Here is a 57,671-nt window from a genome sequence, read left to right as displayed (position 1 = left end):
GTGTGACCAGTAAACCGGCGGGCTGCTGGCCCACGACCAAGTGCCGTATATATGGCGCGAGTCGTAGTAGGGAATATAGACTACCTCACGGCGCACCGGTTGGATAATGATCAGCTTATCCTCACGTACCACTTCCTGATGTTCCATGTCTTCTAATGTGCCATTGTCCATCGCCATTTGGCGCAGGGCCTGGATAGAGTCAAGTGTATCCGACTCGCTGGCTAGAAACGCATCTCCCAATTCTTGAGTCCATAGTAAGTCCTCACTCATGCGTGAGAGTAAGTCAGGAAAGGCCAACAGTGCTTTGACGCTGGGGTCCCAGGGCTTATCGGCCGCGGCGGCGACCGCCTCTTGCCCTGCAAGATCGCTGTGAGCTTTGCTCCAGCGATCAGCTTGCACCACTTCTAGTGGGTAGGTGGCGGCAATCAATAGGTGGGTTAGAACCGTATCGGGGTAGAGTGCAACCGGGGCGAGCAGCTGTTGCCGCTTTTCCTCGGAAAAGTGGCTGTCTTGTGCCAGTGCCGTACTTGTTGCGCTCATCAGGCTCAGGCTCAGTAATATGTATTGCAGTAGTTTCATGGTCGTCTCCCGCTCTGCGGAGTTCGTGTTATCTGGGGATCAGTGTAGCAAGTCAACCTGAACCTGTAATGAATGAGTCGCCAGCTTGGTAATTAATCCGTATATATCCGTTACCAACTATATTTTTTCTCTATCTACTGTGATCGTTTAAGGCCGTGGGAAGTTCAATAAACAGGCGTCGCTGCAAGGTGGGATGATTGCGCTACCAGAGCTTTGGGGGCCAATAAATGCACGAATTGAAGTAAGGGGGTGGCTTTTAAGCTTTACATTTTTTGTATTTAAAGGCTTTGGGTGATCTGGGGTTTTTATTGTAAGTCTTTGAATATAAACAGAAATATTTTCCCGCTTTACTGGGGGGAAAGTGAGACTCGCCATGTTATCGCTCACAGCCAAAGTGGGACGAAGCGTTAAATGCTAAAGGGCAGTATTAACCTCGGTAAGGTCGGTTAGCCACGGCCTTGAGATAACAATAATGGTTCGAGGATCAGCTACATGAATTTTAAGCAGACATTTAAGCGCAAGCTTATTGCCACCGCGATTGCATCGACAGCAGTCGCCGGATTTGGCAACGCATCCTATGCCCAAGAAGAAGAGAGCCTTCTAGAAGAAGTCATTGTGACTGGCATTCGTGCCAGCCTACAGCGTTCGATGGACTTAAAGCGCGATGCCAACGGTGTGGTCGATGCCATCTCCGCCGAAGATATTGGTAAGTTCCCAGATACAAACCTTGCTGAGTCTTTGCAGCGTATCTCCGGCGTATCGATTAATCGCCGTGATGGGGAAGGTTCCAAAGTTACGGTGCGCGGTTTAGGGCCAGATTTTAATACGGTTCTACTCAATGGCCGCCAAATGCCTGGTGCGACCTTAGAGTCAACTGTGGCCTCGGGGTCGCGTTCGTTTGATTTTGCCAACATCGCCTCCGAAGGGGTGTCCGCGGTCGAGGTGTATAAAACCACTCGCGCCGATGCGCCTCCGGGCGGTATGGGCGCCACCATCAATATTGTCACGCCCAAACCGCTGGAGTCGGATGCGGTCGCATCCTTTGGTGTTAAAGGTGTTTACGATGAGTCGTCGCAGGACTCCTCATTAACCCCTGAGATCTCCGGTATTTACAGCAATACCTTTGCCGATGGCAAAATAGGTGTTGCGGTAACCGGTAGTTATCAAGAGCGTAAAGGTGGCTCCGCTGCCGCTCAAGTGGGTACCGGTTGGCGCTCATTCCAAGGGTCTGTTGTGCAGGATTGGGGCGGTCAGGAAACTGTCGATTGGGAATGGGGTGGTATCGATTTTAATGGCAATCACCAAAACCAGCCCTCGGCGGACGATATTTATTCAACCCCGCAGCAAATGGGTTATGTATTTACCGAATTTGAGCGCGAGCGCACCAACGGCCAGCTGACCTTACAGTTTGCGCCTACCGATGCACTGACCGCTACGCTTGATTACACCTACAGCGAAAACACCATTGCCTCTACCTACAACGATGTGGGCGGCTGGTTTAACTTCGGCGGACAAAGCACGATTTTTACCGATTATGACTCGCCAGCGGTGCAAACCCCAATTTTATACTCAGAGGATATGACCGCAGGTGACCTGCCGATGGGTGTGGGGCGTCAGGCGGCAAAATATGAAAATAACTCCGTTGGTTTAAATCTGGAGTGGCAGGTCAGCGATAAGCTGAAGCTATCGTTAGATGCGCACAGCTCAAGCGCAGAAGCCTCGCCCGATAACGAATACGGCAATAGTGTCGGCGTGGCGGTATCCGCCTATGTGCGTGACCGCACTACCATTAATGTCGCCGGTGACATGCCCGTGTTGATTTTGGATGTTTTAGACGGTGCCGGTGGCAGTGACCTGCGTGTGCAAGATATGCAAGTATCGGGTAGTTACTTCCGTAACAGCCGTATGAAGCAAGACATTGATCAAATTCAGTTCGACGGTGAGTACGCCTTTACAGATGAGTTAAAATTACAATTCGGTGTGGCGCGTACTGAGAGCGATTACCGCTCTTCCTTCAGTAACGTACAGCGTGAAGCCTGGGGCGGCTTAGGTGAGCCGGGCATGCTAGACGAGCAATGGTTTACTCCTGAAACCATTTTGGATCGTTTTGATGGCTCCTATGGTGAAACCACACAAGAGCAGATTGCATTTCTGGGTGGTAGCAATGCCATACCGCTGGATCAGTACTACTCCTTCAGTTTTGAGGATGTACGCAACTTTGCTGCCGCTAACCTTGATGATGGCGAAGGGCCTGCTGACTGTCCCGATGGTTCTACTTGGTACTGTGCGCAAGCTCCTGACCAATTTAATGACATTAGCGAAAGTTCCGACAGTGCGTATGTGTCGGTTGCTTGGCAGACGAATATAGCCGCTATGCCATTTAACCTGTTGGCCGGTGTGCGTTATGAGTCTACCGAGGTAGAAACCCCTGCGTCGGCGCAGGCGTATGGTCCGGTTTCCTGGGTATCCGCCAACGAGTTTACGATGCGTCCGGTGGGGGATGCGGTTGCAGTGACAGACAGTGGCGAATACGACTTTGTGCTTCCCTCGATCGATGCTAGCTTAGAAGTGGTAGATGATGTGGTGTTGCGCGCCTCGTATGGGCAAAGTATCGCGCGCCCCGATTGGCTGGATCTGCGCGGCGGCACCTCATACTCTGAAGGTCTTCGTATTAACGGTGCTACAGCCGATAGAGGCTCTCCAGGTTTAGAGCCCTATAAGGCGGATAACTTCGACATCTCGGCGGAATGGTATTTTGCCGACGCAAGTTATGTATCGGTCGGCTACTTTGAAAAAGAGGTGGAAAACTTTATTGGCACGCAGGTTGTCTTTGAGGATGGCCCGCTGAACAATACACCGCACCCAGCCATGGGTGAGCGCTTCCAGGCTGCCGTTGATTCGGGCTTGTCGCCCAATGCGGTGGTCGATATTCGCCAGTATATTTACGATAACTATGCCGATCCAGACACAGCCTATATCGATGGCAGCGGCAATATAGTGATCGTCGGCATCCCAGGCGAAGATCCTAATACGCCCGTCGAAGTCACCGAGGTGGCGAATTCGGATCAGGTTGTAAACGTGGATGGCTTGGAGTTTGCGGTTCAGCACACCTTCGGTGAAAGTGGCTTTGGTTTTATGGCGAACTACACCTTAGTGGATGTTGACACCAACTTTGATGACATGCTGCTGCGTGATCCTCAGTTCTCATTGCCGGGGGTGAGTGATACCGCCAACTTGGTTGCCTTCTATGAAAAACATGGCTTCCAGGCGCGTATTGCCTATAACTGGCGCGATGCTTTCTTGGCCTCGGGCGCATCGGGTACGGGCAACAACCCGATTTATGTCGATGAGTACAGCCAGGTCGATATTAATGTCAGTTACGATGTGACCGAGAATCTTTCGGTGTTTGTCGAAGGCATAAATGTCACCGAAGAAAGTGGCCGCAACTATGGTCGCTCTTACGAGCAAGTGTTGGGTTACTATCAAGGTTACGCTCGCTATAACTTAGGGGCCCGCTATACTTTCTAAGTTAAAGTTAGGGTAGAGTGTAGTACCAGCACTGGTGAGGTCTTGGCCAGTGCTGGTGCCGGAGGCCGGCAGTTATTGGGCCGGCTTTTTGCTCTCTGGCTTATTAACGAAGCGGTAACAACCGTACCAATAGCAATAAAAAATAATAGGTGGTCATGTGACAAAAACCGTAATGCTCAACAGTGATGAACACCGCAACTTACACGTTAGCAATCAATATTCAACTGAACTTGGCGATGGCGTCATGTGGGCGCAAACCTTTGCCGCCGAGTTTCGCAACGCACAAGCGCACTATCCCATCTTGTTTCAAAAAGACAGCCAAACCGGTCAGTTTATGGCCGTAACGCTGTTAGGCTTTGAGCAGGGTGATAATATATTTCTCGATAACGGACGGTGGAGCGCGGGATACATTCCTTTAATGGTTCAGCGCGGCCCTTTCTCCATCGGAAGGAAAAAAGATGAACAAAGCGATGGTCCCAATCGTTTTATCAACGTTGATCTTGATCATCCCAAAGTGAATGAAAAAGTGGGACAGCGATTATTTGATGAGCTGGGTACCGCTACACCCTATTTAGACAGAATTTCAGGCATGCTGGAAACACTGCATGTATGGCATCAGGATAACGAAATATTTCTTAAAGCTCTGCAAGAACTTAATTTGCTGGAGCAGGTGACCATGGATATTACTTTGGATGATGGCACCAAAGGTCAGCTGCTGGGATTTTACACCATCAACGAAAAAAGTCTGCGCGAATTGCCCGATGAGAAGTTAATTGAATTGCATCGGCGCTACTATTTAGAGCCAATTTATATGGCCATCGCCTCGGTTAACAAAGTGCGCAGCTTAATGGAGCGCAAGGTCGCGCTAAAAACGGCTGCTGTAGGCTAAAGGTTAAAAAACCGCCATGAGCACCGTTGCAAACCATCCCTACACAGAACCGGGCACAGTGCCCGAGGAACTGCCGGGCCTAAGCGTCCCGGTCGTGTTAAAAGGGTTTGTAAGTCATTGGCCCGCCGTGGCTGAGGCGACGGTTTCCGATGCCAGTCTCATCCAATATTTAAAACAATATTCGTCCGATTTGCCCGTTACCTTTTACCAAATCAAAGCCGGTGTGACGGGTGGCAGAATAGGCTATTTAGACGATTTTAGTGGCTTTACATTCGATCGGGCCAGTGCCCATTTAAATGAGGTTCTGAACAGCCTGCAAGAGGCCGTTGAGGGGCGTTATATTGGATCCACTCGGATAGATAAATGGCTGCCGGGTTTTCGCGAGAAAAACGATATTGTCATGTCCGGCGCACAGCCTTTGGCCAATTTTTGGATTGGTGGTGAAACCGACATTGCCGCCCACTTTGACAGCCCTATGAACATTGCGTGCTGTGTTTCTGGTAAGCGGGAGTTCACACTGTTTCCTCCCGAGCAGGTCACTAACCTATACATAGGGCCAGTGGATCGAACGCCTTCGGGGCGGGCAATTAGTATGGTTAATTTTGACGCGCCCGATCTCGAAAAATTTCCCAAATTCTCCACCGCACTTGAGCACAGTGTGGTGGCGCGATTGCAACCGGGTGATGCGCTTTATATTCCCCCGTTGTGGTGGCACAGAGTTAAAAGCAGCGGGCCAATCAATATGCTGATTAACTATTGGTGGAAGCAAACGGCCGATTATATGGGGGTACCCGATCTGGCATTGGAGCACGCCATACTGGCTTTGCGTGGTATGAATGCGCGTGAAAAAGCCAGTTGGAAAGCCATGTTTGAGCACTATGTGTTTTCTGACAATGCTATGGCCACTGACAATATACCCAAGGCGCTGCAAGGCATGTTAGATCCCGATAATGAACCAGCAGCGCGCTTAGCGTGGATGAATTTCGCACAAAAATTAAAACAATAAATTTTAAAATTATTGAGAGGTGACCCATGAACCCCATCAAAAAAGTTGTGATTGCCGGAGGCGGCACCGCAGGTTGGATGGCCGCCGCTGTTATGGCGAAAACGCTGGGCAAAAAAATTGAGGTCGTCTTGGTTGAATCAGACGATATCCCCACCGTCGGCGTGGGTGAAGCCACCATTCCACCGTTGACCACATTTCATAATATTCTCGATATTGACGAGCGAGAATTTATGGCAACTGTTAACGGTACGTTTAAGTTGGGCATCAGTTTTGAAAATTGGCGCGAAAAAGGCCACAAGTATATTCACTCGTTCGGCTATGCGGGTAAAGATTGTTGGGCTTGCAGTTTTGTGCATTTCTGGTTGGCTGGTAAAGCGCGCGGTATCGACTACCCTTACGCCGATTACTGCGCCGAGCTGTTAGCGGCCTATGAAGGTAAGTTTGCGATTGCCCCTAACGCCAGAATGAATTATGCCTATCATATGGACGCTGGCCTATACGCTAAGTATTTGCGCGAATTCAGCGAGAAGCTAGGTGCTAAGCGTCAAGAAGGAAAAATTGAAAAAGTTAATTTGGATGAAAGTAGCGGTAATATACAATCGCTGACCTTACAGTCTGGCAAAGTGATTGACGGCGATTTTTTTATTGATTGCACCGGTTTTCGAGCGTTGCTGATCGAACAGTCACTGCATGCAGGTTTTGAAGATTGGTCTCACTGGTTGCCTTGTGACAGCGCGCTGGCCGTGCAGACGCCGAAGGTGTCGGATCCATTGCCCTATACGCGCTCTATCGCCCACGATGCGGGTTGGCAGTGGCGAATACCACTGCAAAGCCGTGTAGGTAATGGCATGGTTTATTCCAGTCGATTTTGGAGCGATGAGCAAGCTCAAGAAGTGCTAATGGCAAACTTAGAAGGCGAGCCTTTAACACAACCTAAAAAAATAAAGTTTCGCACCGGAACTCGTCGCAAGCATTGGCATAAAAACTGTCTGGCGCTAGGGCTGGCCAGTGGCTTTTTAGAGCCTTTAGAGTCCACTAGCATACATCTTGTGCAAAAATCACTGGTACGTTTTATACAGTTATTTCCGTCAATGGGCATTAATGCCAGTGATGTGGACGAATTTAACCGGCAGACAAAAATCGATGTGGAAAGAATTCGAGATTTTATTATTTTGCATTATAAAGTGACTAATCGAACTGATACTGAGTTTTGGCGCTATTGTAAGAACATGCAAATTCCCGACACGCTGCAACAAAAAATTGATTTGTTTTCAGATTCGGCCAAAGTATTTAAGGTTAACAATGAACTGTTTGGTGAGGAATCTTGGATTCAAGTAATGATGGGGCAGGGGGTAGAGCCAAAATCGTATCACGGCTTTGCCGATGTGATGAGTGACCAAGAGCTCAATGATTTTTTGGCTAGTATCAGGCAGTCAAAGTCGACTATGGTTTCCAAGTTGCCCACGCATCAGCAGTTTATCGATCACTACTGCCAGTCGAAAGACGCGCACAATTCAGCGCAATGATTGATAGGATATGATAAAAATAAAACAGCCGCTGGTAGAAAATATTCTACTGGTTGGCCAGAGTAAGACCCCTGTTATTGTTATTGATGACTTTGGCGATTCGCTTCATGGCCTTCGGGTTGTGGCACAAGACTATGCGCGGTTTACTCCGGCACAGGGCGGGTATCCGGGGTGCAGAGCGGTTCTTCCTTCCAGTTATGGCAGTGCGGTATTAAGTGTTCTGCAACCTTTAATACAGTCGGTCTACTCACTGCCTGATACCGCTCAGGGGCGCTGTTATCAACAATTCTTTTCTCTAGTGACTAAAAGGCCGTCGGAGTTGTCGACCTTGCAACGCTTACCTCATTTTGATTCTGATGTTTCCCGCTATTTCGCGGTTATGCATTATCTGGGAGATGGCGACTTTGGCGGCACAGGATTTTTTCGGCACAAAGCGAGTGGAGTGGAACGGGTAAAGCCTGACAACAGATCTGTCTTTATTGAGTCGGTAAGAGGTGAGCTTAAACAGTCCGAGCCTGCCCACGAATATATTGCCGGCTCGAATGACCGATTTGAAATGACCGCCTCAGTTGAATACAGGGTTAACCGATTGATGGTGTATCCGGGTAACCTTCTTCATTCAGGGCTTATAAATACCGCGACAGATATTAACCATTGTCCGTTGACCGGTAGGCTAACCGCAAATATTTTTGTGGATTTCTCTTGAGTGAATCGTTTCAGAGTATTTAGTGGCGAACTAAAACGTTTGACTCAGTCATTAGTGAACTGTTCTCTTGTCTCGGCCTGATCAATAGAATTTAAATAAAGCAGGCGCCACTAGAATAATTTTTCTGGCGCAAAAATCACCACCATTTAAATATTTCATTACGTGCCGTGGAATTGAAAGCGGGACGTTTCTACAAAATGGTAGTTTTACAAACTGATACCCTTGCTGTAGCCCCCGCCAGCCAAGGCGCTGCGAAGTCCCAGTTTTAACGGTGTAACTGTTGGAAATTGTGAGTAAAGCGGGACGACGAAAAGACCTCTTAACACTACTTTTATCATTCAAGGCAGCTGTGCGTGAAAAATGTGCGCTCGGTAGTGCTTGCTTTGAATCAAGTTGGCAAGATGTTAACCCGAGCGTTGTAATGAGCCGGTTAGTATTAAGCCGCGTATTGTGCTCAAGGACATTGAGCCGCATTTGTATGACAAGGCTCAGAAAGCACAACAAAAATTAAATACCATGGGACTTTAACAATAATCAAACCCTGGAGTAGCGCTATGAATAAACGCAACCGATATTCGGTTTGCCGCCCTTTAATGGTCGGCGCAGCCGCACTCACCACGGCTTTGGCTGTGAGTACATCCCACGCGCAACAAGTTGGTCAATTGTTGTGGGAAGACAATTTTGACAATATCAATACCAATCACTGGAACGTCGTTGAAGGTAACGGCTGTCAATTAGGCCCCAATTTGTGCGGCTGGGGCAATCAAGAACTGGAATATTATCAGGCTGATAACGTTTCTATTGAAGCGGTTCCGGGTGAGCCCGGCAATTCTGCTTTGGTATTTGAAGCGCGCGCCGAGAACGTCGAGGGCAGTGCCTTTACCTCGGGCAAGCTCGACAGCCAGAATGCGGTCGCCATTCAGTACGGTATGATCGAGACTCGCATTCGGGTGCCCAATCTAGAGACAGGCCTGTGGCCCGCTTTTTGGCTGCTGGGCACCACCACCGCCAGCTGGCCCGCCAAGGGCGAAATCGACATGATGGAAATGGGCCATCGCCAAACCGAGATCGACCATTTCCACGCCGGTGCGACCCCAAATAGCTTTGTCGGTGGCAATGCCATTTTTTACTCCGACGATGCCTGCGTAGAAGGCAATCCGACTTGTGCGGCCATGTCGGCCTGGCAAACAGATAACGCCTATGTCTCGCAAACCCCGATGAACGATCGTTTTATCACGTATCGGCTTTACTGGACCGATCAATCGTTGCGTTTTGCGGTGGTTGATAACGGTGTTGAATACGATATGTACGATAACCCAGTGCCCATTACCGATGAATCCGACGAATTCCGGGCTCCTTTCTATTTGCTGATGAATATGGCTGTAGGTGGCAACTTCACCGATGCCCAGCAAAATAGCGAGGTAACCGCACCACTGCCAGCGAAAATGTACGTCGACTACGTACGTGTCTACGAATACGACGGCATGGGAGAGGTGACGCTGGGCGATACCACCCAGGCTGAAGTGGGCACTTTTGGTGTGTTTACCGATAACACCGCAACCGACAACAAGCTTGAGCCGGGTGTCAGTTCCGATATATATATTTGGAGTACTGGCTCCCTTACCGGCGGCACTGAGCCGGCAGATGAAGGCGATAATGTGATTAGTTGGGATTACACTGCGCCTGGTCAGTGGTTTGGCGGTGGCATTCAATCGCGTCAGCCTTTGAATATGAGTAACTTTGCCGACGGCACAGTAACGTTTCGTATTAAGGCGCCCGCTGATGTGTCCTTTAGAATTGGTGTGACAGACACCTATACCAATGAGCACTATATCGACTTCCCCGCTGGTGTGAATCAGTATGGTTTAGTGCGTAACGGCGAGTGGGGTACGGCAACTGTACCGGTGAGCGATTTACGCGGCGCATTGGTGGCGTTGCAATCTCTCGCTTATCCCTTTGTGGTGCTCAGCGGCGACACTATGCCCAGTGCCAACTTTTCGATAGCCATTGATGACATTATTTGGCAAGGCGGTGGCAGTGCCGCCGATGACGACGCTGATGGCGTTGCCAACCAGAACGATGCTTGCCCCGGAACACCGGCCGGCACTGCGGTTGATAGTTCGGGCTGCGCCCAAGTATCTGCGACCGACACCGACAATGATGGTGTGTTGGATGGCGACGATGCCTGCCCTAATACGCAGGCAGGTGCCAGTGTTAACGCCACCGGTTGCAGTACCGACAGCGTGAAAATTCAAGCCGAAGACTACATCAACTTTTTAGACAGTAGCGCCGGCAATAACGGCAGCGAATATCGCAATGATGATGTTGATATCGAGGTGGCCACTGACACCGATGGCGGCTACAACGTAGGTTGGACCGAGAGCGGTGAGTGGCTTGAATACAGTACAGATTTGGCGGCGGGTACCTATCAGGTGACGGCGCGCGTAGCGGCGTTAAATGATGGTGGAGCACTTAGTGTTGGCATCAATGGCGCCTACACATCCAGCAGTTCGGTGAGCAGTACCGGTGGCTGGCAGAACTGGCAAAGTCTGGTGCTGGGTAATATAGAGGTGGCCGCAGGCAATGCCAATGTACGTATTAATATCGATGCGGCGGGCTTAAACTTAAATTGGATTAATCTGGAAAAAGTGGTAGTCGATAGTGACGGCGATGGCGTTACCGATAATATCGATCAGTGCCCGGCTACCGCTACGGGAGCCCAGGTCGACGCCGATGGCTGCGCCATAACGAACACTGATGGTAATTCCGGTGTCAACGAGCCGACGGCGGGCAGCCTAGAATTTTATCTCAACACGGCTGACTGGGCGGATTTGCACTACCGTGTTAACGGTGGCGGTCAAATTAATGTCGCTATGGTGCAAGGCAGCGGTCGCAATACCTATAACGCGAGCGGTTTAAGTAGTGGCGATGTAGTGGATTACAGTTTTACCTATTGGGATGCCAACTTGGGCGGAGCTGTCGACTCACCGTGGGAAAGCTACACTGTGGGAGCCGGTTCAAATCCAGATCCGGGCCCTGATCCAGATCCAACACCGGGCGATAGTGATAACGATGGCGTTGTTGATGCCAATGACCAATGTCCCAACACTGCGGCGGGCGTCAGTGTCGACGCCAACGGTTGCCCCGTTACCTTGCCGCCCGGTGCGCAAATAACGCCTTTGTTTGATAATAATACTGCGTTGGAGCCGGTGATCAGTTTTGATCGAGGTGATGCCCTGATCACTCGTTTTTCCGATCGGGCTCGCGATCGTCACGCCAAAGAAAACCACTTTCAGGCCTACGATCATTACCTGTCGTTTTACTGGGAAGATCGTACCGCAGCGATAGAAATTATCGATTACGTGGCCAAGGGTGGCGACAGCATACGGATGAATGTTCGCACTGAATTTAAATTGTCCGATACCGAGGCTGAAAATCGCTGGTGGTATGAGGGGCTGCATACCCTCGCTCAGTATTGCGGCAATGGCGTAATGAATACCAGTGATAATGTGAACTACTGGAAAGAGGAGAACTGGAACTGCCGTGAAGGTCGGCCCATCCAAATGGGGGATAAACTCGAGTTTGAAATCAGCCAGTTCCTCGATGTGGGTGTGCCGCGCGGACGTGCCAATTATTACGGCACGACGTATCTGTATATTGTGGGTGAGGGCATAGTGCCTTGGGATGTTACCGATAAGGTAGAGTTTGTCAGCGGTAATTATTTACAACGTGACACTATCCCTGTGCCTGAGCGGGCACGTATGGGTGGTGATACCACCTTGCACGTGCAAATGACGGCAGAGCCCGATGGTCACTTTCAGCAGATGGCGACTAACTTAGGCTATGACAATGGTCAGCCATTTGTGTTGGGGCGTCATATCCACCACTCGTCGTTTGTCGATGGTGTACACGATGAAAGTGCGGAAAATGGTGTAAACAGTGTCGCCGTTGGCAAAGCCGGCCCCAATTATATTAACGAGCGCTGTTCCGACTGCCACGTGCGCAATGGCCGTGCTTCGGTGGCCGAGATCGGTGAATCTTTGGATCGTTGGGTGTTTAAAATTGGCGATGCCAATGGCAACCCTGAAGCAGCTCGCGGCCGTGTTTTACAGCCACGTGGGCTGGGCGGTGAAGGTGATGTAGCCATTCAGTCTTGGACAGAATCGGGCGGTTTGCGTTCACCCAACTACACCTTTAGCAATGGCACACCAGAGACTTTTTCAGCTCGTTTGGCGCCCAACTTAAATGGTCTGGGTTTGTTAGAGGCGATTCCAGAGTCGGCTATCCTGGCACTGGAAGACCCCAACGATGCCGACGGCGATGGCATTTCCGGGCGTGCTAACCGTATCGCGGATCCTGAAACTGGCGTTACGCGACTGGGCCGATTCGGCTATAAGGCGGCAGCGGTTAGTGTTAAGCATCAGGTGGCCGCGGCGTTTAATACCGATATGGGAGTAATGACAAGCCTGTTACCCAACCCCGATTGTGGATCGGCGCAAAACGACTGTGTTCCAGCAGGCAGTGAGCTTGCTGATGAACATTTGGACAATTTGGTTAAGTATGTCTCACTGTTAGGGGTGCGTCCGCAGCGCAACTACAATGAACCAGCCGTACTCGATGGCGAACAAACCTTTGATCAAATCGGTTGCGCGGATTGTCATACCCCCACTCACCAAACCAGTGAGTACCATCCACTGGCCGAGTTACGCGACCAAACCATTCGCCCCTACACCGATATGTTGTTGCATGACATGGGCCCGGGATTGGCCGATAACCTAGGTGAAGGCGAGGCGACCGGTAGTGAATGGCGCACAGCTCCGCTCTGGGGTGTGGGGCTATCCGCCTGTGTAACCGGTGGCGTAGAGGGTGGCATCGGCTGGGACGGTTTCGGCCTAGACGGTTATGAGACGTGTGTTCCCGACGCAAACTTTTTGCACGACGGCCGTGCTCGCACTATCGACGAGGCGATTCGTTGGCACGGTGGTGAAGCGCTCGCGGCAAAGCAAGCCTACGATGGACTGTCCAACAATGCGCGCAGTAATTTACTGAGTTTTATTGAATCACTGTAGAGTATAAGCTTGATTGGAATTAGCGGCACCTTCGGGTGCCGTTTTTGTTTGTGGCCAAGCAGCAGCTTAACTCGTATTTTCGATAGTGCGACCGACAATTAAGGGGTAGCTTACGGCAGGTGTCCCACCTTGCGGATACACTTCGGCACATAAAGCGAACCCCAAGATTGTTGGAACCTTAAGCCCTATGATTACAGAGCCTCGCTTTTATTGGGGCATCCCATCTTTGTATTCATTGGAAAAATGGGACGATTAGTGCTTTTACTAAGGTCAAACTACAAAGGTGGATGTATGGGCAACCGGGTGACTGGTTTACATTCGCACAAGCTGGTGGCGTGTCAGGTCGCCACGGCTTTGAGTCAAATGAATATGTGAGTATTTCTGGCTCTTCGTATAGAAACTTACCCTCCCGTCAGGGAGGGGTTTTTTTACCCGCCCTACATAATAAAAGCCATACTTGTATCAAATTTATCAGAAGCCTTCAGAGCGTTTTTATCATGTTATTCCCCCGCTTGTTTTGAGGATGTAAAGCTCCAATGGAGCTCAAAGATAACTCCCGTGCTCAGACTAGCCCATACAATAAAGAGGCAAAATCCATGAGAAAATTGTCACTTGCAATGCTGCCACTGATACTAACCGGTTTGGCCGCTTGTGGCGGAGGTAGTTCTACGACTGATGTCGGCTCCCCATCGAGCTCCTCGATCAGCTCATCTAGCATTAGCAGCACGTCCTCTGCCAGTTCACAGTCCTTGAATGAAAATTGGGCACTAGTGTGGAGTGATGAGTTCGAAGGCGAGAGCATTGACACCAACAAATGGAGCTTTGAGGTTAACTGCACCGGCGGTGGCAACAATGAGTTGCAGTGCTACACGCCGCGCGAGGAGAACGCCTATCTCGACAACGGTTTCTTGCATATCGTTGCGCGCGAAGAAAGTTATCAGGGCCCGGGTGAATGGGATGATTCGCCTAGCTACGATCCCAATGATACCTCCGTTCAGCGCGACTACACCTCGGCGCGTCTGCGCACCAAAGGCAAAGGCGATTTTAAGTACGGCCGAATGGAAATCCGCGCGAAGCTACCGCAAGGGCAGGGCATTTGGCCGGCTTTTTGGATGCTGCCCACCGACAATGTTTATGGTGGTTGGCCCCGCAGTGGCGAAATTGATGTATTGGAGGCCGTGAATACCAATGCCGCTGGCGGCAACGAAGTTCACGGCACCTTGCACTACGGCAGCGCGTGGCCGGGTAATCAATACTCCGGCACCTCTTATGTGCCACCTGCAGATGTGTGGCAAGAGTTTCATACTTATGCAGTTGAGTGGTCGGAGGGGGAAATCCACTGGTTCGTGGATGACGTTCATTATGCCACACAAACATCCGACGGCTGGTACACCTACTACACCAGCGACTCTGGTGCAGGCTATCAGTTGGGTGAAGGCGCGGCGCCTTTCGATCAAAACTTCCACTTAATTGTTAACTTGGCAGTGGGCGGTAATTGGCCGCAGGATCCGGATGATACGACGTCCTTTCCGCAGACACTTCTGGTCGATTATGTGCGTGTTTATCAGTGTGCGCTCGATCCAGAAACAGGCGCTGGTTGTAGTGATTTGCTGGATAGCCAAATAGAAAGACTGCCGGGTTTTCCCGCCCCCGATATAAAGAGTTTTTCGCTCTATAGGGATGGGGACACAACACTGACCCTAGAGACGCCCAGCAGTGACACCCTGCGTTCGCTAACACCAGGCTACTATGAGTCGAATGCTGGTAACCTGGTGGTTGACCCGGCCTTTAATACCGGCAGTGATACGGTGTGGAGCGCAGAGTTTTCCGGTGCGGCGAATATTTTTCTCAGTGCAGATCAGAGTTCGGAAGAAGATGGGTTGGCCAGCGGTGTGAATCTGTCTCAGTTTGCCCAAATCGGGCAGATTGCCTTCGATTTGTTGGTTGAAGAAAAGTCCGGTGACGCGCAATTTTTAGTGAAGGTGGATAGTGGTTGGCCCGCTGTGAGCCAAAAAGAAATTGAACCCAGTGTGGGTGAGTGGACGCGCGTGGTTGTGCGCTTGAGCGAGCTGCAGGCGAATAATATTGAGCCGGGTCAGGTCGACCTGAATTCAGTGGTGAATCCCTTTGTTTTAGAGTTGGCCGCTGGGACGGCTAAAATTAAAATAAACAATATTGCTTATGAATGTTTGGGTGACTGCGCGCCTCAGGCCATATTGGCCGGCCAATCCAGTACCATAGAAACGCCGCATACCGTATTTGACGATGCCATTAATGTGAACTGGGATTTTGGTATTGGTATTTATCAGACTGCCGCGAACCATGTTTCAACGTCAATCGTGGAGGCGAGTGATAATGCCCGGGGGCAAGTTATTGATGTTCAATTTGGCAATGCGGGAGGCAGTGGTATAGCCTTTATTCAGTCGACCAGCCCAAAGGATATGAGCGTATTTTCCGGCGGTCGTCTGGTGTTTGATGTTCAGGTATTGGACTACGGTTTGGCAAGTCAAGTGGCTATCCGGGTTGACTGTGTGCACCCCTGCAGTTCCGGCGATATAGAGTTAGGCATGGTCGGCTCCGATGGCTGGCAGACGGTGGAGGTGCCAATCAATGACTTGGTTAATGGCGGCCTGGATTTAAGCCGGGTAAATACTCCATTGGTGATTTCCCCTACTTGGGAAGCGCAAGCGAATGTCCATCTGCAGTTGGATAACATTCGTTATATCGCACCGTAAATTCGGGGGGGCAATAACGCAAACCTGCGTTTATCGCTCCCCTTTCCCTGCCGATTGTTTTCTGTACTCAGAGGGGGATATCCCCACCAGTCGCTTAAAGAAGCGATGAAACGCTGATTTACTGTTAAACCCTGCCTGTAACAAAATATCGAGAATCGTTAGATGCTTGTGGGCAGGGTCTAACAATAGCCTTTTGGCTTCTTCTACCCGGTAAGAATTCATAAATTCAAAAAAATTGGTGCCAAAATGTTTATTGATTACGCCGGACACATCCCTGGCGGGTAGATTTATTTGATTCGAAAATTCTTCAATGTTCAGGTTTTGTTGTAAGAATAATTTGTCAACCTCCATGCCGTTTTTGACTTTCACAATGGCAGCATCATTCGGCTGATCTTCAGGAACCGTTTTAAGGGTCACAGGTTTTGTCGTTAATACTCTGTGAGCATAGGCGGCGCTGTAGGCAAAAAGGCCATTGATCAGCACGAAAACGACATAATTTTCAGAGATACCTAAATAATTGGAAAGGCTGATGGTGCTGAATTGGGCGCCAACATGAACGACCAGTGAAAAAATCCAATGCAGCAAAAATCCAACCGTTAGCACTATCAGCCAGCTGGGCTCGCCACTTGAGAACGAAGAGTATTGATCTTTGAGTGACAGGTAGTACCGGCGCGCCAAATGTACAGCGGCTAATCCATATATAAACGGAATGACTTTTGAGCTATGCCAAATAAAATTCACCACGGTAATGGACAGTTGTGATTGATTGTCCGCCCGCCAGCGCAGTGCATCGCTATCAATTTGTAGTACTAACAATAAAAGCCAGCTAAGGGCCAAGGGTAATAAATGTACAAGTTGGTTCTTTCTTAGCTTAAAGTCATGTTCTGTTAGCGATGCAACATAAAAATAGAGTGCTTGCCCTTTACTAAATGCAGCCAACATAAGTAAATAAGGTACGACGTTTAAGTCAAAAAAGTCGAGGGTGTGAACCAAATCATTCCACAAGAGAAGTATACAAAGGCTGTGCAGACCAATTGAGAGCAAGAAGACAATTAATGCTCCACTGGCCGTTTTACGTGCGGTCGGCAAAGCCCACTGAAAAAGTGCCAGCATGATGCACTCAATGATCGTCATAAAAACGATGACGTCGTGAAAATTGAAGATGTAAGCTTCCATAATGAATTTTTATCGCAGGTAAATAGAGATAGCTCTACGTTTTTATTAGATGTTCATACAGTATATGACCTTGAATGAACTTAGCAATGATAAATCAATATACAGTCAGTTGAGTATGGTTAAGTTTATGTTCGTGAGGGTACACATACGTTTGATTACGCCCGGCCGCCTTGGCTTGATAGAGTGCAGCATCGGCGTGGCGCATCATATCTTGCACGCTGGGCTGGGATTCGATGTTCATTACTTCGGCAATGCCACAACACAGAGTATGTGCGATTTTGCTAGAATTATATTGCGTCGGTGTTGATTCAAACTCGATGCGTATGCGTTCGGCAATCTGTATTACGGAGTCTATCTCGCTGGCGCGCAATAAAATTGCGAACTCTTCCCCGCCATATCGTGTTACTACATCGCTGTCGCGACAGGTGCGCAATAATAATCTTCCCACATCTTTGAGTACCTGATCGCCAGCTTCGTGGCCATAGTTGTCATTCACTTGTTTGAAATAATCCAAATCAATCATTAATACGTAGGCAGGTCTTTGATCGATGGCCATGCGGTCTTTTAGCTGGGTAAATGCAATTTGCAGGCGACGTCGGTTGCCCAGACCCGTCAGAGGATCTTCGCTGGCCTGTGTGATGGCTTGTTGACGTTCTGACTCTAATTGAATTAACCATTTAGATAGGCCAATCATTAAAAATAAAGTTTCCAGAAGTGCTGCAATCTGGACATAAAATAGGGGTGTCATGCCCCAGTTGAATAGAGGTGTGGCGGCGCTGATTAAACTTAAAATCAATCCCGCAGCGTATATCAACCAAGCCAATAGACTCCACAGGGCGTAATCGAGGCCTTTGCGCCACACTGCGAAGCTGGCAACCGGGAGAATGAGTGCAAGGGCCGCCAGCAAGCCGTATGAGAGTGTCAAAATGGGCTCATAAAAGCCGATTAGACGGATAATTATGCCTGTTCCCGCGACGGCCTGAATGGCGATAAATACTACATTAAGATGTGGCGATAAAAGCTGAAGCTGTAAAAAAGATTTGCTAAATTGCAGCGCACAAATAACAAATATCAAGTAAACAAGGTGGAAGCCTTCATTGTGCCACCAGGGGGCTTCGGGCCAGAGGTATTGAAACCCCAACCCGTTAAGCATTAACCAAAAGACGATACTGCTGAGCAGAAATAAAGCGTAATAGGCCGCATTGCGCTGCTTTAGGGTGATGGCAAATATGCTGGCCATCAGGGCCATAATGCTCAGAGCGCCGTAAAAAAGCCCAAAGCTGAGGTGCTCTTGCTGCTGCCTGGTGGCAAAACGCGAAGGGGACTCCAGCTTAAAGCCCATAGTAAGTGAGTCGGCTTTGGTGTGGTAGGCTTGGATATAAATCTCGGTTTTGGTTCCCGCCGGTAAAACAATAGGCAAAGCCAGGGTGCGATAAAACACGGGGCGACTTGAGAAGGGCTCTCTATCGCTGAGGCTGTGTGATTGAAAGTTGGACTCGCTGTCGCGGCGCAGATAGACGGCCATATGGTCCAAATAACTGGTCTCGGTGCTCAGAATTTCTACCCGGTCTTCCGGCTCTGGGTTATGCAGGCTAAATCTTACCCAGTAATGCTTATCACTGATTCCTTGATTATTGTCACGAGGTTGAAACTCTTGCCAGCGCAAGTCTGTTGTTGCCTGGTCTATGGTAAGGGGTTCTACCGCTAATAAAATTTGGGTGTCGAGATCTTTGAGGGTACGGGTCGGCTCTAGGTTATATGCGGCCGCTTGCTGGTTGGCCAGAGTTAGCCCCAGTAAAGTCATGAGCGCATATAACGCAAAAAAGCGGCGAGTGTGCACGCGCAATTGGGGCCCCCATTGACTCTTAATCTTGTTGTTAAGGTGTATGGTATAAATACCATTGTAGTTTACCGCATGAGTGTTGCGTTGTCTGAGGGAAAAACAATCGTGGTGATCGAGAGGACTACTTAGATTAGTCGGGTAGGGGCCACGGCAGCTCAATGTGTATAGTGAGGTAAGCGCTAACCGGCGGCGAGCTCGCGCCCGGTGGAAGCTGTCGGGCGCGTGTCTAAGGTTGATGTGGCAATCGTAATAAGCCGCAGGTTAAGTTTTGAGTGAGCTGAGCTGGTCATCCAACCGCTGCATGATGGTGTCTAGCTCAACACCGGTTTGATCAGACTCTTTGGCCATAGCGGCTAGCTGGTTTGCTTTATCTCCGATTATCGTCAGATTGCGGCTGATCTCTTCACTTACGGCGCTCTGCTCTTCGGCGGCGGTGGCGACTTGGGTAATATTGTCGGCAATAGAGTTTACATCCGCCACCACCGTGGACAGTGAGTCGAAGGAGGCCTGTGTATTGGCCTTAGTGTCTTCGGCTTTTTCGGCGCTGCTGGCGATGACCGCCACAGAGCGATTGACCCCTTCTTTTAAGCTAGAAATTAAATCATTAATTTCGTCGGTACTGTTTTGAGTTTTGCTGGCCAGGTTGCGCACCTCGTCGGCTACAACGGCAAAGCCGCGGCCCTGTTCGCCGGCTCGTGCCGCTTCAATTGCCGCATTGAGGGCCAGTAAATTGGTTTGTTCGGCAATGGCGCGAATAACATCGAGAATTCGATTGATATCTTCTGTGCGTGCGGCCACATCGCGAATGCTGTCGCTGGCGGTCAGCATTTCACCGGTGAGCTGTTCCACTCGTTCGACAGAGCTTGCCAGCGCTTCACGCGACTGAACCACGGTATCCAGGGAAGTGGTGGCATTTTCCGATACTTGTGCGGCCAGCTGGGAAACACTGGTTGCCGTTTGTGACATCTCGTTGGTGGCGGTCACCACACTGTCGATTTCCCGCTGTTGTTCGTGGGTGGCCTCGGCGGCGCGCTTGTTGATCGATGTGATCTGCTCGGCCGATTGGTGTGCATCGGAGCCAATTTGTTTTAACTCATTCACCATATGGCGCAGCTTGGCGATAAAGTTATTGAAGCCCCGCGATAAAGACATCAACTCGGCGTGGGTCTGTACGTCAATGGAGGCACTGAGATCCCCCTCCTGGCTCGCCAGATTGTGCACCCGCTCATCGAGCTTGCGCAGGGGGCGGACGATCGACTGCACCAATAATAACAGTGCAACGCCAATGGCCAGAGAGATCGCCAAAGAGATAACCGTTTGGTTGCGCAGCAGGGTCGCGACATTGTTATCAATGGTGCCGGTCAGGCGGCTGGTGGTGGCCAATACCACCTCTTCTGGCAGCTCGACTAACAGTGACCAGGTCGAATCGGAGGCCTCTATAAACAGTGGTTGAGCAACATAGTAGGTGCCATCGCGCTTGAGGGTTGAATCGGCTTTTTGGTGCAAATTAGTCAGCTGCTCGGCATAAGTGTCCCGCGCTTCAGAAAGGGGGCGGGTCAGCTTGTCGGTGTATTCACTGGAGCCGACAATTAAGCCCTTTTCGCTCAAAAGTGTGATGCGGCTGCGGCCGGCGTAAAGCTCGCGGTGTAACTCGTCAATTAAGGATTGTATGACCGGCAAGTTGACGTCAATTCCGACCACACCGCGAAAATCGCCGGCAACAGTAATGGCACTGGTCAAGCTAGTCATCAATTCGCTGTAACCGGGGCGGATTTCATAAAAGTATGGCTCTAGCACGCAGGCGCTACGAGTGTCTTTTGAGCATAAAAACCACTCGGCCTCGCGCTGGCCAAACTCGTCTCTGGTGTCGAGATATTTTTCTTCTGAGTCTTCGACGCGCTCTTGGTGAACTTGCCCGGCCTGATCCCGTATCCAGTAAATCTCCAGGGCGCCGCTATTGGCTACCGTATGCACCTGCTCACTGCCGAGTAATTGTGTGTCTTGTCGATCGTAGGCATCGGCTTCGAACTGTGCGTACAAAGCGCTGATGTCGGCGTGCTGCGTCAGAGTGGCTTCGGTAAGAAGGTTCACTTGTGCCCGGTTGAGGCGGTGTTGTTCATTCGCTGCACTCAGAGAGAGTTCGCCGGCAAGAGTCTCGGTCACCCGGAATAGGCTGTTCATGTAGCCGGCGACTCTATTGCCAAGGCTGGCCGCTTCACTGTTAAGCCGCCCCAGTACTTCGTCCTCCATGGCGGCCTGGGTTTGCTCCAACAGCTGACTTTTCATACCGTTGAGGCCAGACACCAGCTGGGTCACCAAGACCGAGAGTAATAAAACTAACGCAACGGCTATGGCGCCCAGCAATTTGGCCTTCAAGGTTCTGAACATGGGGAGTCCTTGGTCGTGAGTATTGAGATTAAAGTGTAGATGAGTTTGGCGACATAATGATGACGCGGGGCGGTTATCTACCGCGTACAGAGGCGCGCCTTACAACGTTATCGGTCGCTGCGGGTTTTCTTTAGGTATAAAGACACCTCTATTAATTCAGAATCGCCTCTGGCCTTCAGGGCTTTTCGAGCCCAAGGCGGCTTCGTGAAAGCGCGCTGGTTGCCCGTCTAGCGGAGCCAACACAGAGTCGGGAAGCCCTGAAGACCCCGCAGGGCGCGGCCAAAACGTCCATCCGCGTCGTTGCTCTTATTGCTAAGGGCTTACGGCTAAGAGCGGCTAGCGGAGTGAGCGTTTTGGACTCGCGTAGAGACGGCTTTGATTTAATAGAAGTGCCCTTAATTGTTTTTGCCACTTTTCGGTGCGGCTATGGTTATGACACCGTGCGATTAAGAAGGCTCGGTAGCTGAGATTCCAGATGGTGTACTAACAGTCGAACTTTGGGTGATAGCCGGCGCGTGGGAGGGTAGAGCGCCCAAATTCCTTCGCGGGCGGGGGAATAGGTCTTTAAAATTGGTATCAGCCGTTGCTCGGCCAGCTCGGAGGTTAAGTAGTAGTCCGGTAATTGAATTAAACCAATTCCTTTGCGGGCCGCATCGACTAAGCTGGGGCCATTGTTGCATCGAAGGCTACCGCTAACACGCACATTGCGGGCTCGTCCCGCTTCACTAAAGCGCCAGTAATCCAGCGTACCCAGCAGGCAGTTGTGGTCGGTTAATTCACTTAGCGTGTGCGGCGTACCGTGGCGGGCTAGATATCCGGGCGCGGCACACACAATGGGGGTGCGCTCGGCCAGTAAACGGGCAATCAGGCGGCTATCTTCCAGTGGGCCAAGTCGCACGGCCAAATCTAGGCCTTCATCCATTAGGTCTAGGCGTTGATTACTCAGTGTCAAATCAATGCGCAACTGCGGGTGTTGCAAGGCAAAATCGTTAATCAGTGGGGCGATGTATGTTTCGCCAAAGGTGACCGGGGCGGTCAATCGCAGTATTCCGGTGGGATTGGTTTGCAGCTCGGCCAGCTCGTTTTCGGCACTGCTTAAAGCGTCGAGAATTTGCCGGCAATGCTGGTAGAAGACCCGCCCCTCTTCGGTCATGTTGACCTTGCGCGTGGTGCGATCAAGCAGGCGTGTATTGAGCCTTTGTTCGCGGGCTTTTATTTGGCGGCTAATGTGGGCTACAGATGTTCCCAGACGTTGGGCGGCACGGGTAAAACTCCCGGTTTCAGCCACGGCGACAAACTCACTGATGCCCTCCCAATTGCCCATTATTACCCTGCTGTAAAAATGTTTTACTTGTAGGCTGTATTATTATCCAGATAAAAATAATTACAATGGGGACATAGACTAAACAGTCTCCTTTCTTTTAGCCAATTGTGAGGTTTGCCATGATTAAATCGCGTGCTGCAGTGGCCTGGGGCCCAGGCGAGCCATTGAGTATTGAAGTGGTCGATGTTATGCCGCCCAAGGCCGGTGAGGTTTTGGTGCGGGTGATCGCCAGTGGGGTCTGTCATACCGACGCATTCACCTTGTCCGGTGACGACCCGGAAGGTAATTGGCCCGCTATTCTCGGCCATGAAGGTGGCGGTATTGTTGAGCAGGTTGGAGAAGGGGTTACCAGTGTCGCGGTGGGCGACCATGTGATTCCTTTGTACACCCCCGAGTGCGGCGAATGTAAATTCTGTCTGTCCGGCAAAACCAATCTCTGCCAGCAGATACGCGAAACCCAAGGCCAAGGGCTAATGCCTGATGGCACGACTCGCTTTTATAAAGACGGCGAGCCTATCTACCACTATATGGGGTGTTCCACATTTTCTGAGTACACCGTGTTGCCAGAAATCTCATTAGCTAAGGTCGATCAATCTGCGCCCTTGGAAGAGGTTTGTCTGCTGGGGTGCGGGGTCACCACGGGTATGGGGGCGGTGCTCAATACCGCGCAAGTGGAACCGGGCGACACGGTGGCTATCTTCGGTTTGGGTGGTATTGGTTTATCGGCCGTTATCGGGGCCACCATGGCGGGTGCCGGGCGTATTATTGGGGTGGATATTAACGACAGTAAATTCGACTTAGCTAAGAAGCTGGGGGCTACCGACTGCATTAACCCAAAAGACTACGATAAACCGATTCAAGAGGTGATTGTCGAGCTTACCGATGGCGGTGTTGACTATTCGTTTGAATGTATCGGCAATGTTGATGTGATGCGCTCTGCGCTGGAGTGCTGCCACAAAGGTTGGGGTGAGTCGGTCATTATCGGTGTCGCCGGTGCCGGTCAGGAAATCAGTACCCGGCCGTTTCAGTTGGTGACTGGACGGGTTTGGCGCGGCACAGCCTTTGGTGGGGTCAAGGGGCGCTCGGAGTTGCCAGGTATTGTCGAGGATTATTTGGCCGGCAAGTTTAAGCTCAACGATTTTATTACCCATACCATGGGTTTGGATGATATTAATCACGCGTTTGAACTTATGCATTCCGGTGAGAGCATACGCAGCGTTATTCATTTTGCCAAATAGTACATACCAGGAGCTTGTATGAGTCTAGAGGTGGTATCCAACACAAAATGTTTTTCTGGTTGGCATAAGCAGTACCGTCATCAATCATCGACCTTGAACTGCGCTATGCGCTTTGCCGTTTATTTGCCGCCGCAGGTGTCGTCGGGGCAATCGGTTCCGGTAGTGTATTGGCTGTCCGGACTGACCTGCACCGATGAAAATTTTATGCAAAAGGCAGGGGCGCAGCGTATTGCGGCTGAACTCGGTATCGCCCTGGTGGCGCCGGATACCAGCCCCAGGGGTGATGGCGTTCCCGATGACCCGGAAGCGGCCTACGATTTTGGTTTGGGCGCGGGCTTTTATCTCAACGCCACACAAGCTCCCTGGTCGCAACACTACCGTATGTACGACTATGTGGTCCATGAGCTGCCCGAATTGGTCGAAAGTGTGTTCCCGGTGAGCCAGGCGCGCGCCATCAGCGGCCACTCTATGGGGGGGCATGGTGCATTGACCATCGGCTTAAAAAATCCGGACAAATACAGTTCGATTACCGCATTCAGCCCAATCTCAAACCCGATGGATTGCCCCTGGGGGCAAAAGGCTTTTAGCCAATACCTGGGAGAAGATAAATCATTGTGGTGCGATTACGACAGCAGCGTATTAATGGCTCGCGGTGGTAAGACACCTGTGTTGGTTGATCAAGGTACAAGTGATAACTTTCTGAGTGAGCAACTTAAACCGCAAGCATTGACTCAGGCGGCCGAGCAATCTGACTATCCATTAACTCTGCGCATGCAGCAGGGCTACGACCACAGCTACTACTTTATTGCGAGCTTTATGGAAGAGCATCTGCGCTTTCACAGTCGGTATTGGTAGGTGCCGGGCGCACACAGTTGCGCCCTTCGTTTTTGGCCTGATACAGCGCCTTGTCGGCCCGGGCAATCCAGCTGTCCCAGTCTTCATCGGGGTGCTTCTGCGCGCAGCCAAATGAGGCGGTTATCGACAACTGCTCGTTAATTTCTCGGCGCAGTAGTTCGGCGATGCGGCAGGCGTTGCTGAGGCCTGTGTTGTTTAACACCACTAAAAACTCCTCGCCGCCATAGCGGTACAGCTCATCGCTTTGGCGCAGCTTGTTGGTCATCAGGGCAGAAATTTGTTGGAGTATGGTATCGCCTCGCTCGTGTCCGAGCTCATCGTTAATAGCTTTAAAGTGATCCAGATCCATCAGCACCATGGAGCCGGTGTATTTTGCATTGTTTGGCCCCAGTTTAGAAAAAAGCTTACGTCGATTGCCCATGCCGGTAAGTGGGTCGTGGTGGGCCAATTGCTCAAGCTGTTGGCGCTGATCTTCTGTTTTCCAGGAAAAAATACCGGCAAAGGCACAGACTAGAATAAGGGCAACATAAAAGTCGATTGGCTCTGAGGGGTTGGTAAAGCCCGATACTGCCGGGGCAATTACAAGCAATACGGCGCAATTAATAACAATAGCTTGCCTGAGCGAGAGTAAGAAAAAATTGGCAATAACCACAGGGAAGAGCCAGTAAACCATGACGTCTAATTTAAAATACACCATGGTGATTCCCGCTATCGAGTAAAAGCTCGCACTGCTTAGGCGGGCTGCAAGGCTGTGTTGGTGGCGTAGGTTGTAGCGCAGAACAAGAAGCATGCCTAAAACGATGACTGCATCGAGCCCGGCCAATAACCATTGGCCAGCCAGTGCTCGCATCATCGCAAGGGGTGTAATGGCGATAATCGCGCAGGCGGATAGCAACAGCATCATCGCCTGGCGAAAGTTATTGCGAAGAGTCGTGATCAAGTGGTACGTCCATAGGGCGTCTTTATAGTATTAATAAAGATAGCAGCCCCGTGGCAGGCTGACAAAAATCGTTACTCCTTGATGGCAAAAACCACCTGAATTTTTTTACTGAGGGTAATGCTCTGAGGGGCGAAGAGCTCAAATTGGGGTTGTTGGGCCCCCGCCGCCATAGATCGAAACTGTGCTTCATTGACGCCAAACTTGGGGTAAGGAGCAAGCCCTGCGTGTTGATCGGTAATTGAATAAACCCGGCCCAGTTCGACATCGAGCCCACCGGCCAACGCCTGAGCTTTGCGGCGGGCGTCGGCACCTGCTTGCTCTGTTAACTGAGCGGTGATTAATTCGCGTTTACTGACGTCAAAAGTGGCATTGAGATTGGTGGTGTTGGGCATGCGCATTAGGTGATTGACGATGGCTTGGTAAGCATCCAGCCCCTCGATTGTTAAAGTAAACTTCTGTGTCACTTCGTAACCGGTAATCAACGGTTGATTGCCGCCGGGCTGATGACTGCGTCGCGGGCGTTTATCGATTGCCCAAGATTCAATATGCTCTCGCTCTAACCCTTGCTGGGCCACCATTTCGACAATATCAGCCGCTCGTTGAGTCACTGTATCGACCGCCGTTTGGGCGCTCTTTGAATATTCCATGATTTGAAATTTTAAGGTTACGGTATCTGGCGCCACATCCAGTTTGGCCTCGCCGGCGACCGTAAGGTGGGCAAAGCCCGGATCTTGCTGGGCGTGGCTGCTGTTTATCAGGCTGGTAAACAGCAAAAGCGCGAAAAGAATACGTTGCATAACTTACTCCAAGGGGCATTATCTATATGGTATAAAGGTTACATTGCGCAGTGAATATTTTGTTTTTGGATTGGTTATATGTCAGAAAGTTCGCATTCGGCCCTTTTCTGCCGGATTTGTCTTGCCATCGTGCTTTTTTGGGGCGCGAGTGAGGGGCGTGCTCAAACACTGCACTTGGTTGCCGATGAGTGGTGCCCCTATAACTGTGAACCCAACAGCGAAAAACCGGGATTTATGGTGGAAATTATGACCCGCGCCTTTGCCGGGCAGGGGGTGGATATTCACTATTCTACCTTGCCTTGGTTGCGTGCACTGCGCGAGACTCGCAATGGGAAATACCATGCGACGATTGGCGCTTCTAAAGCTGAAGCACCAGACTTTATATTTCCCCGTCTTGAGCAAGGTGAAATGCGCAATGGTTTTTGGGTAAACACCGACTCACCTTGGCAGTTTCAAGGCCTACACTCATTATCACTGGTGCAGTTAGGAATTTTAGCCGGTTATGGTTATGGTCCTGCTTTAACTCAATATATTGACAGTGACAGCAGTAAAGAAATGATTTCAGTTATCCGTGGCGATAAACCCCTGGATACCGGATTGGCCATGTTATTGCGCCAACGCATTGATGCGTTAGTTGAGGATGAAACGGTTATGCGGCAAAAAATAGCGCAAGCCGACATAGAAGGTAAAGTGAAACTGGCCGGCTACGTACCAACCACGGATCGATTTAGCAAGGTATATATCGCTTTTTCACCGGCCGATAAAAATTCCAAAAAATACGCCAATATTTTAAGCCAAGCAATGTTAGAAATGAGAGCTAATGGTGAGTTAGAAAAAATATTGGCACGCTATCACCTTTCTGATTGGCGATAACCATGGGTAGCAAAAATGTTGGATGAAGCTCAGAAACAATCTATTAAAATTGTCGGCGGTGGCCCCAAGAAAGTTCTCTACACTTTAAAGACCATTCAGCGTATTGGGTTGGCCAATTCTGCCAAGGCTCTCAAAAGTCGCAATGCTTGCAAAGCCTGTGGTTTGGGGATGGGCGGTCAGCACGGCGGCATGACGAACGAGGCGGATGAGTTTCCCTCGGTATGTAATAAAAGTATTCAGGCGCAGTCAACCGATATTCAACCGCCGATTCCCGTAGAGCTGTTTGACCATGATCTAAACGATTTTAAAGATCTAAGCGCCTACGAGTTGGAGCGTTTAGGGCGATTAAACAACCCGATTTTTAAGCCCAAAGGGCAAGATAAATATCAGGTATTAAGTTGGTCGGACGCCTTGGATATTGCCGTTGACCGATTCGGCGCTGCACCCCCTGAACGCAGCTTTTTTTACTCCTCGGGCCGCTCCTCCAATGAGGCCGGTTTTGTTCTGCAATTGCTGGCGCGCCTATACGGCACTAACAACGTCAATAACTGCTCTTATTATTGCCACCAGGCTACAGGCGTTGGTCTTGGCAACAGTATCGGCACTGGGACGGCAACGGTTGCATTGGACGACTTGCAATATGCCGATTTAATTTTTGTGATTGGCGCCAACCCGGCATCCAATCATCCGCGGTTTATTCACCAACTAAAAAAATGTCGCGACCGCGGCGGCAAAGTCATTGTGATTAATCCGGCGAAAGAACCCGGGTTGGTACGTTTTGCCGTGCCGAAAAGCCCGCGCTCGATGGTCAGTGGCGGTACCTGGATTGCGTCGACCTTTGTACAGCCCAATATCGGTTCTGATTTGGCGCTACTCAATGGTATTGCCAAGGCGCTGCTGGAGCAGGGCCGTCAAGATCACACCTTTATCGCTGAGTACACCCGAGACTTCGATGGCTACGCCGAACAAATAGCCGCGCTTGAGTGGGATGCGATAATAGCCCAGTGTGGAGTGGAGAAAACGGACATAGAAAGTATCGCCCTGCAACTTGCTGACGCCAACAATGCCATTTTCAGTTGGGGCATGGGCATTACCCACCACTTAAACGGGGTGGAAAATGTCGAAGCCATTGCTAACCTCGCCCTACTGAGCGGTATGCTGGGCAAGCCTGGTGCGGGTTTATTGCCTTTGCGTGGTCACAGCAATGTGCAGGGTATTGGCAGTATCGGGGTAAAGCCCGTGTTGGCAGAAGATGTACTGGCTGCGCTGGAGGATAAGTTTGCGGTTACCCTGCCGACAGAGCGCGGTATGGATACTCTTGCGTGCCTTAACACCGCGCTGGAAGGCAAGATGGATGCCGCTCTGATTATGGGCGGCAACTTATATTCGGCAACCCCCAATAGCGATTTCGCTCGCAAAGCGTTGGACGCTGTCGGATTTAAGCTATTTCTCACCACTACACTGAATGAAGGTCATGTTAATGGGGTCGAGTCCGGTGATGTAATGGTACTGCCCGTGGCCGCGCGCGACGAGGAGCCACAGAGTACTACCCAAGAGTCCATGTTTAACTATGTACGCCTGAGTGACGGCGGCATAAAACGTTTAGACAATGTTCGCTCCGAGGTCGAGATTTTGGCCGATTTAGGCAGCCGGTTATTAGAGCAAGCGCCGTTTGATTTTGCGCTGTTTAAAGAGCACCGTCATGTTCGTGAGGCGATTGCCAGCTGTATACCGGGGATGGAAGCACTGGCCGATATCGACGAGTCTAAGCAGGAGTTTAGCGTCGGTGGTCGCATTAAACACGAACCCATTTTTGATATTGGTCGCGCGCGATTTCTGTTTAGCCAAAAAGATGAAAAACAACAGTTGGAGTATCCCTTTACGCTGGCGAGTATTCGCAGTGAAGGCCAGTTTAACTCCATCATTTATGAGCAGAGCGACAGCTATCGTGGCGCGCAATCGCGCTGGACGGTATTGCTCTCCCATCACGACTGCCAAAAGCTTGGCTTAGAAGGCGGCGACCGGGTAACGGTCAAATCACAGCAAGGTGAAATGGTTGGGCTAGAAGTGGTGCCCTTTGATTTGCCATCTGGCAACGTGCTGGCTTATTACCCCGAGGCCAACGTCTTAATTGACACCGAGCACGACCCGCGCAGTAAAACACCTGCCTTTAAGTCGGTGCCGGTTAAGTTGGAGATTGCGACGAGCTAGGAGGTTCGTTGGTGAGTGCGGCGGGCATTTCAGCCAGCCGCTGATTGATTTGAGGCACTAACTCTAAAGCGTCTTTAAACCGCTGGCTTTTAAGGCAGTAGTAGAGTGCGTTGGTAAAGCTAGCAAGCTCTATATCACTGGCTGGCACTGTATTGAGTGCCTGATCGTTCTTATATCGTAAAGTGATAGCGGTTTGGATTTGTGAAAATCCTTTTTTATTGGCGGGGAAATTACAGCCAAACACATCTAAACCCCATTGCCCCCACTGCCAAGTGATAGGGCTCTGTCCCTCTTTAATCAAAATGTTATGCGGATTAATCGTATTGTTTTGAAAAGCTGTAGGTAAATTGGCGAGCGTATTCCGTAATAAACTTATATTGTTTAATAGACTCGCGACCTGCTCGCGTTCGTCTTTATGACACGCTAGCAGTAATGGTCTTACCAGCGCTTCATCCAGTTTCTTCCAGAGCAGTGGGTGCGAGCGTAAATAAGGCGCGGTTATGGATGTTGGCGGTAGGCATCCGGCCAGCGTCTGCTGAAGTTCAGTAGCAATGGCTTCGAATTCAGAGCGATTGGTTAATGGTGTATAGCCTGTGGCGATGCGTAAAACGTTGACGCGAAATTCTTTGTGTACGCCTGTGAATAATAGCTCTGGGGCGGGCAGCTGCGCTGCCGACTCCGAGGTTAATAGGGTCGCCTCATGGTTGCATTGTAAGGCGCGGGGCTTATCGTAAATTTTAACAATGTAGTTTTCTTTGTCTGCCTCCACCCAAAAAGCAAAGGTGTTCGGTATTCCCGATTGTAGCCAGTGAATGCTCAGTGTATCGGTGGCAGGGCGTTCTCCGCTTGCCTGTTCCAATAAATCACACAGCCAATGCTTTCGGTTCGGAATCTCCAGCAGTGCCCATATCCCCTCTGAATTGATGGGGGTGTGGCTATTTAAAACATGGTCATGAAAAAATAACGCTGAATTTTTTTCTCGCAGTTCTGCGGTATTGGCTAGGTCGGCCACACTGATGATCAATTTACTGGTGGCCTGTCTGGTTAAAATAATGGTGGCAATAGTAAACAGAAGCGAGGGCCCAGAAAAGTACAGATGATCCACTACGATGATAGCGAATATAAGTAAAAAGCCAAGATTGTTAATATTTTGTAGTGCTTGAATTAACAGCTTGGGCTGATTGTGTTGGCGGGCGCGGCGAACCAAAACAGGAATTGCTGGGGCTGAGGCCGCAATGACCGCAATGGTCGAAATACTGGTTAATGGATAAATAAAACTCAATACTACAAGGGATACCAGCATAAATATAATGCCGGCAAGTGAGTTAATGACCTTAGTGTAGGTGTTGGTTGCGACCTGTTCTTGATTTTCAAACAGTACGATTTTTCCAGCCTGCTCTACAATATTTCGCACTGAGGAGTTAATGAGATTAGTAGCCCACTTCTCGCCCACCAAGTATATAAGAAAGCAGATCACGGCAAGCCCACTGAGAGACAGAATCAGAGCTTCGCGCGACCACTGCTGAACCAGCTGCGGCATATAGCTAGGTATCGTCTCCATTCCCAACAGCATGACAATTTTCACGGGCAATAGCATGCCCAGCATCAGTGCTGTTTGAGCGATTAGCGTTAATGCAATGGCTTGGCTGGAGCGAAAGGGCGTCAACTGTATTAAACGCTGAGCCAACTGCCAGAGCCAGTGTGGGGTGTTTGTCGTCTGCTGCAAAAAAGCGTACCTCAGCGAAATAGTGGGCGAACTCAGTGTACCTAGGGTGTTCGGTCAAGTGAAGTCAGAGCTGTTGTCCGCAGCAATAGCCGCTGGCCCAGGCCCATTGAAAGTTAAAGCCGCCCAGCCAACCGGTCACATCCAGCACTTCGCCGATAAAATAGAGCCCCGGGGCAGTTTTGGCCTCAAAGGTTTTGGACGATACACCGTCGGTGTCGATGCCGCCGCGGGTCACCTCTGCTGTGCGATACCCCTCGGTGCCATTGGGGATCGTCTGCCAGTGCTGCAGGGCTTGGCTGAGGCTGGCAATATCCTCCCGCCGCCACTGGACGAGTTCTTTTTGCATCAGCGCAGACAGCCCTTGATACTCCATCCACTGCTGAATAAAACGTTTGGGTAAGAGCTGGCTTAACAGGTTGATCGGCGATGCCTTTTGCCCTTGCTGGCGCCATTGTTCTATGTGCTGAGTGATACTCGCGCCGGGTAAAAAATCTATAGCGAGAGTTTCACCACTGTGCCAGTAGTTGGAAATCTGCAAAGCGGCGGGGCCACTGAGGCCTTTATGGGTAAACAGTAAGCTGTCGCGAAAGCTTTGCTCGTTACAAGTAATGTTTACCGGCAGTGACACCCCGGCTAGCGATTGGCACAGGGTTAACGTCTCGCCTTTAAAGGTAAAAGGCACCAGCGCCGCTTCGCGCGCCTTAATTTTGAGGCCGAACTGTTTGGCGATATCGTAGCCAAAACCGCTGGCGCCCATGGTGGGAATTGACAGACCGCCGGTGGCCACCACCAGTGACTGACAGCCGAAACTGCCCATAGAGGTGGCTAACTGATAGCGCAGGGGGCCGTCTTCGATGGGGGTGATGGCGTGTATGTCACAGCCGGTTTGTATGCTGACCGCGCCCTTGTCGCACTCGGCCAAGAGTATATTCAGAATATCTTTGGCTTTGTTGTCGCAAAAGAGTTGGCCTTGGGTTTTTTCGTGGTAAGCCAATTGGTGCTCGCTTACCAGAGAAATAAAATCCCATTGGGTGTAGCGCGACAGGGCCGATTTACAAAAGTGGGGATTGGCCGAGAGATAGTTGTCGGGGCCGATATCGTAATTAGTGAAATTACAGCGCCCGCCGCCGGACATCAGGATTTTTTTGCCGACTTTATTGGCGTGATCAAGCACCGCCACCGAGCGGCCCCGCTGCCCTGCCGTGGCCGCGCACATAAGCCCGGCGGCGCCGGCGCCAATAATAATACAGTCAAAGGTTTGCATTCTGCCGCCCGTTGCGGGCCGGGCTAGATGCGCCGGCTCCGGTCAAAAGGGAGCTATTATACGTTACCTAGAGCTTTGCAGGGCTAGTGCCTGAAAGCGTCGTCGGTCACAGGCTCTGCCATTGCCATATATTGCAAATACGGCTGTAAAACGCCATCAAAGCGTCCCACGCTGTAGCCTGGGTAGGTTTGGGTAATCGTGAGGGTCACCTCGGTTTGATCCAAGCGCTTATAGGTGGTGGGCGCGAGTGCCTGAGTGCCGTAATACTGAATATTGGCAAAAGGCGCTGCACCCTGGGCGTAAACCGTAAAGCTGTCGCCCACATCGACGCCGTTGTTCGCCCCGGCCAATAGGTAGACGTTCTGGTCATGGGCGGAGACCTTTAACGGTGCCATAAAGGGTTGGCACAGGGCTTTTTGACCGATATCGGCTACAGCCTGGTCGATTAATTCACTGGTTTTATGGCCGTAATCGGTACTCCAGAATTCGGGACTGGCAAAGCCGGTGCGCGCGGTGTAGTCGGCAGTCCATAACCCTTGAGTGGCATAGCTTTTATCGAAAATACGAGCGCCGGTGACACCGTCGTGCAGCATTAAACGAAAACGGAAGTGGCGGGCACGAATGTCATCACGCGATTGGCCCACCCAGCCTTTGACGGTACTGGCCACCCGGTTAGAGGCGCGTCCCAGGCTGTTGCTGCGGTAGTAACCGTGGCCGTTGACCATCGACATGTCTTCGATGTAGCCGGTCATCACATATTGAGCTTGATACTGGTTGGCAACTTGCTGAACCGCGTTAAATAATTCGTAGTGATTACTCATTAACCGATTGGTGCTGGCCAGTAATAATTCGGGTTGGGTTTGAACCTGTAGCTGGTGGTTGGGGTAAAGCCTTTCAGCCATGGCGCTTGAAAGGGCGGTATCAGCATTGTTAAGTTCACCCACGCGACTGTGGGTTGGGCTTTTGACGTTGAAGGCGGTCACCAGTAGAGACTTTTGATAATCGCTGCTGGGGCACGTATTTATCGCTTGCGGGGCCAGTTCGGCACTGACAGTCACCTGATAGATACCGTCTTTTTGGCTCTCGCCAATCACTTTTAAAGCTTTTAGCTGGCCCTTGGTGCTAACCCGGATTTGGTCGTCCACCTCAGCGGCATTGACCACCACAGTGGAGGCGTTGACCTGCAGGCCCGCCTGCATCAGTGCGGTGCGGGCGGCATCCTCAATAGCGCGTTGGCGCACCTCAGATAAGCTGCCCTCGCTGAGTGCACTGCGCCCTTGGGCAGTAATGGTGGTTGCCGCAGCGGGTACAATAATCAAACTCCAGCTGAGCGTGGCGAGTAATGCAAGCGTCTTAAACCTGTGCATGAGTCCTTACCTTTAGTGTCAGTGAGCACCGGTGTCGTAATGTGTTTCTACTGTGCTATGCGTGCGCACGACTTGGCGCTGATCGGGATAATGCTGGCCGCGAGTAGAACCATAGGTTTGCCCCTGCATCGTAGCCAATGGTGCGAGGAAGAACTGCTCACCCAGCGTGATGGATACCGTGGTTTCAAAGTAGCCTTCTTTGTTCATTCCCTGAGTCACAATGCGAGATTCGCGCAGTGTATAGGCATCGACCAGAGCGCTCATGCGGTCAGCGTCGGTAATAAAGTCACTGACAGTGGTGTTGGCCGATATTTGTACCCCTCGTACCCTTTCTGCCAGCGTACGGTAGGCTTCGACTTCTGAGGCGCGCAGAGCCATCAGCTTTTGTTGCGGCACATTGCCGGCCAGGGTTGGGTCAATGGCACCATAACCGGTAGCGGCGATGGTTAATGGCTCAACCTGCACATGAGCCGCTTGTACGTGTTCATTGTTATAGCCGCCACAAATACGGCACTCAATAATGCCACAGCTTGCCAGCAGGCTGCTGATGGTAAGTAAAGACAAGTATTTTAAAAAGCGAACGGTCATCTTCTGGGTTCCTTGAGCTGGGATCATTAGTCCGGTTCTATCGGTTATAAGATCGGTATCGGCAGCTGCCAAGGATTATTTAGGGGTTTGTGGGTGGGATTGTTGCAGTGCAGCAGAGGGGGGCGCCCTGAACATCACAGGGCGCGAGGGGTTGAGTTAAACCAGCGCGGCGCCAATCAACACCAGCATACCTATTTGGGCAAGCAGGGCGATACCGTAAAAATAACTGCGCGGGCTGGGGTTCTTTTCCGTGGCAATGGCGTAGTAGAGCGCCATATGAATAAAACGGGCAAGGGCGTAGGTGACTACCAAAATGCCCAACCAGCGCGGATGAGCGCCGGCAAAGACACCGAGAAAGACCGAGCCGATAAACAGCGGCATATTTTCCAGCGAGTTCATAAACGTGCGGTGGGCGCGAAATACAAAAGAGTCGTGTGACAGTTCATCACTGATTTTGCCCGGTACGGCACCGGGTTGTTTGGCCTTGCTGCCGGCCGCCACAACAGCCTGAATAAACAGCGTTACCAGAGCGATATAGGTGCCGATAAAAGTAATCGAATAATCGTAATTCATAGTGCGTCTTCCTTTGGGCTAGCGGGTGAGTTTGGTCCAAACCAGCAGTCGGTTATTCGCTGGCATGGGGTAATCTTTACTCAGTACTAGAGCGTTTTGTTCGGCCAGTTGCGAGATCTCCTCAAAGTGGCGGATGCCGCTGTCCGGGTCTCGCTTTTTTAGCATTTGATCGAAGGCGGCATTGCTGTCGCTGGTGTACTGGCCGCCATAGTTAAAAGGCCCATACTGCGCAAAGATTCCCCCAGGGGGGAGGTGTTGGCCCACCTGTGTAAATAACGCCTGAACCAGCGGCCAGCTGACAATGTGTGCGGTATTGGCCGAAAATACTGCATCAATGCCGGTGGGCCAGACAGGCTGACGTAAATCAAAAACCGTCGGTCGCAGCAGGTTGTCGCTGGGCTGATGATCGATCCACTGGTTGATACCCACGTGGTTCACAGACAGATCACTGGTTTGCCAAATAAGATGAGGCAAGTTTTGGGTAAAATACACCGCATGCTGCCCCGTGCCCGAGCCGATCTCCAAAACACGGCGGCGGTCAGAGAAAACCTCGGTTAAGACATTGAGAATCGGGTCTTTATTGTTTTCACAGGCTTGAGAAAAAGGTAGAGACATAACTGGTCGTCTTTGTATTTTGGTTAGTAAGAAAAATGTAGCCGACAAACGCTGAACGCAAAAGCAAGCCTTAAGGGTTGCCAAGTTAAAGCGCTGCCCGCTCACAATTTTGTTCAGCGTTCAGCGTTCAGCGTTCAGCGTTCAGCGTTCAGCATTCAGCGTAAACACCATTGGCGCCAGCACCTCATTGTTATTGTTCTATTCAATACTTAACACTACACCCATAGGCCCGGGTTGCAGGTTCTGCAACCGGCTCCCCCGCCAAGGCGGCGTCCAGCGCGGCGGCAACGTAGTTTTTCGACTCGGCAATCACGGCTGGGTTGGCCGAGTCGTTATCGTCAATCGCTCCGGCGTAAACCACCTCGCCGGCGGGGTTAATAATGTACATGTGCGGGGTTGTTTTGGCACCAAAGGCCCGCCCCATGCTGCCGTCCGGGTCGAGTAAAATGGGCGCGCTGTTCTGCATCTTGTGAGCCTTGGCTTCAGCTTGCGCCTGTGGTGCGTCCAAATAGCCCTGTTTGCCTTTGGCCGAGGAGATAATAGTGAGCCAATTGACGTCTTGCTCGGTGTACTTTTTTTGCAGCGCCTGCATATTGCCACTGCCGTAGTGCTTGCGAACATACGGGCAGTCTTTATTAAACCATTCCAGTACCAGCCATTCGCCCTGGTAGTCTGAAAGCGCGTGCACATTGCCTTCGGCATCGACCTCGGAAAAGCTTGGCGCCGTTTCGCCGGGGGTGGCGACGGCAAATGCCAGAGCGGGTACACAGAGAAGACTGGCCAGTAAACCTTGCTTAAGGATGTTCATTATTGATCTCCTGTCGGTTTGGTAAAAAGCTCGTTAATCATGCGCTCTTGCAATAGTTGGGGCAAGAGCCGTGGGGTTGACTCGCCCGCCGCATACCAAGCGTACACTGGCACCGAATTGCGCCCCAGTGCAGCCAGTGCTTGGGTGATATTGGCATCGTGACGTGTCCAGTCGGCGCGAATCGCCAATACGTTGTGTTGGCGAAACAGTTCAGCCGTATTGGCAGTATCCAGAACCAGCTTTTTGTTGACCTGGCAGGTGATGCACCAAGCGGCGGTATAGTCGATAAAAACCGCTTGCCCCTCGTTTAGCGCCCGGTCGATACGCGCCTTGTCGTAGCTGTGCCAAAGGTCTGTGGCGGGCTCTGCGGGTGAGCTGTTATCGCTGTGGTACAAGGTTGTTGTGGCCAGCGTTAAGGTGGCAATCGATACGGCTATCGCCAGGGCGCGCCAGAGTTTACCGCTTCGCTGCCCCAGCCATATGCAGAAACTCAGCGACAGCAGTACCGTGCCCGCCAGAAGCCAGCCGCTGTCGCCCATAATGCGTCCCAATACCCAGGCTAGCCAAAGTACGGTGGCGTACAAGGGAAAGGCAAAAAATTGTCGCAGTGTGTCCATCCAGGGGCCGGGGCGGGGCAATCGTTGGAGCAGGCCCGGCGACAGGCAAAGCAGTAAAAAGGGCGCTGCCAGTCCGGCGCCGAGCCCGATAAAGATGGCCATGGCTGAAATGGCCGGAAGTACGGCCGCCGCCCCCAAGGCGGCGCCCATAAAGGGGCCGGTGCAAGGGGCGGCCACAAATACCGCCAATACGCCGGTGGCGAAGGAGCCGCCCGAGGCACTGCCCGCCAGATTCATAAGCCGGTGGCCAAATTCAAAAACACCGCTAAAGGCCAGAGCCATCAGCCAGAACAACACAATCAGTGCCAGAACGACGACGGGCGACTGCAGCTGAAAGCCCCAGCCAATAGCGGCGCCTCCGGCGCGCAGGGCCAGTAGCAGTCCGCCTAAAGCGGCAAAGGTGGCGAGTACCCCAGCGCCGTAGAGCAACCCCTCGCGGGTGCGGGCGCCAGCGGTTGCATTGGAGTTCATCAGGCCAAAGAGCTTGATCGACAAAACCGGAAATACACAGGGCATTAAATTGAGAATAATGCCCCCCACAAAAGCCGCCACTAGCAGGAGCGCGATCGATTGCGTAGCAACAGCGGGGGGCGGTGGTGAGCCTATAGCAATCTCGGGCAAAGACCAGGCGCGCTCCCCGTCGCTGAGTACAAAGCCTGTGCTGGCAGGAAGCGCCACCCCGGGCTGGCGCTCGAAGCTTAGTTGCCAGCCTTTTTCGGTGGGTTGTGCGACCGGCTCGCGCGCAGTGATTATGTCGCCATCTAAGGGGAAGGAGGCGGGCGGCGCTGCCTGATCGGAGTCGATGGTCAGCTGTAAGCCTTGCTCGCCCTCAGGCCAGAGCCCGGTGATCTTCCACGGGCTTTTGTCGCCGCTTTGCGGCACGCGCTGCTGGAATTGGTCGAGCAGAGCTTTGTCGTCTGGGTTCCAGCGTGTTTGCCCGGTAATCGGGATGGTGAGAGCCATTTGCCCAAAGCCCGGGATGCAATCGACTTTACAGACCAGCCATTCCAAATCGACCTCGAGCGCCACCTCCTCTGCGCCGGCTTGCGCGATGACATCGAATAAATACACCGTGTTGCCTTCGTAGCCCAGATTGGTGAGGTGCTCAATGGGCAAGCGGGTTGGAAATGGCCACTGAATGGGGCCGACGTCAGTGCCGGTCGCGGTAAAGTCAAAGCGGGGGGCGGCGCCCGAGTCTCCGGCGTTGCGCCAGTAGACGTGCCACTCGGGCGCCACCTTAAAATAAAACCCCAGTGTCGTGGTGCTCTCGGCGCCAAGGCTTTGCGGTGCAAGCCAGGTGACCTCGACGTGGTCACCTGCGGCGCGCAACGGATCGTCGCTGGCGCCACTCTGGGCCAGGCTTAGTGAGCTGAGCAACAGCCAGAAGAGGCCCCAAAGCTTTATTGTCATAGTCTTCATCGTGAGCTGCCTTTTTTGCACGCTAGAACAGGCTAGGCTTAATTTGTTTTTGTATGCGTATCGAAAACTGTGTTGTCATAAAACGATAATAACTATTATTAATAATACGATGCCCTTGTTATTCACATAACTATCAGCGAGACATGATGTATCGTATTGCTTTGATCTTTGCCCTGTCTTTTTTCTCTTTGTTTGCCGGTGCTCAGTCGTCCTCTGCCCCGACTGGGCTTGCCCCGTTTGTTGAGCTCAACCGGGAGGCTTTTTTAATGGCACTCTATGTGCCGGGGGGAGCCGGCTCGGCCCAGGAGGCTTTGTCCCATCAAGGCTCTAGGGCACTGGAATTAAAGTTTACGCAAAAACGTATGACGGCGGGCAAGCTGTCGCGTTTATTTTTGCAAAGTATTGCCATTAACGCCCATCCGCAAACACAGCGTGCCAGCGCGGACTCACTGGCGCAGTTTTTTAACGCCCTCAAGGGTAGTTTGCATCAGAGCGATGTGCTGATCATCAGTGAAAAGACTGACGCCAGCGGTGTGTTTATTTATTTAAATGGCCATACTCTGGCCGATATTGAAGATCGTCAATTTTTTAATTTACTGTTGGTAGCCTGGATTGGGGCGGTACCCCCCAATACGGTTTTTAAAGCCGCTTTACTGGGCGATTACCCGGCTGAAGATTTGGCTCGCTTGCGGGCCATTACGCCAACCGCTGAGCGTCGCACGGCGGTTGCCACTTGGCTGCAACAGGCAGAAAGCGCCGCCCCGCTAGAGACGCAAGGCGAGGCCGCCCAAACTCAGGAGCGGGTCGTTAGTGAAAAGCCGGTGGAGAAGAGCGGTACGGCCAACACAGCAGCTGCCGTTGAGGCGCCTGTCGAAGAACCTGCGCCATCGGATCCGGCCTCTGCCCCAGTCGCAACAGCGCAAAGGCTGCCCGCGCAAGCAGAGCCTGTGTTAAAGCCAGAAGTCATCACAAAAGCCGAGCCAGCCGAGGCGTCGCCTGCGCAAGTGGCGGGGGTCAATTCATTGCCAATAGCGCCGGAGCCCGAAGAGGACTTGCCCAACTTTTCGGTGCAGTCGCTCACAGCACTGCAGGATTACACCTCGCGCTTGGTGCAACTGACTCACCAGCATATTGAGTATCCGCGCCGCGCTATGAAGCTAAAACAAACCGGAAGTGTGCGTATGGGGGTGGTCATTAACCGTCAAGGTGAAGTAGTCGATATGCAGTTATTGTTGGCGTCGGAATACAAACAGCTTAACCAGGCGGTGGAAAGAGCGATTGAGGATGCTGCGCCCTACCCACCTTTACTTGAGTCGATTGGCGCCGAGAGCTTTGAGTTTATTTTCCCTATAACGTTTATGCTGGACCGCTAATGTTTTTGTAGCGGGTGTGCGCGGAAATAAAAAAGCCACAGTGTTTGCACGCTGTGGCTTTTTTATTTATTGCTGCGGGTGTGGCTTAAAAAAGCACGCGACAGCGAATGGTGCCTTCGATATTGCGCAGTTGTTCCAGTGCGGTTTCGCTGTAAGGCGAGTGCACATCCAGTACTACATAACCGACCTTGTCGTTGGTTTGCAGATACTGCGACGAAATGTTGATGTCGTTATCGGAAAACACTTTGTTAATGGCCGACAGAACACCGGGCACGTTGGCGTGTACATGCAGTAAACGATGTGCATCCGGGTGCTCGGGCAGGGCCACCTCGGGGAAGTTAACCGAGGTGATGGTGGTGCCGTTGTCCGAGTAACGTATCAGTTTTTCTGCCACTTCTACGCCGATGTTTTCCTGCGCTTCTTGGGTGGAGCCACCGATGTGCGGGGTGAGAATAACGTTGTCCAGGCCGCGCAGTGGGCTGACAAACTCATCGCTGTTGCCTTTGGGCTCGACCGGGAATACATCGATGGCCGCGCCGGCAATATGTTTGTTTTTAACCGCAGCGGCCAAGGCGTCGATGTCGACCACGGTACCGCGTGAGGCGTTGATCAGGTAGGCGCCTTTTTTCATTAGGCCCAGCTCGCGCTCGCCAATCATATTTTTGGTGGAGCCGGTTTCCGGTACGTGCAGGCTGATAATGTCGGCGCTTTGCAGCAAGTCGTCCAGCGAGCGCACCTGTGAGGCGTTACCCAGCGGCAGCTTGGCGATCACGTCGTAAAACTTCACCTTCATACCCAGTGACTCGGCCAGCACACTGGTTTGGCTGCCGATAGAGCCGTAACCAATAATACCCAGCGTTTTGCCGCGCACTTCGTAGGAGCCCGCAGCCGATTTTAACCAGCCGCCGCGATGGCAGACGATGTTCTTCTCGGGGATGCCGCGCAGCATTAATATAGCCTCGGCAATCACCAGTTCGGCCACAGAGCGAGTGTTGGAGTAGGGAGCGTTAAACACCGCTACGCCGTGCTCCTGGGCTGCCTGTAAATCCACTTGGTTGGTGCCAATGCAAAAGCAGCCAGCGGCAATCAATTTGTGGGCATTTTCAAACACTTTACGTGTTAATTGGGTGCGCGAGCGCAGGCCGACGAAGTGAGCGTCTTTGATCTTTTCGATCAGCTCCTCTTCGGACAGTGCGGTTTTTAGGTATTCGATATTCTCGTAACCGGCGGCGTGTAGAGCTTCGATAGCGCTCTGGTGGACGCCCTCGAGCAGCAGGAATTTAATCTTGCTCTTATCCAGTGACTTTTTGCCCATTGTCGATCAGACCTCAGTAACGGCGGATGGAAGGGTGGGCCAAAGGCCCGAAAAGAAAGGGGGCGATAATAGCATAATTGGGGGGTGAGGGGGATGGTTTGTGCTGAGCGGGGGACGTAACGCGTCAGACGTCAGGGGCACGCTGTCCAACGTTAATCACCATAACCTCCGGTGCTCCATCTTCTACCAGCCTGTAGTGCCAGGCCACATCCACATCCAGCAGAGCCATGGCATAGCGGCGCGCCGGGTCCGGGCTCTGGTATTGCGGGCGCGGGTCTTGCGCCAGCAACTGGCTGATAAGTTCGGTAAGGTTTTGCCCCAGCCGCTCGCTGTGGGCTTGGCAGTCTTGTTCGGCCTGAGGGCTAAAGTACACCGCCAGTTTGGCCGGGGGCTCGGGGGCCAGGGTATTGGTGGCCTGGGGGACGGCATCGGCGTAGGGAATATAGGGCTTAATGTCGAGCACCGGTGTGCCCTCGAGTAGGTCGTGGGCACTGATGTGCAAACGCACCGCGCCGTTCGCGGTTTCGATACGGTCGAGCTTCACAACCGAAAGCCCGAGCCGGTTGGGGCGGTTGGGCGAGCGAGTGGCAAACACTCCTAAAGTGCGATTGCCGCCCAGACGCGGTGGTCGCACGCGGGGGCGAAAGGGGGCGGGTTGGAACTTGTGAAAAATAAACTCAACCCAAAGGTGCGAGCTCTGCTCCAGGCCGGTAAAGGCGTCCGGGTCGCTGTAGGGCGGGTAGAGCTCTATGGTGGCGCGCGCCGCCGGCGCCAGCCCGCTTTGCCGAGGGATGCCAAACTTCTCGGTATAGCAGGAGCGAACAACGCCTATGGCTTCGAATGTATAGGTCATGAGCCTATTTTACACGGCCCGCGTTTTTTACAGTGAAATTTGTCGCGTTGTGGCCAGAGTGGTTTGGGCAACCTCTTGCTGGCGCGTGGCGCTGTCCGCCATGCGGCCAATGCTCAAGTCCGTGTGTTCTACCGTGCGCAACACATTGCCCAATAAGTCGCGCATGGCCCGGGTGCGTTCACACTCCTGCTCTGACGATTGCGCCAGGGCGCCGATAATTTTCTCCACCGCTTCTACGGTCTGCTGAATGCTGCTTAATGCCCCCTGTGCGGCGCCTGTGTACTCGACACATTGGCTGGCGCTGGTCTGTTCGGTCTCCAGCCCGCTGGCGGTGGAGTGCACTGTTTGCCGCAATCGATCGATCAGTTGCTGAATCTCCCCGGTGGCCTCGTGAGTGCTGGCGGACAGGCGGCGCACTTCATCGGCGACAACGGCAAAGCCACGGCCGTGCTCACCGGCGCGGGCCGCCTCAATGGCCGCGTTTAAGGCCAGTAGGTTGGTTTGTTCGGCCACCCCCTGAATGGTGTCTACAACTGCGACAATATCATCGGCGGCGACCGTAAGTTCCTGCATGGATTGGCCCGAGTGGGCGATTTCGGTTTGCAGATTGGTGACCTGTTGGGCTACATCTTCCATTTGGTGGCGGCCCGTGCGTGCGGCTTGGCTGGCCTCGCGGGTCTGGCCGGCGAGTGTGTCCAGTTCGTTGCGGATGCTTTGCAGGGCGTCGTCGACCTGACTTAGCATAGCGTCGGCATGGCCCATTTCGCGCCTTTGGGTTTGCGCGTCGCGCTGGCAATCGGCGCTGAGCTGGGCGTTTTCCGCCGCACTGTCGGCGGTATTGGCGGTGGCGTCGTTTACCCGACTAAGGGTATCGCGCAGGGTCTGGAATAACTGTTCCAGGCCACGGCTGATATCGCCGACTTCATCGCTGCGCCCGGTTTCAAAGTCGACCGCCAGACTTTTGCGCCGCGCCGCCTCGTCGATATTGGCCGCCAGGCGCGCCATGGGCTGGGCCAGGTAGCGAGCGTAAAAGAACGCGCCTATGGCCGCCAGAACAATCAGTAACAGAGCAGTGCCGATAACATTGGTAATAATTTTTTGTCGCAATTGGCGCAGGCTGGAAAATACTTCTTCCGGTGCCTGCTGCACAATCAGCGCGTAACTCTGCCCGCCTAAATCGACCGGCTGCCAGCTGGTGAAGCGCTCACGGCCGAGGTAGTCGGGGCTCAACTGCGTGCCGCTAGACTGGCCCAATGCCAGGTTTACGGCTGGCGTGTCGGGCATAAAACGCCCCGCCGCTGTCCCGAACTTAGCAATGGTGTGGGCATCGCCCGCGCGACCGGTTTGTTCCAGTTGCTGCAGCAGCTGTTGGGGGGCCTCGCGCAATTCTCGCAGCTCTGTCACCAAGCTGCCTTCTGGGCCTACCAGATACACGTCGCCGGTTTGTCCTAGCCCTAAGTCTTGCCAGTGGCCCTGGCTGGTGAGTAGGTCGGAAAAAACCGAGGCGGGGATGGCGGCCACCAGGTAGCCCACTGGGCGCTCGGGGCTGTGGGCATCATGGTAAACACCAATGCCCAGGTAAACGGTTAACTCGTCGTAGAGGTAGGCCGAGTGTTCAAACCCCGAGAGCGCAAACTCGCTCGGCTTTTCGCCCAGCTGTCGCGCAGCTTCGGCAAGTTGGCCCTGGGCAAAAGGCCCCTTAAGCAGCGAGGTACCCAGATGGGCGCCTTTGCGGGTGGAGTAGATGACACGCTTGCGGGCGTGATCCACCAGCATTAAATCGCTAAAGCCGAAACGCTCGATAATATCGTGAAAGCTCGATTGAAACTTGCGGTGTTGTTGGCCGTAGATGGTGGCGTCGGAGCGGTTGGTCATATCGGCCAGAGCGTCGGGCCAGCCGGGGTTGGTCTGAAAGTATTTGTGTTGCAAGAGTTTCGCTTCATAGGCCATTTGCGCCAGCCACTGATCCACAGGCGGAGCTTCGCTGCGGCTTTTATTTTGGTAGTCGGCGATATACTCGGTGCGGTACCACTGGCTCAGCTCGTCATTCAGTGCCACCTTGTCGATGATGCCCACCTCGTAACGGTAGGAATCAAATGGGCGAACCAGGCTGTAAACCGCCTCTTGTACCATACGCCCCTGCGCCAGTGAGGCGAGCAAATCTTTATAGCTGGAGAGGCGGTTGTCAATGGCGTCTTCCCGGCTGTTGGTCAGTGCCTGAAATTGCTTGGTCAGGGTTTGCTCGATAGAGCTGGATGAATTATTAAGTGCGAGGTAGGCTGTCGTACCCGCTGAACCAATAATGGCGACAACGGTCAGTGAGACGGCGCCCAGCATGAGGCGTGTTGATATTTTCACGGTGTTTTCCCCTCCGGTTAGGAGGCAAACATAAGTGGGAGAAATGACAAGTTTGTTACATAGTGACGGTTGGTAAAAAAGAATTCTGCGCCACGCTAATCCCTTGACGCGCAGTGCGGCAGAACACTTTTTGGGAGTAAAAATGTCAATTTTTTGTAGTGCAAAAAAAACCTGTGCGCCTCACTTGTTAATGATGCTAACGGTGGGGTTTTCTTGTCTGGCCCAGGCTTTGGACTTTAGTGTTGAGCGGGAAGATAACGTCGAAGAGAGTATTGACTACATCTATTACGAAATCGAAGATCCGGCGCTTACCGGGCAGTCGCTTAAGCAGAGTTTGGATGCGGCAACGCCGGTCGTAAAGGCAGGGGTAAAGCGCCACGGTGAAAATCGCTGGTTAATCCGCTGGCAGAGTACTACGCAACAGCAAGAAAGCAGTTGCAAGGTTACGGACGTGAGTGTAACGCTCAATGCAACGGTTCTGCTGCCGGAGCTAAGCGCCAGCGAGCCCGAGATACAATCAACCTTTAACGATTATGTGGCCGCGCTGCAGGAGTATTTGTTATTGCATTATGTAGTGGCATTACAGGCGGCCAATAAAATAGAGCTGGCAATTCTCAATTTGCCTCCGGCCTCTGATTGCAAAGTGCTGGAACAGCAGGCCGATGAAAAGGCGCGAGCCATTGTTAAGGAGCATCGCGAAAAAGGTCAGAGCCTGGATGCCATGACAGATTATGGCGTTAAACAAGGTGTGGTGTTAGAGGGTACAAACTAGTGACTCCAGCGCCGGGTGCGCAAAGGGCGTGACGGCTCACCTGATCGCGGGCCGTCGTAAAGTGCTATCGTTTGCGCTGGTACTCGACATTGGTCATGCTGATAACGGATTCGGTAATGCCGTACTCGGCATAACAGGCGAGAAATGATTCGGCATTGCCGCGCACGCCACATTTTTTAAGTGTTACCGGACTTTGCGATTGCAAATAGTTGCCAAATTTAAAATACGCGGCTGAATCATCCTTAACTGGAATACCAAAAGCCTCACCCATGGCATAGACCCAAACTTCGCCATAGTTATTGACCACGCGCAGATCAAATTCTTCCCCCGATTGAATCGTGCCAAAGGGGTTCTTTTCTTCCATACCGACCGTGCTGCGAAGACGGACGTAAACATCAAACACGCCATTGTTGGCAACGCCATCGAGTAGGCCTTGTTCGCTGGTATCCGACACATACAGTTTCATGATGGTTCCTAGACCACCTGTGTGATGCTGGGCGACTATTGTTTTGCCGCCGTCGGACATCTCTACTTTTATATCCGCTTTAAACAGCTCGTAGGTTTTCGACATGGCCGTTCGCAGGCTCGATTTGATTTTGTATTCGTGACGCAAACCGTTGCCGTTGGGGCTGAGGTACTGTGCTTCTAAGGCGGCAAAACGTAGCGTTTGGTCGTCGATGAGCGGGTGGGGTGTTTTTCCTTCAAGCGTGAATAAACGGCCATCAGTAATAACCGCAGGAATCTTCTCGGCTGTTTTCGTCGCGGTATTCACCGTGTTTGGGTGAGTCGTGTGTTCGGCGCATGCCGCCAGACTTAAAGCAAAACAGGCGGCGATGACACAGCCCCATTTACCGGCAAGCACTTTAGGGTAAAGATCCATAGAGAATTTCTCAACGTTGATTGTTATCTAGGTACTGGTCGCCGCATGGCATTGCCGACTGTGGCAGTCGATTGTAAAGAGATGCCGGGTGGGGGCCAAGCAAAAAGTGTTTTATCGCACTTTTATCGATTGTGGGCGGTACTGTGCGGCTGGTGCAAAATTTGCTCCTCTAGCATTTTTCATTGTTTGAATGTTGTTTCTCGGCAAGATTAGCAAAGTGAGGGGGTTGTTTTGCAAAAGTTACATAGGCGCGACTGTTCGCCCCAGGCGCCCGATGGTTGGAATAAGTGGCGCTGGTATGGCCCGGGGTTATTGTGGATGCTTTCCGCCGTCGGTACGGGCTCCATTTTATTTACACCTCGTGTAGCCGCTGTGTATGAATACCAGTTGTTTTGGTTGTTGGCGCTCGTTGTTTATTTTATGTGGGTAATGATTCGGGAAATGGCGCGCTATTCAATTGCCAGTGGCGAAACCATGCTGGAGGGGATGTACAGCCTCAAAGGCCCCAGGGGGTGGGCCATTTGGTTTATCTTTGTGCCGCAACTGCTCGCCGCCTGTGTCGGTATTGCCGGTTTGGCGGGGGTAGTGGGCAGTGCGGTGCAGAGTGTGGCGCCGGGTGGTGGCACCTTGTACGGCATAGTGATGATTGTTTTATCCACGGTGTTTGTGACCACAGGTCAGTATTCGGTGATCGAAAAGTTTAGCCGTGTTATGGCGCTATTGCTGATGGCTGTGGTGATTGTCGCGGCGGTGGTGGTCGCCCCTGACATAACCGCGATGGGCAAGGGGCTGCTTCCCACCTGGCCTGAACAGCCCGACCTCTACATTATATTGCCGTGGGTGGGCACAATACTCGCCGGCTCCATGGGGATTGTTTGGTTCGGTTACTGGACTGCCACGCGCGGGTTCGGCGGCGGCCTGGAAAGCCGTGACCCGGACGATGAAAGCAAGGCTGAGCGTGTCAGTGAGAGCGATCGCCATCAGCAAGAGTCGGTGCGTTTAGCGCGCGCAAAAGAGTGGGTAAACGTGATGTCGGGCGCGGCCACCTTAGGTGTTATCGGTGGGTTTATTGTGATTACCGCGTTTATGATACTGGGGGCCGAGTTGCTGGCACCCACCGGTAACATTCCCAAAGGCTCGGACGTCGCCGTTGATTTGGCCAGTTTGTTTTCCGATGTGTGGGGCAGTGTGGGTAAATACCTGCTGCTGGCCGCCATTATTATCGCTCTGGGCGGCAGTGTTTTGGCCAACCAAGATGGTTGGGGTCGCAGCTTCGCCGATATGACATTGATACTGACCCGCAACCAACGCGATTGCGAAAGCGCCACCCGGGCGTCACGTCTGGCGCAGTGGGTTTCTCGTTCAACCGGTATGACTTTATTTAAACGCAAGAACCTAAAACGATTATATGTTGCCCTGATTACCGGGGTGATTCCGGTCGGTATTTTGTTGGTCTTTAAAGATCCGGTAAAAGTGATGTCGGCATCGGGCATTATCGCCGCTTTGCATACGCCTTTTATTGCGCTCAGTGCCCTGTACGTCAATCTTACCCGCCTGGCAAAACCGATTCGACCCGGTATAGTGGCGGTAATCTCTATGGCGCTAGCCGGATTGTTTTATCTCGGATTTGCCGCGGTCTATGTGTGGGATTTTGTGAGTGGTTCGGGCGGATAGATTACCCTGAGCGACGGGGCCGGGTGGAGGCTAACAAAAGCCCCGCACCCGGTGGGCAAAGGTTATTGGTGCTGTTCGTAATATTGATTGAGAATATGCCAGGCTTGTTTTTTAACGCCTTTATCCGACACTAAGCCTTTGCGATTCCAGAAGTCCTGAATGTTGGCCAGCGGGCGGCGCGGCGAGCGAAAGTCTTTTAATATCCAGGGCGTCATGCCGCGTATAAAACTCATGTTGTCGATCATCTGTAAATTGTAGCGGTACAGGTCGGCTTGGTATTCCTCGCTCCAGCGCTGTTCGGCTGCACCGTGATAACCGGCCAGGGCGCCACCGCCAAATTCACTCATGATCACCGGCTTATTGTTGTCCGAAAACCACCGAACCTTGGCACACTGAGCGGGCTCTTTGTAATACCAACCGCAGTAGTTGTTGATACCAATAACGTCAACCACGGCTGACAGTGGGTCATCAATACTTTTGCCTTTGTCCGTTTCACTGGAGGTGTCCAGTGCTGCGGTAATCAGGCGCGTACCGTCGAGCTCGCGGGCCTTGGCGGCCAACTTGCTGATAAAGGTTAAGCGCGCATCTGACATGGGCGTTTCATTTGCCATGGACCACAAAATAATCGAGGCGCGATTTTTGTCGCGACTGATCATTTCACTTAATTGGTTTTGGGCATTGGCGTAAACATCGTCGCGCTCGAACAGTACAGTCCAGTACACCGGAATTTCTGACCAGACCAATAGTCCCATTTCATCGGCCATACGCACCATGTGCTCGTTGTGAGGGTAGTGGGCAAGGCGGACAAAATTAACCCCCAGTTCTTTGGCCATGCTCAACAGTTGCTTGGCGTCTGCCTGACTCCAGGCGCGGCCGGGGTGTAGCGCGGACTCTTCGTGAATGCTGATGCCTTTGAGAAAAATCGGTTTGCCATTGAGTAAAATATCTTCGCCCTTGGTATCAATTTGGCGAAACCCAATGCGGTCGCTCAGCGTTTGCTCCTGCAAGCGAAAGTGGACATCGTATAGCTTAGGGTTAGACGGGCCCCATAAAATCGGCTCGGCCTTAAATTGGAAATTTTGGCGCGCATCGCCGGTAAACTTGAGCGTTTGCTTGACCTTAAGCTCGGGAATCTCAACGGTGACCCTGGCATTATTGAGTGGCTGATTGAGCTCTACCCAGCCGGTGATGCTATTGCTGTCGCCGTCGGCTAAATGAATGCTGTAGTCACTGATGTGTTGCTTGGGCAAAGTCAGTAATTTTACCGAGCGGGTTAGGCCGCCATAGTTCCACCAGTCGGTATTGACGGTAGGGATTTGCTCGCGCTCGCGGCGGTTGTCCACTTTCACAATCACAAAGTTGTCGCCGTCGCTTACAACATCGGTCACGTCAAACTCAAAAGGGGTAAATCCGCCAATATGAGTGCCAACTTTCTGGCCGTTCACATACACCACGGCTTCGTAGTTGGCGGCGCCAAAATGCAAGATATAACGCTCGTCGCGAGACTTGTTAAGCGTGAAATCGCGCTGATACCAAACCGTGCCCTCGTACAAAAAAAGCTCGTCTTGCTGGGTGTTCCAGTCCCCAGGCACATTGAGGGTGGCGGCATTGGCAAAGTCGTACTCGATAAGGTCGCCCGGTTGCTCGACCTGAGCATTTTTAAAATAACCGTCGCGGGTGTGCTCTTGGTAGCGGTGGTTATAAAAGCCGTTCTCGTAAGGGTCGGCGATGTAATGCCAGGCACCATCGAGGTTGATATGGGGCCGGGCATTGGTATTTTGAGTAATCTTGGCAGCGTATGCGCCTGAACAAAAGACAATGGCGGCCAGTATTAGACCGCGGGTAATGGTAAATAACATGGTGTAATCCCTGATGGTGTTGTTATGGTTTTCACTGCGTCAGGTATGCTGGTTTTTGTGTGGGCACCAGTCGTTTTGTCTGAGCATTATAAGAAGCCCTGCTAGGGCGTTCAATTGGGCAATTGTAAGTAAGTGAAAAGTGGCGCGCGGCATTGGGGCTCACCTTAGCGATTGGAGCTGGCCAATTTTAGTTGAATATATGGAAAACCATATGTACTCTGTTGGTCTGATGGAGTGGATGCGAATGAATCCGGTAGATTTTTATAAATGCCTGGCCGAGCCGACCCGGTTGCAATGCCTGCTACTGATCGAGCGGCTGGGGGAGTTGTGTGTCTGCGAGCTGACCACTGCCACCCAGTTGAGTCAGCCCAAGGTGTCGCGCCATTTGGCCCAGCTGCGCGAGTGCGGCCTGTTGCTCAGCAGTAAACGAGGCCAGTGGGTTTATTATCGACTGGCGCCGGCGTTGCCCGATTGGATTAAGAGCGTGCTGGCGCAAACTCTACAGGGCAATGGCGCATGGCTTAGTGAACCTCTCGCCCGGTTGGATAAAATGCCGGGCAGGCCCCCTTGCTGCGTTTAGTATCTAATGCCCGTGGGGCTAAGCCTCGGCTATTTTTAAATCAATATATATGAAATTCCATATATTTTAGGAGCACAGCATGAAAATTTTGTTTGTTTGTACCCATAACGCCTGTCGCAGTGTGCTGGCCGAGGTGACCGCTAATCGACTGGGGGCAGGCCGTATTACCGCCACCAGTGCCGGCAGTGCACCGGCGGGAAGGGTGCATCCGCTGACTTTGAACTATCTGAGTTCGCGCAACATTGCCACCGAGGGATTAAAAAGCCAGGGGATGGACGAGTTTGAAGATTTCGCCCCAGACCTGGTGATCACTGTGTGCGATCGCGCCGCCGGCGAAGCCTGCCCGCTGTGGTTGGGGGATACCGCTAAGGCGCACTGGGGTTTGCCCGATCCCTCTCATGCCGGTTTGGAAGGTGACGACGCACTGGAGCAGGCCTTTGACGCGGTGGTCGATGTGCTGCAAAGACGCATTCAAGCATTGTTGGATGCTAACGGCGATAGCTTATTGGGGGACAGTTTGCAGGCTTTGGCCGCTCAGGTGGCAGAGCAGGAGCCATACCGTGAGTGATTTGCCCAATTTGAGCGCCGAGGCGCTGCCTGCTATCGATAAAGAGAAGTTGGCCAATTCGGATGCCAGGGCGCCGCGCATTCTCTTGCTGTACGGATCGCTGCGCAAAACGTCTTTTAGCCGATTGGTGACCGAGGAGGCTCAGCGCCTGCTCGATCATATGGGGGCCGAGACGCGGATCTTTAATCCCTCGGGTCTGCCTCTGCCGGACGATGCCGAAGCGGATCATCCCAAGGTCGTCGAGCTGCGTGAGTTGGCCACCTGGAGTGACGGTATGGTGTGGTGCTCCCCCGAACGGCACGGCTCAATGACGGGCATTATGAAAGCGCAGATCGATTGGATCCCGCTCAGCATAGGTGCCGTGCGCCCCACGCAGGGCAAAACGCTGGCGGTTATGCAGGTGTGCGGCGGCTCCCAGTCTTTTAATGTCGTCAATCAGCTGCGCGTACTGGGGCGCTGGATGCGGATGATCACAATTCCCAACCAGTCATCGGTGGCAAAAGCCTTTTTGGAGTTTGACGATAACGGCCGCATGAAGCCTTCCAGTTACTACAACCGGGTGGTGGATGTGATGGAAGAGCTAATGAAGTTTACCCTGCTGGTGCAGGGGCGGGAATCTTACCTGGTCGATCGGTACTCCGAACGAGTAGAAACGGCGCAGCAATTAAGCGAGCGGGTTAACCAAAAAAGTATTTAGGAGGCAGCGTGGGAATTTTTGAACGTTTATTGTCCGTTTGGGTGGGGTTGGCGATTATCGCTGGCGTTGTTTTGGGCAGCTTTATGCCCGGCGTTTTTGCTCAAGTGGCCGGTTGGGAATTGGCTGGGGTAAATGTGCCCGTGGCAGTGCTTATTTGGTTGATGATTTATCCCATGATGGCTCAGGTGGATTTTTCCTCTATGCGTCAGGCGGGTGCCAACCCCAAAGGCTTAATGCTCACCCTGCTGATTAATTGGGCGATTAAGCCCTTCACCATGGCTGCCTTGGGCGTATTGTTTTTTAAATATATCTTCGCCCCCTGGGTCGATCCGGCCACGGCAGAAGAGTACATCGCCGGCATGATACTGCTGGGCGTGGCGCCCTGTACGGCGATGGTTTTTATTTGGAGTCAACTTACCAAAGGCAACGCCAACTACACATTGGTGCAGGTATCGGTCAATGATGTGATTATGGTGGTAGCGTTTGCACCCATTGCAGGTCTGTTGCTCGGAGTCACCGATATTACGGTACCCTGGCAAACACTCTTGGCTTCGGTGGTGCTTTATGTGCTGCTGCCGCTCGTTGCCGGTGTGATTACCCGCTACGCAATCTTTAAGCAAAACACAGCCGGGCTTGAGCAATTCTTGCATCGGGTAAAGCCGTTGTCGATTCTCGGTTTAATTGCGACAGTCGTGTTGCTGTTCGGTTTTCAGGCGCCGCGCATTCTGGCGCAGCCGTTGGCCATTGTGATGATTGCCATTCCGCTGTTGCTGCAAACCTACGGCATTTTTGCTCTGTCGTATTGGTGGGCTAAACGCTGGCGCTTAAGTCACGACATTGCCGCGCCCGCCTGTTTGATTGGCACCTCCAACTTTTTTGAGTTGGCGGTGGCGGTGGCCATTTCATTATTCGGTCTCAACTCCGGCGCGGCTCTGGCCACGGTGGTGGGGGTGCTGGTTGAGGTTCCGGTTATGTTGTCGCTGGTGGCATTCGCCAACCGGACCCGTCATTGGTTTAATTAACTCGGCTAATTAAGTAGGCAAAAAGGCAGCAAAGCGACAAGCTTTGCTGCCTTTTTTATGGCGCTAAGCCATGGCCGCTTAGAATGTATATTTGTTCGTCAACGATTGGATGATTGTGCGATTTTTGCGGTTGCTAATTTAACGGGTAGCCACTATGGTTGGCTGTTGCTTTTAGAGGAGGTTGAAATGTTTAAAAAGTTAGTGGGTATTGAGCCATTAAGTCTTGTGCCAGAGTTTGAAAAGCAACTGTATGATCTGGCTGAAGAGGTTGTACTGTATGACGATCGCCCCAAGAGCCCCGATGAAATCGCCAAACGTATTGGTGATGCCGATGCGGTTATGCTTAGTCACACCACCGATCTTGGTAAAGAGGCTTTATCTCAGTGCAATAATATTCAATACATTGGCATGTGTTGTTCACTGTACTCACCCAAGTCGGCCAACGTCGATATAAAATACGCTAACGAGCGCGGGATTACTGTAAAAGGTGTGCGTGACTACGGCGACGAAGGTGTAGTTGAGTATGTGGTGAGTGAGCTTGTGCGTTGCCTGCACGGATTTGGCGAAGATGATAATGGCAAGCCCGTACAGCCCTGGGATGGTGTGCCCCGTGAAATCACCGATTTAAAGGTGGGTATTGTGGGCTTGGGCACCTTGGGCGAGATGATCGCCGATGCGTTAACCATGTTCGGTGCCGAAATTACCTACTTTTCCCGCAGTGAAAAAGCTCATGCCGCTAAAAAGGGTTATCACTTTTTACCACTAAAAGAGTTGTTGGCCCAAAACGAAGTAGTTGTTTGTTGCCTCAATAAAAATGTTGTTCTGCTCAACGACGAAGAGTTTACAAGCTTTGGTAATGGCAAAATTTTGTTTAACGTCGGCTTGTCGCCTGCCTGGCAGGAGGCGCCATTTGCCGAGTGGATAAAGGATTCTAGTAACGCCTGCTATTGCGATTCTTATGGGGCTTTAGGCAATGAGAAATATTTAGAGTATCCCAATGTTCATTCGGTTAACATTTGCACCGGCCGCACACGTCAAGCGTTCCGTCGTTTAAGTGAAAAGGTTATCAATAATATTAAAGCGCATCTAGCTTAATAAGAAGTCGCCTGCGCGCATAGAGACAAGGCCTATGCGTTTAGGCGTGAAAGGTTGGCGCCTCTTGTTAAAGGCTAAGCCATTAGCTAGAGGCGCTAATCAGATTAAGCGATCCGGGTTTATACAGGACTGTGCCAATGCAGAGTAAGCCCATGCTTGGGGTCACAGCGGAGAAAATTCAGTGTGCAGAAACCCTTCAGAATACAATTGCAGAGGTAATGTTGCGTAAGGTGTTCACAACGCTCCAGCCGGCAATGTCGGCTGTCTTGCTGTAAACATCGATTATCGCGTGAACTTGATCGTTTTCAACTTCAATACGGTGATCGTCTCCCACATAATCTGGTATCGATGTTATCGCCACGTCTATATTGTCGGGCCCGACCGTTGCGAGCGCAGCGGCGACCGAAACGTTAACCTGAGTCGGGAATAGTGCAATCGCCTCTTTGGCGTTACCGGAGAATACCTGGCGCGTGCTGTGCTCAAGATCATCAGTATAAACAGCGGTTCGTCTGAGTGGTCTTGGGCTTTTTTCAGTGCGGAATGAGGTTTTGCATTGACCCATTAAAGAGGCCGTACGCATTACATCAAACCCGCCAATGGCTCCAGAAGCTAAGTGCACACGGGCGTTATTGTCGCGAGCGGTACGCTCTACCTGTTGATAAAAATCCGTGTCGGCAAGTGCGCCTATTGAGAGCGTTACCAGTGAGATGCCTTGGCGCAATGCCGGTAGGGCCAAGGCTCTCATGGCCTCTGGTGATGCGGTTTCGACAATATAGTCGGGTTTTAGAGCTAAAAGTTCATCCATTGTGGAGCAAGGTGTGCACTCGTGGCCACCCTCTCGCGCTTTATCGCAAAGGCGCTGGGTTTTGTCAGCTGTACGTGATTGTGCGCCGACAAGTGAGTAGTCGGCTAGCAAGCCTTTCAATAACGCCTCGACCACTAGGTGGGCAAGCTTTCCACAGCCTACAATTGCGAGCTTCTTCATTGTTTTAGCATCTCCTGTTGAGTTGATAGGAATGATTAAAAATATGATCTGTCGCTAGCAGTCGACCTACGGCTGCTAGCGGTATGAAGTGTTATTGCAGTAAGTCCAACACTCTAAATTGCAATATTGTATTTAGGTAGCCGATCTCTATCGTATCCCCCTTCTTTTTACCGATAAGCTCCGCTCCCAATGGCGACAGGAACGATATTCTTCCTTGATTCGGATTGCTTAGCGGGGGTGAAACAATTGTAAATTTAATGTTTTGTCTTTCTTGTACGTCTTGCAAAATAACCGAGCTGTTGATGGATATTCGACTCTCCCCAGTCGTTGGCTGAACGTCTGTTGACTCTATGTGATTGAAAATGGCAGACAACATTAATGGCTCTATGCCCAAGCCCCAGGGCCTGGTTAGGTAAAAATTTTGAGCGCGCCGAAGCATCGAATGTTTAAATTCGATATGCGTGTTTTTGCACATGGTAATGCCTATAAAACGATATTACTTATTTCGAGTACTTAATTAAGGTTGAGGTGAAGCGCATCAAGTGCCAGGCGGCACTATCAAGAGGGGAAGATAGGAGAAGTTCTCCACAAAAAAAAGCGAAGGCAACGAGCCAATGTTCTGCTCTCGGTCATAAAAATGAATTCAGCCGTAGGTTACCGCTTTGGTGGGTAAAGTCAAATAGCTTGTCGTTATCAATATAGACGTGCCATTGCGTGCCAGATGTTCGGTGTGTCAGGCGCTGATTGACTGTTATTTGATCAGAGCTAGGCCCTGTCGTGAGGTGGTCAGTATGTATCCAAAAGTTCCCCTGAAACAAAACCTTCATAAAGCTGTCACGCAACTTTCATAAAACTCGTCAAGTATAGGCGCCACATGAGCACTGAGCTCGACGTGTGCGAGCGCTAATATTCAGTCGGCCATGAGCAAGGCACAACGAAGTGCTACGGATTACCGAGCGCAGGCATGGCCTGCGATCACAAAACTATTTTTTGCAAACTATCCATTCTGGGAGAGTTGGAACTTATGAAGATCAAGACCCTCATTAGCGTAAATACTTTGGCGGCCATGTTGGTTGCTTGTGGCGGCGGCGACATTAACCTGAACCCTTCAAGCGATCAGGTTAACTCAAACAACACCACCAACAACATCACCAACGAAGCTGGTGGCGGTGACACTCCAAGCACTGACACTAACCCATGTGCGTCATACTCCGAAGCGGGCCAAACTCGCGAAGGTACCTACGCTAACGGCAACTGTACTTACAGCGCCGCATTTGTTAGCGACGTCAGCCCCCTGACTGTTGATCTGAATATCCCCGCCTTGGAAAACGGTGGTTTGCACATCTTCCAGGACAGCCTCTGGGTAGGTGAAGACGTTGATGCCAGCGAAGCTTCAACCGGCGTTCGTATTCCTCAGGAAGGCGAAGGTTCTGTGCTGTCTATCGAAGCCGGCGCTCTCATCGCTTTCTCTTCTTCAGCCGACTATGTTCGTATCGCCCGCGGCTCTTCGATTATCGCTGAAGGTACGGCCGATGCGCCAATCGTATTCTCTTCCGTTACTGACCTGCGCGACGGTGCGGCCACCGAAGGTGATCGCGGTTTGTGGGGTGGTGTACAAATCAACGGTAACGGCATTACCAACAAGTGTACCGATGCTCAGCGTCAAGCGACCAGCAACAACGTTCACAACTGTCACGTAACGGCCGAAGGTCGCCCAGCGACTTACGGTGGTAACAACAACGGCGAAAGCAGCGGTATCCTGAACTATGTGCAAATTCGCTACGCAGGCTACGAAGTGGTTGATGGTTCAGAGCTGAACGGCCTGACCCTGAACGCGGTAGGTTCTGGCACTGAGATCGAGTACGTACAAACTTACACCACTTTGGACGACGGGTTTGAGATGTTCGGCGGTGCGGTTGACCTGAAAAACGTTGTTGCCGTAAACGTAGGTGATGACTCGATCGACTTCTCTGAAGGCTGGGTGGGCGACATTCAATTCGCACTGGTTACTCACACTTCTGGTTCAAACCGTTGTATCGAAGCGGACAACACTGGTGGTGACCGCGCCGATAACATCGAGCCTTTCACTAAAGGTCGTATCTCAAACATGACCTGTATCACTTCTAATGTCGGCGAAAACGACGGTGAGCACCCAAGTTCAAAAGGTAGCTCTGAAGGCCCACTGTTCCGCGAAGGTGCGCACTTTGAGCTATACAACTCTATCGTAACGTCTAACGCCTCTGGCATGGAATCTAACGAGTGTCTGGAGTTGGATGACACCGAAGGTCCACAAACTATTGCAGCGGCAATCGACGGCTGGTCTGTTGCCAAGAGCAACGTGGTTGCTTGTACCGAAGCGACTAAAGCTGGTGTTGATCCTGCCAACGGTGCTTTCGATATTGACGCTTGGTTAGCCTCTGGTGAGAACACTGACAACGTGATTCTGGATGAAAACACCACTGGTGCACTGCCTGCGGTTGTTATTGAAGGCCTGGACAGCAATCCACGCGCTTACATTACTGCCGGTAGCATGACCGACGGCAACAGCAACGTAATTAACGTTCCTGTTTACGACGTGACTATGCTTGCTAACGAGTTCGAAGCCGGTGCTGCTCCTGCTCTGAGTGATTCAGGAACCAGCAACTTCTTTGACGCGGTTGATTTTATCGGTGCGGTTAGCGCTGATAACAACTGGGTCGCTGGCTGGACTGTAGGTCTGGACGACTAAGTTAGGCGTCTCGGCTCAAGTAACAGGGCGCCTTATTAATGGGGCGCCCTGTTGCGATAAGGCCCCAAGCTTAATGTAAGAGTATAGAGGCGGCTCGCCTCACTCGGTCACCCCTTCGGCCTCACGGGCCAGAAGTATCAGGGGGTAAACCGAACTCCATTCGAACAGAAAACCGCCTGAATAGGTTTTTAACATGCGCACAATGACTTCCAAGCGACGCCAGTTAAGCCTGGCGATAATGGCAGCGTCCGT

Annotated in this window: 43 protein-coding genes (2 of these 43 running past the window's edge); 21 read left to right on the top strand and 22 right to left on the bottom strand. The window is 51.9% G+C overall.

Annotated elements, in window-relative coordinates:
* Nucleotides 1-579: the start of a DUF3300 domain-containing protein gene (locus Q4563_RS05250; protein WP_303603847.1), read on the bottom strand. It extends 639 nt beyond the left edge of the window; the window shows 579 of its 1,218 coding nt (coding positions 1-579); its start codon is at nucleotides 577-579; its stop codon lies beyond the left edge, outside the window.
* 492 nt (nucleotides 580-1,071) lie between these two features.
* Between Q4563_RS05250 and Q4563_RS05245 the strand changes: the two genes are divergently transcribed.
* The 7 genes from Q4563_RS05245 (at nucleotide 1,072) to Q4563_RS05215 (ending at nucleotide 16,038) form a co-directional block, all read left to right on the top strand.
* The gene (locus tag Q4563_RS05245) at nucleotides 1,072-4,107 is read left to right on the top strand and encodes a TonB-dependent receptor (RefSeq protein ID WP_215978180.1); all 3,036 of its coding nucleotides are present in this window, start codon (nucleotides 1,072-1,074) and stop codon (nucleotides 4,105-4,107) included.
* Nucleotides 4,108-4,264: 157 nt separating this feature from the next.
* A complete protein-coding gene (locus Q4563_RS05240; RefSeq protein WP_303603846.1) occupies nucleotides 4,265-4,996 on the top strand; it encodes a SapC family protein in 732 nt (243 codons plus the stop codon).
* Between the two features lie 16 nt (nucleotides 4,997-5,012).
* Nucleotides 5,013-6,002 (top strand): cupin-like domain-containing protein, encoded by a 990-nt coding sequence (locus Q4563_RS05235; protein WP_303603845.1) that lies wholly within the window; start codon nucleotides 5,013-5,015, stop codon nucleotides 6,000-6,002.
* 26 nt (nucleotides 6,003-6,028) lie between these two features.
* A complete protein-coding gene (locus Q4563_RS05230; protein WP_303603844.1) occupies nucleotides 6,029-7,528 on the top strand; it encodes a tryptophan halogenase family protein in 1,500 nt (499 codons plus the stop codon).
* A gap of 10 nt (nucleotides 7,529-7,538) precedes the next feature.
* Nucleotides 7,539-8,234: a DUF6445 family protein gene (locus Q4563_RS05225; protein ID WP_215978176.1), complete on the top strand. Its 696-nt coding sequence runs from the start codon at nucleotides 7,539-7,541 to the stop codon at nucleotides 8,232-8,234.
* Nucleotides 8,235-8,788: 554 nt separating this feature from the next.
* Nucleotides 8,789-13,303, top strand: coding sequence for a di-heme oxidoredictase family protein (locus tag Q4563_RS05220; RefSeq protein ID WP_303603843.1), 4,515 nt, complete (start codon nucleotides 8,789-8,791; stop codon nucleotides 13,301-13,303).
* A gap of 596 nt (nucleotides 13,304-13,899) precedes the next feature.
* The gene (locus tag Q4563_RS05215; protein WP_303603842.1) at nucleotides 13,900-16,038 is read left to right on the top strand and encodes a glycoside hydrolase family 16 protein; all 2,139 of its coding nucleotides are present in this window, start codon (nucleotides 13,900-13,902) and stop codon (nucleotides 16,036-16,038) included.
* Between the two features lie 30 nt (nucleotides 16,039-16,068).
* Here the strand turns inward: Q4563_RS05215 and Q4563_RS05210 are convergent, their stop codons facing one another.
* From Q4563_RS05210 to Q4563_RS05195, 4 genes are all read right to left on the bottom strand, one after another.
* Nucleotides 16,069-17,214, bottom strand: a complete 1,146-nt coding sequence (locus tag Q4563_RS05210) for a helix-turn-helix domain-containing protein (RefSeq protein ID WP_215978173.1) — start codon at nucleotides 17,212-17,214, stop codon at nucleotides 16,069-16,071.
* Between the two features lie 94 nt (nucleotides 17,215-17,308).
* A complete protein-coding gene (locus Q4563_RS05205) occupies nucleotides 17,309-19,054 on the bottom strand; it encodes a sensor domain-containing diguanylate cyclase (RefSeq protein WP_303603892.1) in 1,746 nt (581 codons plus the stop codon).
* A gap of 264 nt (nucleotides 19,055-19,318) precedes the next feature.
* Nucleotides 19,319-21,445, bottom strand: coding sequence for a methyl-accepting chemotaxis protein (locus Q4563_RS05200; protein WP_215978171.1), 2,127 nt, complete (start codon nucleotides 21,443-21,445; stop codon nucleotides 19,319-19,321).
* Between the two features lie 430 nt (nucleotides 21,446-21,875).
* A complete protein-coding gene (locus Q4563_RS05195; protein ID WP_215978170.1) occupies nucleotides 21,876-22,769 on the bottom strand; it encodes a LysR family transcriptional regulator in 894 nt (297 codons plus the stop codon).
* 119 nt (nucleotides 22,770-22,888) lie between these two features.
* Between Q4563_RS05195 and Q4563_RS05190 the strand changes: the two genes are divergently transcribed.
* Together Q4563_RS05190 and fghA are read left to right on the top strand one after the other, a co-directional pair.
* Nucleotides 22,889-24,007: an S-(hydroxymethyl)glutathione dehydrogenase/class III alcohol dehydrogenase gene (locus Q4563_RS05190; RefSeq protein WP_303603841.1), complete on the top strand. Its 1,119-nt coding sequence runs from the start codon at nucleotides 22,889-22,891 to the stop codon at nucleotides 24,005-24,007.
* 18 nt (nucleotides 24,008-24,025) lie between these two features.
* Nucleotides 24,026-24,862 (top strand): S-formylglutathione hydrolase, encoded by an 837-nt coding sequence (gene fghA, locus Q4563_RS05185; protein WP_215978168.1) that lies wholly within the window; start codon nucleotides 24,026-24,028, stop codon nucleotides 24,860-24,862.
* On the opposite strand, the gene Q4563_RS05180 is transcribed toward fghA, so the two are convergent.
* Nucleotides 24,822-25,802 (bottom strand): GGDEF domain-containing protein, encoded by a 981-nt coding sequence (locus Q4563_RS05180; RefSeq protein ID WP_215978167.1) that lies wholly within the window; start codon nucleotides 25,800-25,802, stop codon nucleotides 24,822-24,824. The two genes, fghA and Q4563_RS05180, sit on opposite strands and share 41 nt — an antisense overlap.
* Before the next feature lie 71 nt (nucleotides 25,803-25,873).
* The gene (locus tag Q4563_RS05175) at nucleotides 25,874-26,599 is read right to left on the bottom strand and encodes an SIMPL domain-containing protein (RefSeq protein WP_303603840.1); all 726 of its coding nucleotides are present in this window, start codon (nucleotides 26,597-26,599) and stop codon (nucleotides 25,874-25,876) included.
* A gap of 78 nt (nucleotides 26,600-26,677) precedes the next feature.
* Between Q4563_RS05175 and Q4563_RS05170 the strand changes: the two genes are divergently transcribed.
* Nucleotides 26,678-27,472 carry a substrate-binding periplasmic protein gene (locus Q4563_RS05170; protein ID WP_303603839.1) on the top strand — a complete coding sequence of 265 codons (795 nt, stop codon included), beginning with the start codon at nucleotides 26,678-26,680 and terminating at the stop codon, nucleotides 27,470-27,472.
* Between the two features lie 15 nt (nucleotides 27,473-27,487).
* Nucleotides 27,488-29,683, top strand: coding sequence for an FdhF/YdeP family oxidoreductase (locus Q4563_RS05165; protein WP_215978164.1), 2,196 nt, complete (start codon nucleotides 27,488-27,490; stop codon nucleotides 29,681-29,683).
* Here Q4563_RS05165 and Q4563_RS05160 read toward each other — a convergent pair.
* The 8 genes from Q4563_RS05160 to Q4563_RS05125 all read right to left on the bottom strand — a co-directional run bounded on the left by Q4563_RS05160 (nucleotide 29,658) and on the right by Q4563_RS05125 (nucleotide 38,660).
* The gene (locus Q4563_RS05160) at nucleotides 29,658-31,409 is read right to left on the bottom strand and encodes a phosphotransferase (RefSeq protein ID WP_303603838.1); all 1,752 of its coding nucleotides are present in this window, start codon (nucleotides 31,407-31,409) and stop codon (nucleotides 29,658-29,660) included. The genes Q4563_RS05165 and Q4563_RS05160 overlap by 26 nt on opposite strands.
* Nucleotides 31,410-31,473: 64 nt before the next feature.
* Nucleotides 31,474-32,673, bottom strand: coding sequence for an NAD(P)/FAD-dependent oxidoreductase (locus tag Q4563_RS05155; protein WP_303603837.1), 1,200 nt, complete (start codon nucleotides 32,671-32,673; stop codon nucleotides 31,474-31,476).
* Nucleotides 32,674-32,756: 83 nt separating this feature from the next.
* Nucleotides 32,757-34,040, bottom strand: a complete 1,284-nt coding sequence (locus tag Q4563_RS05150; RefSeq protein ID WP_215978161.1) for a flagellar assembly protein T N-terminal domain-containing protein — start codon at nucleotides 34,038-34,040, stop codon at nucleotides 32,757-32,759.
* 18 nt (nucleotides 34,041-34,058) lie between these two features.
* On the bottom strand, nucleotides 34,059-34,628 hold the full coding sequence (locus Q4563_RS05145) for a hypothetical protein (protein ID WP_303603836.1): 570 nt from the start codon (nucleotides 34,626-34,628) through the stop codon (nucleotides 34,059-34,061).
* A gap of 156 nt (nucleotides 34,629-34,784) precedes the next feature.
* Nucleotides 34,785-35,201 (bottom strand): MAPEG family protein, encoded by a 417-nt coding sequence (locus tag Q4563_RS05140; RefSeq protein WP_215978159.1) that lies wholly within the window; start codon nucleotides 35,199-35,201, stop codon nucleotides 34,785-34,787.
* 18 nt (nucleotides 35,202-35,219) lie between these two features.
* A complete protein-coding gene (locus Q4563_RS05135) occupies nucleotides 35,220-35,816 on the bottom strand; it encodes a DUF938 domain-containing protein (RefSeq protein ID WP_303603835.1) in 597 nt (198 codons plus the stop codon).
* A 202-nt stretch (nucleotides 35,817-36,018) separates the two neighbouring features.
* Entirely contained in the window at nucleotides 36,019-36,624 is a 606-nt protein-coding gene (locus tag Q4563_RS05130; protein ID WP_303603834.1) for a redoxin domain-containing protein, read from the bottom strand.
* On the bottom strand, nucleotides 36,624-38,660 hold the full coding sequence (locus Q4563_RS05125) for a protein-disulfide reductase DsbD family protein (protein WP_303603833.1): 2,037 nt from the start codon (nucleotides 38,658-38,660) through the stop codon (nucleotides 36,624-36,626). Before Q4563_RS05125 ends, Q4563_RS05130 begins: the two co-directional genes overlap by 1 nt.
* Nucleotides 38,661-38,803: 143 nt before the next feature.
* On the opposite strand from Q4563_RS05125, the gene Q4563_RS05120 reads away from it, so the two are divergent.
* Nucleotides 38,804-40,033: a TonB family protein gene (locus Q4563_RS05120; protein ID WP_303603832.1), complete on the top strand. Its 1,230-nt coding sequence runs from the start codon at nucleotides 38,804-38,806 to the stop codon at nucleotides 40,031-40,033.
* 85 nt (nucleotides 40,034-40,118) lie between these two features.
* On the opposite strand, the gene serA is transcribed toward Q4563_RS05120, so the two are convergent.
* The 3 genes from serA to Q4563_RS05105 all read right to left on the bottom strand — a co-directional run bounded on the left by serA (nucleotide 40,119) and on the right by Q4563_RS05105 (nucleotide 44,559).
* The gene (gene serA, locus Q4563_RS05115; protein WP_215978154.1) at nucleotides 40,119-41,348 is read right to left on the bottom strand and encodes a phosphoglycerate dehydrogenase; all 1,230 of its coding nucleotides are present in this window, start codon (nucleotides 41,346-41,348) and stop codon (nucleotides 40,119-40,121) included.
* A gap of 124 nt (nucleotides 41,349-41,472) precedes the next feature.
* Nucleotides 41,473-42,201 carry a tRNA (N6-threonylcarbamoyladenosine(37)-N6)-methyltransferase TrmO gene (tsaA, locus tag Q4563_RS05110; RefSeq protein WP_303603831.1) on the bottom strand — a complete coding sequence of 243 codons (729 nt, stop codon included), beginning with the start codon at nucleotides 42,199-42,201 and terminating at the stop codon, nucleotides 41,473-41,475.
* A gap of 27 nt (nucleotides 42,202-42,228) precedes the next feature.
* Entirely contained in the window at nucleotides 42,229-44,559 is a 2,331-nt protein-coding gene (locus Q4563_RS05105) for a methyl-accepting chemotaxis protein (protein ID WP_215978152.1), read from the bottom strand.
* Nucleotides 44,560-44,701: 142 nt separating this feature from the next.
* On the opposite strand from Q4563_RS05105, the gene Q4563_RS05100 reads away from it, so the two are divergent.
* Nucleotides 44,702-45,331, top strand: coding sequence for a DUF922 domain-containing protein (locus Q4563_RS05100; RefSeq protein ID WP_303603830.1), 630 nt, complete (start codon nucleotides 44,702-44,704; stop codon nucleotides 45,329-45,331).
* A gap of 64 nt (nucleotides 45,332-45,395) precedes the next feature.
* Here Q4563_RS05100 and Q4563_RS05095 read toward each other — a convergent pair whose 3' ends face one another.
* Nucleotides 45,396-46,211, bottom strand: coding sequence for a polysaccharide lyase family 7 protein (locus tag Q4563_RS05095; RefSeq protein ID WP_303603829.1), 816 nt, complete (start codon nucleotides 46,209-46,211; stop codon nucleotides 45,396-45,398).
* Nucleotides 46,212-46,442: 231 nt separating this feature from the next.
* On the opposite strand from Q4563_RS05095, the gene Q4563_RS05090 reads away from it, so the two are divergent.
* A complete protein-coding gene (locus tag Q4563_RS05090; RefSeq protein ID WP_303603828.1) occupies nucleotides 46,443-47,885 on the top strand; it encodes an Nramp family divalent metal transporter in 1,443 nt (480 codons plus the stop codon).
* Between the two features lie 62 nt (nucleotides 47,886-47,947).
* On the opposite strand, the gene Q4563_RS05085 is transcribed toward Q4563_RS05090, so the two are convergent.
* Nucleotides 47,948-49,744 (bottom strand): glycoside hydrolase family 2 protein, encoded by a 1,797-nt coding sequence (locus tag Q4563_RS05085; protein WP_303603827.1) that lies wholly within the window; start codon nucleotides 49,742-49,744, stop codon nucleotides 47,948-47,950.
* Nucleotides 49,745-49,955: 211 nt separating this feature from the next.
* Between Q4563_RS05085 and Q4563_RS05080 the strand changes: the two genes are divergently transcribed.
* The 5 genes from Q4563_RS05080 to Q4563_RS05060 all read left to right on the top strand — a co-directional run bounded on the left by Q4563_RS05080 (nucleotide 49,956) and on the right by Q4563_RS05060 (nucleotide 53,706).
* Nucleotides 49,956-50,324: a metalloregulator ArsR/SmtB family transcription factor gene (locus Q4563_RS05080; protein ID WP_303603826.1), complete on the top strand. Its 369-nt coding sequence runs from the start codon at nucleotides 49,956-49,958 to the stop codon at nucleotides 50,322-50,324.
* 79 nt (nucleotides 50,325-50,403) lie between these two features.
* Nucleotides 50,404-50,892: an arsenate reductase ArsC gene (locus Q4563_RS05075; protein WP_303603825.1), complete on the top strand. Its 489-nt coding sequence runs from the start codon at nucleotides 50,404-50,406 to the stop codon at nucleotides 50,890-50,892.
* Nucleotides 50,885-51,589 carry an arsenical resistance protein ArsH gene (gene arsH, locus Q4563_RS05070; RefSeq protein WP_303603824.1) on the top strand — a complete coding sequence of 235 codons (705 nt, stop codon included), beginning with the start codon at nucleotides 50,885-50,887 and terminating at the stop codon, nucleotides 51,587-51,589. Before Q4563_RS05075 ends, arsH begins: the two co-directional genes overlap by 8 nt.
* A gap of 8 nt (nucleotides 51,590-51,597) precedes the next feature.
* On the top strand, nucleotides 51,598-52,611 hold the full coding sequence (gene arsB / locus Q4563_RS05065; RefSeq protein WP_303603823.1) for an ACR3 family arsenite efflux transporter: 1,014 nt from the start codon (nucleotides 51,598-51,600) through the stop codon (nucleotides 52,609-52,611).
* A gap of 186 nt (nucleotides 52,612-52,797) precedes the next feature.
* Nucleotides 52,798-53,706 (top strand): NAD(P)-dependent oxidoreductase, encoded by a 909-nt coding sequence (locus Q4563_RS05060; protein ID WP_303603822.1) that lies wholly within the window; start codon nucleotides 52,798-52,800, stop codon nucleotides 53,704-53,706.
* A gap of 196 nt (nucleotides 53,707-53,902) precedes the next feature.
* Here the strand turns inward: Q4563_RS05060 and Q4563_RS05055 are convergent, their stop codons facing one another.
* Nucleotides 53,903-54,691, bottom strand: coding sequence for an aspartate dehydrogenase domain-containing protein (locus tag Q4563_RS05055; RefSeq protein WP_215978140.1), 789 nt, complete (start codon nucleotides 54,689-54,691; stop codon nucleotides 53,903-53,905).
* Nucleotides 54,692-54,782: 91 nt separating this feature from the next.
* Nucleotides 54,783-55,067 (bottom strand): GreA/GreB family elongation factor, encoded by a 285-nt coding sequence (locus Q4563_RS23600; RefSeq protein WP_442903715.1) that lies wholly within the window; start codon nucleotides 55,065-55,067, stop codon nucleotides 54,783-54,785.
* Between the two features lie 648 nt (nucleotides 55,068-55,715).
* Between Q4563_RS23600 and Q4563_RS05050 the strand changes: the two genes are divergently transcribed.
* Nucleotides 55,716-57,419: a hypothetical protein gene (locus tag Q4563_RS05050; RefSeq protein ID WP_215978138.1), complete on the top strand. Its 1,704-nt coding sequence runs from the start codon at nucleotides 55,716-55,718 to the stop codon at nucleotides 57,417-57,419.
* Nucleotides 57,420-57,612: 193 nt separating this feature from the next.
* A protein-coding gene (locus Q4563_RS05045) for a TonB-dependent receptor domain-containing protein (protein ID WP_303603821.1) crosses the window boundary here: on the top strand, nucleotides 57,613-57,671 show its 5' end (the start). The gene runs 2,638 nt beyond the window's last position; 59 of the gene's 2,697 nt are visible here — the first part of the coding sequence; it begins with the start codon at nucleotides 57,613-57,615; its stop codon lies beyond the right edge, outside the window.

The organism is Gilvimarinus sp. 1_MG-2023 (assembly GCF_030548285.1).
The sequence above is the reverse complement of the archived record's forward strand: the minus strand, read 5'-3'. Positions and strand labels throughout refer to the sequence as shown.

Excerpts from the sequence above, each read along its gene's own strand:
- Q4563_RS05245 (WP_215978180.1), top strand. The coding sequence starts at position 1,072 with ATGAATTTTAAGCAGACATTTAAGCGCAAGCTTATTGCCACCGCGATT.
- Q4563_RS05235 (WP_303603845.1), top strand. The coding sequence starts at position 5,013 with ATGAGCACCGTTGCAAACCATCCCTACACAGAACCGGGCACAGTGCCC.
- Q4563_RS05230 (WP_303603844.1), top strand. The coding sequence starts at position 6,029 with ATGAACCCCATCAAAAAAGTTGTGATTGCCGGAGGCGGCACCGCAGGT.
- Q4563_RS05225 (WP_215978176.1), top strand. The coding sequence starts at position 7,539 with ATGATAAAAATAAAACAGCCGCTGGTAGAAAATATTCTACTGGTTGGC.
- Q4563_RS05220 (WP_303603843.1), top strand. The coding sequence starts at position 8,789 with ATGAATAAACGCAACCGATATTCGGTTTGCCGCCCTTTAATGGTCGGC.
- Q4563_RS05215 (WP_303603842.1), top strand. The coding sequence starts at position 13,900 with ATGAGAAAATTGTCACTTGCAATGCTGCCACTGATACTAACCGGTTTG.
- Q4563_RS05210 (WP_215978173.1), bottom strand. The coding sequence starts at position 17,214 with ATGGAAGCTTACATCTTCAATTTTCACGACGTCATCGTTTTTATGACG.
- Q4563_RS05200 (WP_215978171.1), bottom strand. The coding sequence starts at position 21,445 with ATGTTCAGAACCTTGAAGGCCAAATTGCTGGGCGCCATAGCCGTTGCG.
- Q4563_RS05195 (WP_215978170.1), bottom strand. The coding sequence starts at position 22,769 with ATGGGCAATTGGGAGGGCATCAGTGAGTTTGTCGCCGTGGCTGAAACC.
- Q4563_RS05190 (WP_303603841.1), top strand. The coding sequence starts at position 22,889 with ATGATTAAATCGCGTGCTGCAGTGGCCTGGGGCCCAGGCGAGCCATTG.
- fghA (WP_215978168.1), top strand. The coding sequence starts at position 24,026 with ATGAGTCTAGAGGTGGTATCCAACACAAAATGTTTTTCTGGTTGGCAT.
- Q4563_RS05175 (WP_303603840.1), bottom strand. The coding sequence starts at position 26,599 with ATGCAACGTATTCTTTTCGCGCTTTTGCTGTTTACCAGCCTGATAAAC.
- Q4563_RS05170 (WP_303603839.1), top strand. The coding sequence starts at position 26,678 with ATGTCAGAAAGTTCGCATTCGGCCCTTTTCTGCCGGATTTGTCTTGCC.
- Q4563_RS05165 (WP_215978164.1), top strand. The coding sequence starts at position 27,488 with ATGTTGGATGAAGCTCAGAAACAATCTATTAAAATTGTCGGCGGTGGC.
- Q4563_RS05155 (WP_303603837.1), bottom strand. The coding sequence starts at position 32,673 with ATGCAAACCTTTGACTGTATTATTATTGGCGCCGGCGCCGCCGGGCTT.
- Q4563_RS05150 (WP_215978161.1), bottom strand. The coding sequence starts at position 34,040 with ATGCACAGGTTTAAGACGCTTGCATTACTCGCCACGCTCAGCTGGAGT.
- Q4563_RS05145 (WP_303603836.1), bottom strand. The coding sequence starts at position 34,628 with ATGACCGTTCGCTTTTTAAAATACTTGTCTTTACTTACCATCAGCAGC.
- Q4563_RS05140 (WP_215978159.1), bottom strand. The coding sequence starts at position 35,201 with ATGAATTACGATTATTCGATTACTTTTATCGGCACCTATATCGCTCTG.
- Q4563_RS05135 (WP_303603835.1), bottom strand. The coding sequence starts at position 35,816 with ATGTCTCTACCTTTTTCTCAAGCCTGTGAAAACAATAAAGACCCGATT.
- Q4563_RS05130 (WP_303603834.1), bottom strand. The coding sequence starts at position 36,624 with ATGAACATCCTTAAGCAAGGTTTACTGGCCAGTCTTCTCTGTGTACCC.
- Q4563_RS05125 (WP_303603833.1), bottom strand. The coding sequence starts at position 38,660 with ATGAAGACTATGACAATAAAGCTTTGGGGCCTCTTCTGGCTGTTGCTC.
- Q4563_RS05120 (WP_303603832.1), top strand. The coding sequence starts at position 38,804 with ATGATGTATCGTATTGCTTTGATCTTTGCCCTGTCTTTTTTCTCTTTG.
- serA (WP_215978154.1), bottom strand. The coding sequence starts at position 41,348 with ATGGGCAAAAAGTCACTGGATAAGAGCAAGATTAAATTCCTGCTGCTC.
- tsaA (WP_303603831.1), bottom strand. The coding sequence starts at position 42,201 with ATGACCTATACATTCGAAGCCATAGGCGTTGTTCGCTCCTGCTATACC.
- Q4563_RS05100 (WP_303603830.1), top strand. The coding sequence starts at position 44,702 with ATGTCAATTTTTTGTAGTGCAAAAAAAACCTGTGCGCCTCACTTGTTA.
- Q4563_RS05095 (WP_303603829.1), bottom strand. The coding sequence starts at position 46,211 with ATGGATCTTTACCCTAAAGTGCTTGCCGGTAAATGGGGCTGTGTCATC.
- Q4563_RS05085 (WP_303603827.1), bottom strand. The coding sequence starts at position 49,744 with ATGTTATTTACCATTACCCGCGGTCTAATACTGGCCGCCATTGTCTTT.
- Q4563_RS05080 (WP_303603826.1), top strand. The coding sequence starts at position 49,956 with ATGTACTCTGTTGGTCTGATGGAGTGGATGCGAATGAATCCGGTAGAT.
- Q4563_RS05075 (WP_303603825.1), top strand. The coding sequence starts at position 50,404 with ATGAAAATTTTGTTTGTTTGTACCCATAACGCCTGTCGCAGTGTGCTG.
- Q4563_RS05060 (WP_303603822.1), top strand. The coding sequence starts at position 52,798 with ATGTTTAAAAAGTTAGTGGGTATTGAGCCATTAAGTCTTGTGCCAGAG.
- Q4563_RS05055 (WP_215978140.1), bottom strand. The coding sequence starts at position 54,691 with ATGAAGAAGCTCGCAATTGTAGGCTGTGGAAAGCTTGCCCACCTAGTG.
- Q4563_RS23600 (WP_442903715.1), bottom strand. The coding sequence starts at position 55,067 with ATGTTGTCTGCCATTTTCAATCACATAGAGTCAACAGACGTTCAGCCA.
- Q4563_RS05050 (WP_215978138.1), top strand. The coding sequence starts at position 55,716 with ATGAAGATCAAGACCCTCATTAGCGTAAATACTTTGGCGGCCATGTTG.